The sequence below is a fragment of the Mycobacterium sp. 852002-51613_SCH5001154 genome (genome assembly GCF_001667425.1).
Lineage (GTDB): Bacteria > Actinomycetota > Actinomycetes > Mycobacteriales > Mycobacteriaceae > Mycobacterium.
Genome location: NZ_LZII01000006.1, coordinates 113479 through 171149 on the forward strand (window position 1 = coordinate 113479; position 57671 = coordinate 171149).

52 protein-coding genes (2 of these 52 only partly in view) are annotated in these 57671 nt (G+C 64.6%); 22 read left to right on the plus strand and 30 right to left on the minus strand.

What is annotated here, in order from left to right; genetic code table 11:
• The 3 genes from A5750_RS02430 to A5750_RS02440 form a co-directional block, all read left to right on the plus strand.
• Positions 1-5854: the 3' portion of a type I polyketide synthase gene (locus tag A5750_RS02430; protein WP_067260996.1), read on the plus strand. The gene continues 3392 nt to the left of window position 1, outside the view; the window shows 5854 of its 9246 coding nt (coding positions 3393-9246); the start codon falls outside the window, past its left edge; the stop codon is at positions 5852-5854.
• Between the two features lie 31 nt (positions 5855-5885).
• Entirely contained in the window at positions 5886-6278 is a 393-nt protein-coding gene (locus A5750_RS02435) for a holo-ACP synthase (RefSeq protein WP_065444533.1), read from the plus strand.
• A gap of 111 nt (positions 6279-6389) precedes the next feature.
• Positions 6390-7715 (plus strand): dipeptidase, encoded by a 1326-nt coding sequence (locus tag A5750_RS02440; protein ID WP_066958607.1) that lies wholly within the window; start codon positions 6390-6392, stop codon positions 7713-7715.
• A gap of 417 nt (positions 7716-8132) precedes the next feature.
• On the opposite strand, the gene A5750_RS25695 is transcribed toward A5750_RS02440, so the two are convergent.
• The 5 genes from A5750_RS25695 to A5750_RS02460 form a co-directional block, all read right to left on the minus strand.
• A complete protein-coding gene (locus tag A5750_RS25695; RefSeq protein WP_156664247.1) occupies positions 8133-8603 on the minus strand; it encodes a hypothetical protein in 471 nt (156 codons plus the stop codon).
• Between the two features lie 21 nt (positions 8604-8624).
• Positions 8625-9788 carry an NDMA-dependent alcohol dehydrogenase gene (locus A5750_RS02445; protein ID WP_067260998.1) on the minus strand — a complete coding sequence of 388 codons (1164 nt, stop codon included), beginning with the start codon at positions 9786-9788 and terminating at the stop codon, positions 8625-8627.
• A 10-nt stretch (positions 9789-9798) separates the two neighbouring features.
• The gene (locus tag A5750_RS02450) at positions 9799-10593 is read right to left on the minus strand and encodes an SDR family oxidoreductase (protein WP_067261000.1); all 795 of its coding nucleotides are present in this window, start codon (positions 10591-10593) and stop codon (positions 9799-9801) included.
• A gap of 117 nt (positions 10594-10710) precedes the next feature.
• Positions 10711-11343 carry a TetR/AcrR family transcriptional regulator gene (locus A5750_RS02455; RefSeq protein ID WP_067261002.1) on the minus strand — a complete coding sequence of 211 codons (633 nt, stop codon included), beginning with the start codon at positions 11341-11343 and terminating at the stop codon, positions 10711-10713.
• Positions 11344-11383: 40 nt separating this feature from the next.
• Entirely contained in the window at positions 11384-12487 is a 1104-nt protein-coding gene (locus A5750_RS02460) for a dihydrodipicolinate reductase (protein WP_067261005.1), read from the minus strand.
• Between the two features lie 99 nt (positions 12488-12586).
• Here A5750_RS02460 and A5750_RS02465 point away from each other — a divergent pair, with 99 nt between their 5' ends.
• Positions 12587-13741: an ABC transporter substrate-binding protein gene (locus A5750_RS02465; RefSeq protein ID WP_066958596.1), complete on the plus strand. Its 1155-nt coding sequence runs from the start codon at positions 12587-12589 to the stop codon at positions 13739-13741.
• Here the strand turns inward: A5750_RS02465 and A5750_RS02470 are convergent.
• Positions 13703-14791, minus strand: a complete 1089-nt coding sequence (locus A5750_RS02470; protein ID WP_066958594.1) for a dihydrodipicolinate synthase — start codon at positions 14789-14791, stop codon at positions 13703-13705. The two genes, A5750_RS02465 and A5750_RS02470, sit on opposite strands and share 39 nt — an antisense overlap.
• Before the next feature lie 138 nt (positions 14792-14929).
• Between A5750_RS02470 and A5750_RS02475 the strand changes: the two genes are divergently transcribed.
• A complete protein-coding gene (locus A5750_RS02475) occupies positions 14930-16168 on the plus strand; it encodes a cytochrome P450 (protein ID WP_067261007.1) in 1239 nt (412 codons plus the stop codon).
• Positions 16169-16180: 12 nt separating this feature from the next.
• Positions 16181-17227, plus strand: a complete 1047-nt coding sequence (locus A5750_RS02480) for a dihydrodipicolinate reductase (protein WP_067261010.1) — start codon at positions 16181-16183, stop codon at positions 17225-17227.
• On the opposite strand, the gene A5750_RS02485 is transcribed toward A5750_RS02480, so the two are convergent.
• Positions 17224-18258 (minus strand): dihydrodipicolinate reductase, encoded by a 1035-nt coding sequence (locus tag A5750_RS02485; protein ID WP_231989112.1) that lies wholly within the window; start codon positions 18256-18258, stop codon positions 17224-17226. The two genes, A5750_RS02480 and A5750_RS02485, sit on opposite strands and share 4 nt — an antisense overlap.
• Before the next feature lie 169 nt (positions 18259-18427).
• Here A5750_RS02485 and A5750_RS02490 point away from each other — a divergent pair, with 169 nt between their 5' ends.
• Genes A5750_RS02490 through A5750_RS02500 form a run of 3 tightly spaced genes read left to right on the plus strand, consistent with a single transcriptional unit; the run spans position 18428 to position 21830 of the window.
• Positions 18428-19624: a cytochrome P450 gene (locus A5750_RS02490; RefSeq protein ID WP_067261014.1), complete on the plus strand. Its 1197-nt coding sequence runs from the start codon at positions 18428-18430 to the stop codon at positions 19622-19624.
• A 1-nt stretch (position 19625) separates the two neighbouring features.
• Entirely contained in the window at positions 19626-20690 is a 1065-nt protein-coding gene (locus A5750_RS02495; protein ID WP_067261017.1) for a spirocyclase AveC family protein, read from the plus strand.
• Between the two features lie 42 nt (positions 20691-20732).
• Entirely contained in the window at positions 20733-21830 is a 1098-nt protein-coding gene (locus A5750_RS02500) for a dihydrodipicolinate reductase (protein WP_197505331.1), read from the plus strand.
• On the opposite strand, the gene A5750_RS02505 is transcribed toward A5750_RS02500, so the two are convergent.
• A complete protein-coding gene (locus tag A5750_RS02505; RefSeq protein ID WP_067261019.1) occupies positions 21827-22648 on the minus strand; it encodes a mycofactocin-coupled SDR family oxidoreductase in 822 nt (273 codons plus the stop codon). The genes A5750_RS02500 and A5750_RS02505 overlap by 4 nt on opposite strands.
• A gap of 80 nt (positions 22649-22728) precedes the next feature.
• Between A5750_RS02505 and A5750_RS02510 the strand changes: the two genes are divergently transcribed.
• Entirely contained in the window at positions 22729-23511 is a 783-nt protein-coding gene (locus A5750_RS02510) for an SDR family NAD(P)-dependent oxidoreductase (RefSeq protein WP_066958580.1), read from the plus strand.
• Here A5750_RS02510 and A5750_RS02515 read toward each other — a convergent pair.
• Both A5750_RS02515 and A5750_RS02520 read right to left on the minus strand, forming a co-directional pair.
• Entirely contained in the window at positions 23508-24542 is a 1035-nt protein-coding gene (locus A5750_RS02515) for a dihydrodipicolinate reductase (RefSeq protein WP_082959025.1), read from the minus strand. The two genes, A5750_RS02510 and A5750_RS02515, sit on opposite strands and share 4 nt — an antisense overlap.
• A gap of 70 nt (positions 24543-24612) precedes the next feature.
• The gene (locus A5750_RS02520; protein ID WP_067261022.1) at positions 24613-25398 is read right to left on the minus strand and encodes an SDR family NAD(P)-dependent oxidoreductase; all 786 of its coding nucleotides are present in this window, start codon (positions 25396-25398) and stop codon (positions 24613-24615) included.
• Between the two features lie 79 nt (positions 25399-25477).
• On the opposite strand from A5750_RS02520, the gene A5750_RS02525 reads away from it, so the two are divergent.
• A complete protein-coding gene (locus tag A5750_RS02525; RefSeq protein ID WP_066958575.1) occupies positions 25478-25912 on the plus strand; it encodes a hypothetical protein in 435 nt (144 codons plus the stop codon).
• Between the two features lie 54 nt (positions 25913-25966).
• On the opposite strand, the gene A5750_RS02530 is transcribed toward A5750_RS02525, so the two are convergent.
• From A5750_RS02530 to A5750_RS02540, 3 genes are all read right to left on the minus strand, one after another.
• The gene (locus A5750_RS02530; RefSeq protein ID WP_067261024.1) at positions 25967-26770 is read right to left on the minus strand and encodes an SDR family NAD(P)-dependent oxidoreductase; all 804 of its coding nucleotides are present in this window, start codon (positions 26768-26770) and stop codon (positions 25967-25969) included.
• A gap of 15 nt (positions 26771-26785) precedes the next feature.
• Positions 26786-27562 (minus strand): SDR family oxidoreductase, encoded by a 777-nt coding sequence (locus A5750_RS02535; protein WP_067261027.1) that lies wholly within the window; start codon positions 27560-27562, stop codon positions 26786-26788.
• A gap of 89 nt (positions 27563-27651) precedes the next feature.
• Positions 27652-29265, minus strand: coding sequence for a class I adenylate-forming enzyme family protein (locus tag A5750_RS02540; protein WP_067261151.1), 1614 nt, complete (start codon positions 29263-29265; stop codon positions 27652-27654).
• A 127-nt stretch (positions 29266-29392) separates the two neighbouring features.
• Here A5750_RS02540 and A5750_RS02545 point away from each other — a divergent pair, with 127 nt between their 5' ends.
• The 3 genes from A5750_RS02545 to A5750_RS02555 are packed head-to-tail and all read left to right on the plus strand — an operon-like array spanning position 29393 to position 32429.
• The gene (locus tag A5750_RS02545; protein WP_066958702.1) at positions 29393-29923 is read left to right on the plus strand and encodes a nuclear transport factor 2 family protein; all 531 of its coding nucleotides are present in this window, start codon (positions 29393-29395) and stop codon (positions 29921-29923) included.
• Between the two features lie 44 nt (positions 29924-29967).
• Positions 29968-31221, plus strand: a complete 1254-nt coding sequence (locus A5750_RS02550; protein WP_066958569.1) for a CaiB/BaiF CoA-transferase family protein — start codon at positions 29968-29970, stop codon at positions 31219-31221.
• Positions 31218-32429, plus strand: coding sequence for a cytochrome P450 (locus tag A5750_RS02555; RefSeq protein WP_231989107.1), 1212 nt, complete (start codon positions 31218-31220; stop codon positions 32427-32429). Before A5750_RS02550 ends, A5750_RS02555 begins: the two co-directional genes overlap by 4 nt.
• Before the next feature lie 10 nt (positions 32430-32439).
• On the opposite strand, the gene A5750_RS02560 is transcribed toward A5750_RS02555, so the two are convergent.
• Genes A5750_RS02560 through A5750_RS02595 form a run of 8 tightly spaced genes read right to left on the minus strand, consistent with a single transcriptional unit; the run spans position 32440 to position 39168 of the window.
• Positions 32440-33042 carry a TetR/AcrR family transcriptional regulator gene (locus A5750_RS02560; protein WP_067261030.1) on the minus strand — a complete coding sequence of 201 codons (603 nt, stop codon included), beginning with the start codon at positions 33040-33042 and terminating at the stop codon, positions 32440-32442.
• Between the two features lie 44 nt (positions 33043-33086).
• The gene (locus tag A5750_RS02565; protein WP_067261032.1) at positions 33087-34256 is read right to left on the minus strand and encodes a lipid-transfer protein; all 1170 of its coding nucleotides are present in this window, start codon (positions 34254-34256) and stop codon (positions 33087-33089) included.
• Positions 34253-34705, minus strand: coding sequence for a MaoC family dehydratase (locus A5750_RS02570; protein ID WP_066958562.1), 453 nt, complete (start codon positions 34703-34705; stop codon positions 34253-34255). The genes A5750_RS02565 and A5750_RS02570 overlap by 4 nt, the downstream gene beginning before the upstream one ends.
• Entirely contained in the window at positions 34702-35814 is a 1113-nt protein-coding gene (locus A5750_RS02575) for an acyl-CoA dehydrogenase family protein (RefSeq protein WP_067261034.1), read from the minus strand. Before A5750_RS02575 ends, A5750_RS02570 begins: the two co-directional genes overlap by 4 nt.
• 18 nt (positions 35815-35832) lie before the next feature.
• Positions 35833-36246, minus strand: a complete 414-nt coding sequence (locus A5750_RS02580; protein ID WP_066958558.1) for a Zn-ribbon domain-containing OB-fold protein — start codon at positions 36244-36246, stop codon at positions 35833-35835.
• A complete protein-coding gene (locus A5750_RS02585) occupies positions 36246-36797 on the minus strand; it encodes a MaoC family dehydratase N-terminal domain-containing protein (RefSeq protein ID WP_067261036.1) in 552 nt (183 codons plus the stop codon). Before A5750_RS02585 ends, A5750_RS02580 begins: the two co-directional genes overlap by 1 nt.
• A gap of 17 nt (positions 36798-36814) precedes the next feature.
• Entirely contained in the window at positions 36815-37996 is a 1182-nt protein-coding gene (locus tag A5750_RS02590; protein ID WP_067261038.1) for an acyl-CoA dehydrogenase family protein, read from the minus strand.
• A complete protein-coding gene (locus tag A5750_RS02595; protein WP_067261155.1) occupies positions 37996-39168 on the minus strand; it encodes a cytochrome P450 in 1173 nt (390 codons plus the stop codon). Before A5750_RS02595 ends, A5750_RS02590 begins: the two co-directional genes overlap by 1 nt.
• A gap of 277 nt (positions 39169-39445) precedes the next feature.
• On the opposite strand from A5750_RS02595, the gene A5750_RS02600 reads away from it, so the two are divergent.
• Positions 39446-40903, plus strand: a complete 1458-nt coding sequence (locus A5750_RS02600; RefSeq protein WP_066958695.1) for an aldehyde dehydrogenase family protein — start codon at positions 39446-39448, stop codon at positions 40901-40903.
• Complete coding sequence (locus tag A5750_RS02605) at positions 40900-43263, plus strand: CaiB/BaiF CoA-transferase family protein (RefSeq protein WP_067261041.1); 2364 nt, start codon at positions 40900-40902, stop codon at positions 43261-43263. The genes A5750_RS02600 and A5750_RS02605 overlap by 4 nt, the downstream gene beginning before the upstream one ends.
• Positions 43264-43265: 2 nt before the next feature.
• Here A5750_RS02605 and A5750_RS02610 read toward each other — a convergent pair whose 3' ends face one another.
• The 3 genes from A5750_RS02610 to A5750_RS02620 all read right to left on the minus strand — a co-directional run bounded on the left by A5750_RS02610 (position 43266) and on the right by A5750_RS02620 (position 45651).
• Positions 43266-43736, minus strand: a complete 471-nt coding sequence (locus tag A5750_RS02610; protein ID WP_067261043.1) for a MaoC family dehydratase — start codon at positions 43734-43736, stop codon at positions 43266-43268.
• Positions 43733-44926 (minus strand): amidohydrolase family protein, encoded by a 1194-nt coding sequence (locus tag A5750_RS02615; protein WP_067261045.1) that lies wholly within the window; start codon positions 44924-44926, stop codon positions 43733-43735. The genes A5750_RS02610 and A5750_RS02615 overlap by 4 nt, the downstream gene beginning before the upstream one ends.
• A gap of 89 nt (positions 44927-45015) precedes the next feature.
• Positions 45016-45651, minus strand: a complete 636-nt coding sequence (locus tag A5750_RS02620; protein WP_067261047.1) for a cysteine hydrolase — start codon at positions 45649-45651, stop codon at positions 45016-45018.
• A gap of 60 nt (positions 45652-45711) precedes the next feature.
• On the opposite strand from A5750_RS02620, the gene A5750_RS02625 reads away from it, so the two are divergent.
• Positions 45712-46149, plus strand: coding sequence for a nuclear transport factor 2 family protein (locus tag A5750_RS02625; protein WP_067261049.1), 438 nt, complete (start codon positions 45712-45714; stop codon positions 46147-46149).
• Here A5750_RS02625 and A5750_RS02630 read toward each other — a convergent pair.
• On the minus strand, positions 46139-47038 hold the full coding sequence (locus A5750_RS02630; protein ID WP_067261051.1) for a TIGR03619 family F420-dependent LLM class oxidoreductase: 900 nt from the start codon (positions 47036-47038) through the stop codon (positions 46139-46141). The genes A5750_RS02625 and A5750_RS02630 overlap by 11 nt on opposite strands.
• A gap of 10 nt (positions 47039-47048) precedes the next feature.
• Positions 47049-48143 carry an acyl-CoA dehydrogenase family protein gene (locus A5750_RS02635; RefSeq protein WP_067261053.1) on the minus strand — a complete coding sequence of 365 codons (1095 nt, stop codon included), beginning with the start codon at positions 48141-48143 and terminating at the stop codon, positions 47049-47051.
• 115 nt (positions 48144-48258) lie between these two features.
• Between A5750_RS02635 and A5750_RS02640 the strand changes: the two genes are divergently transcribed.
• The 5 genes from A5750_RS02640 to A5750_RS02660 are packed head-to-tail and all read left to right on the plus strand — an operon-like array spanning position 48259 to position 54157.
• Entirely contained in the window at positions 48259-49455 is a 1197-nt protein-coding gene (locus tag A5750_RS02640; RefSeq protein ID WP_066958537.1) for an amidohydrolase family protein, read from the plus strand.
• A gap of 7 nt (positions 49456-49462) precedes the next feature.
• On the plus strand, positions 49463-50428 hold the full coding sequence (locus tag A5750_RS02645) for an acyl-CoA dehydrogenase family protein (RefSeq protein WP_067261056.1): 966 nt from the start codon (positions 49463-49465) through the stop codon (positions 50426-50428).
• Positions 50425-51624 carry an acyl-CoA dehydrogenase family protein gene (locus A5750_RS02650; protein WP_067261058.1) on the plus strand — a complete coding sequence of 400 codons (1200 nt, stop codon included), beginning with the start codon at positions 50425-50427 and terminating at the stop codon, positions 51622-51624. Before A5750_RS02645 ends, A5750_RS02650 begins: the two co-directional genes overlap by 4 nt.
• Positions 51624-53165, plus strand: a complete 1542-nt coding sequence (locus tag A5750_RS02655; protein WP_067261060.1) for a class I adenylate-forming enzyme family protein — start codon at positions 51624-51626, stop codon at positions 53163-53165. The genes A5750_RS02650 and A5750_RS02655 overlap by 1 nt, the downstream gene beginning before the upstream one ends.
• Before the next feature lie 23 nt (positions 53166-53188).
• On the plus strand, positions 53189-54157 hold the full coding sequence (locus tag A5750_RS02660) for an LLM class flavin-dependent oxidoreductase (RefSeq protein ID WP_067261156.1): 969 nt from the start codon (positions 53189-53191) through the stop codon (positions 54155-54157).
• Here A5750_RS02660 and A5750_RS02665 read toward each other — a convergent pair.
• The 4 genes from A5750_RS02665 to A5750_RS02680 form a co-directional block, all read right to left on the minus strand.
• Positions 54154-55347 (minus strand): amidohydrolase family protein, encoded by a 1194-nt coding sequence (locus A5750_RS02665; protein ID WP_082959021.1) that lies wholly within the window; start codon positions 55345-55347, stop codon positions 54154-54156. The two genes, A5750_RS02660 and A5750_RS02665, sit on opposite strands and share 4 nt — an antisense overlap.
• A 55-nt stretch (positions 55348-55402) precedes the next feature.
• Positions 55403-56161, minus strand: a complete 759-nt coding sequence (locus A5750_RS02670) for an SDR family NAD(P)-dependent oxidoreductase (RefSeq protein ID WP_066958528.1) — start codon at positions 56159-56161, stop codon at positions 55403-55405.
• Positions 56158-56586, minus strand: coding sequence for an SDR family oxidoreductase (locus A5750_RS02675; RefSeq protein ID WP_231989108.1), 429 nt, complete (start codon positions 56584-56586; stop codon positions 56158-56160). The genes A5750_RS02670 and A5750_RS02675 overlap by 4 nt, the downstream gene beginning before the upstream one ends.
• Before the next feature lie 62 nt (positions 56587-56648).
• Positions 56649-57671, minus strand: the 3' portion of a protein-coding gene (locus tag A5750_RS02680) for a class I adenylate-forming enzyme family protein (RefSeq protein ID WP_067261062.1). Its footprint extends 429 nt past the window's final position; 1023 of the gene's 1452 nt are visible here — the last part of the coding sequence; its start codon lies off the right edge, out of view; the stop codon is at positions 56649-56651.

Below are 57671 nucleotides of genomic sequence, written 5' to 3' on the forward strand. Positions count from 1 at the left end.
TCACGTGGTCGGCGCGCTGCCCAAGGTTGCGGCCGAATTGACCGTCACCGCAACGGCTTCGCCGGCCATCGACACGGACATGGGCCGCGTCGTCCGCGTCTCGGTGACGATCGCGGACGCCAACGGCGCGACGATCGCCACACTCGATGAGCGGTTCGCGATCCTAGGCCGCACGGGTGCCGCCGAACTCACCGAGCCGGTGCGGGCCGGCGGCGCAGTGTCGGAGAACGCGACCGACACCCCGCGTCGCCGCCGCCGCGACGTTCGGTTGACCGCCCCAGTCGACATGCGGCCGTTCGCCGTGGTGTCCGGTGACCACAACCCGATCCACACCGACCGGGCCGCCGCCTTGCTCGCCGGCCTGGATTCGCCCATCGTGCACGGCATGTGGCTGTCGGCCGCCGCGCAGCACGCGGTGACCGCCACCGACGGCCAGGCGCGCCCCCCGGCCCGGCTGGTCGGCTGGACCGCGCGGTTCCTGGGCATGGTGCGCCCCGGCGATGAGGTCGACTTCCGCGTCGAGCGTGTCGGGATCGACCAGGGCGCAGAGGTTTTGGATGTCTCCGCCCGCATAGGGTCGGACCTGGTGATGTCGGCGACGGCCCGACTGGCCGCCCCGCACACGGTTTATGCCTTCCCCGGCCAGGGGATTCAGCACAAGGGCATGGGCATGGATGTGCGCGCCCGGTCCAAGGCCGCCCGCAAGGTGTGGGACAAAGCGGACAAGTTCACCCGCGACACGCTGGGCTTCTCGGTGCTGCACGTGGTGCGCGACAATCCGACCAGCATCATTGCCAGCGGCGTGCACTACAACCACCCCGAGGGGGTGCTGTACCTGACGCAGTTCACCCAGGTCGCGATGGCGACCGTTGCGGCGGCGCAGGTCGCCGAGATGCGTGAGCAGGGCGCGTTCGTCGAAGATGCCATTGCCTGCGGCCACTCCGTCGGGGAGTACACCGCGCTGGCCTGCGTCACGGGGATTTACGAGCTGGAAGCCTTGCTGGAGACGGTGTTCCACCGCGGCTCCAAGATGCACGACATCGTGCCGCGCGACGAGCTGGGCCGTTCCAACTACCGGCTGGCAGCGATCCGGCCGTCGCAGATCGACCTGCCGGACGACGAGGTGCCCGCGTTCGTCGCCGAAATCGCCGACCGCACCGGGGAATTCCTGGAGATCGTGAACTTCAACCTGCGCGGTTCGCAGTATGCGATCGCCGGCACGGTCCGCGGTCTGGAGGAGCTGGAAGCCGAGGTCGAGCGCCGTCGCGAGCTCACTGGAGGCAAGCGCTCGTTCATCCTGGTGCCCGGCATCGACGTGCCGTTCCACTCGCGGGTGTTGCGCGTCGGGGTGGCCGAATTCCGCCGCTCGCTGGAACGCGTCATGCCGCGGGACAAGAATCCCGACGTCATCATCGGGCGCTACATCCCCAACCTGGTGCCGCGTCCGTTCACCCTGGACCGTGATTTCATCCAGGAGATCCGTGACCTGGTGCCCGCCGAGCCGCTCGACGAGATCCTCGCCGACTACGACACCTGGCTCGCAGAGCGCCGAAACGACATGGCGCGCATCGTCTTGATCGAGCTGCTGGCATGGCAGTTCGCGAGCCCGGTGCGCTGGATCGAGACGCAGGACCTGCTGTTCACCGAAGAGGCCGCGGGCGGCCTGGGCGTGGAGCGGTTCGTCGAGATCGGCGTGAAGTCGGCGCCGACCGTCGCCGGACTGGCCACCAACACCCTCAAGCTGCCCGAATATGCCCACAGCACAGTCGAAGTGCTCAACGCCGAGCGCGACGCCGCGGTGCTGTTCGCCACTGACACCGACCCCGAGCCGGAGGTCGACGAGGCTGCGGAGCCAGCCGCCGAGTCGGTCGAGGGAGCTGCGCCCGTGGAGGCTTCCCCTGCGGCCCCTGCCACGGCTCCGTCCGGTGCTCCGAGACCCGACGACATCGGGTTCGACGCCGCCGACGCCACCCTGGCGTTGATCGCGCTGTCGGCCAAGATGCGCATCGACCAGATCGAGGAGCTGGACTCCATCGAGTCCATCACCGACGGTGCCTCCTCTCGGCGCAACCAGCTGCTGGTGGACCTCGGTTCGGAGCTGAACCTGGGCGCCATCGACGGTGCCGCCGAGGCCGACCTGGCCGGGCTGCGGTCGCAGGTGACCAAGCTGGCGCGCACCTACAAGCCCTTCGGCCCAGTGCTTTCCGACGCGATCAACGATCAGCTGCGTACGGTGCTGGGGCCCTCGGGCAAGCGGCCCGGCGCCATCGCCGAGCGGGTCAAGAAGACGTGGGAGCTCGGCGACGGTTGGGCCAAGCACGTCACGGTCGAAGTGGCGCTGGGAACCCGCGAGGGCACCAGCGTGCGCGGCGGCGCGATGGGCCACCTGCACGAGGGTGCGCTGGCCGACGCCGCCTCGGTCGACAAGGTCATCGACGCCGCCGTCACATCTGTCGCCGCGCGCCGCGGCGTCTCGGTGGCGCTCCCGTCGTCGGGCGGCGGCGGTGGGGCGACCGTTGACGCGGCCGCGTTGAGCGAATTCACCGATCAGATCACCGGTCGCGACGGGGTGCTTGCTTCGGCGGCCCGCCTGATCCTGGGCCAGCTGGGCCACGACGACCCGGTCAGCGCGGCACCGGCGGCCACCGACGCGGAGCTCATCGACCTGGTCACCGCCGAACTCGGCGCGGACTGGCCGCGTCTGGTGGCGCCGGCCTTCGACGCCAAGAAGGCCGTCGTGTTCGACGACCGATGGGCCAGCGCCCGGGAGGATCTGGTCAAGCTCTGGCTGACCGACGAGGGTGACATCGACGCCCAGTGGAAGAGCCTTTCCGAAAGGTTCGAGGGCGCAGGCCACGTCGTCGCAACCCAGGCCACCTGGTGGCAGGGCAAATCACTGGCCGCCGGTCGCCAGATTCACGCGTCGCTATACGGCCGCATCGCGGCGGGCGCCGAAAACCCCGATCCCGGTCCGTACAGCAGCGAAGTCGCCGTCGTGACAGGCGCTTCGAAGGGCTCGATCGCCGCGTCGGTCGTGGCGCGACTGCTCGACGGCGGAGCGACCGTCATCGCCACGACGTCCAAGCTCGACGATGAGCGGCTGGCGTTCTACCGCGGGCTGTATCGCGACCACGCCCGGTACGGTGCGGCGCTGTGGGTGGTGGCCGCCAACATGGCGTCCTACTCGGACATCGACGCGCTGGTGGAGTGGATCGGCACCGAGCAGACCGAAAGCCTTGGGCCGCAATCCATTCACATCAAGGACGCGCAGACCCCGACACTGCTGTTCCCGTTCGCGGCGCCTCGCGTCGCCGGGGACCTGTCGGAGGCCGGTTCGCGCTCCGAGATGGAGATGAAGGTTCTGCTCTGGGCCGTGCAGCGGTTGATCGGCGGACTGTCCAAGATCGGCGCCGAGCGCGACATCGCCTCGCGGCTGCACGTGGTGCTGCCCGGCTCGCCCAACCGCGGAATGTTCGGCGGGGACGGCGCCTATGGCGAGGCCAAGTCGGCGCTGGACGCGCTGGTGAGCCGCTGGCACGCCGAGTCCTCATGGGCCGCAAGGGTTAGCCTCGCCCACGCGCTGATCGGCTGGACCCGCGGCACCGGACTGATGGGCCACAACGACGCCATCGTCGAGGCCGTAGAGGAGGCCGGTGTCACCACCTACTCCACCGAGCAGATGGCGGCCATGCTGCTGGACCTCTGCGACGTCGAGTCCAAGGTGGCGGCGGCCGGTGCACCGATCAAGGCCGACCTGACCGGCGGCCTCGCCGAAGCCAACCTCGACATGGCCGAACTGGCCGCCAAGGCGCGCGAGCAGGCCACGTCGGGCGAGCAGGCCACGGACGACGCGGCGGCCGAGGGCACCATCGCCGCGCTGCCCTCGCCGCCGCGCGGCTTCACCCCCGCGCCGCCCCCGGAGTGGGACGACCTGGACGTCGACCCGGCCGACCTGGTGGTGATCGTCGGTGGCGCCGAGATCGGCCCGTACGGTTCGTCGCGCACCCGCTTCGAGATGGAGGTTGACAACGAACTGTCGGCCGCCGGCGTCCTGGAACTGGCCTGGACCACCGGACTGATCCGCTGGGAGGACGACCCCCAACCTGGTTGGTACGACACGGAATCCGGCGACCTGGTGGACGAAGCCGAGCTGGTCGAGCGCTACCACGACGCGGTGGTCGAGCGGGTGGGCATTCGAGAGTTCGTCGATGACGGCGCTATCGACCCCGATCACGCGTCGCCGTTGCTGGTGTCGGTGTTCCTGGACAAGGACTTCACCTTCGTCGTGTCGTCGGAGGCCGACGCTCGCGCGTTCGTCGAGTTCGATCCCGAGCACACGGTGGTGCGGCCGGTTCCCGATTCAAGCGACTGGCAGGTGACGCGCAAGGCTGGCACCGAGATTCGGGTGCCGCGCAAGACCAAGTTGTCGCGGGTCGTCGGCGCGCAGATCCCCAGCGGGTTCGATCCGACCGTGTACGGCATCAGCCAGGACATGGCCAGCTCCACCGACCGGGTGGCGCTGTGGAACATCGTCGCGACCGTGGACGCGTTCTTGTCTTCGGGATTCACCCCGACCGAGTTGATGCGGTGGGTGCACCCGGGCCTGGTGGCCAGCACGCAGGGCACCGGCATGGGCGGGATGACGTCGATGCAGACCATGTATCACGGCAACCTGCTCGGCCGGAACAAGCCGAACGACATCCTGCAGGAAGTCTTGCCGAACGTCGTTGCCGCGCATGTCATTCAGAGCTATGTCGGCAGCTACGGCGCGATGATTCACCCGGTCGGTGCGTGCGCCACCGCGGCGGTGTCGGTCGAGGAGGGCGTCGACAAGATCCGCCTCGGCAAGGCCGAACTGGTGGTGGCCGGTGGATTCGACGACCTGACGCTGGAAGCGATCATCGGCTTCGGTGACATGGCGGCCACGGCCGACACTTCCATGATGCGGGGCCGGGGCATTCACGACTCGAAGTTCTCCCGGCCCAACGACCGGCGCCGGCTCGGCTTCGTCGAGGCGCAGGGCGGCGGCACCATCCTGCTCGCGCGCGGCGACCTGGCCCTGAAGATGGGTCTGCCGGTGCTGGCCGTGGTGGCCTACGCGCAGTCGTTCGCCGACGGCGTGCACACCTCGATCCCGGCACCGGGACTGGGCGCGCTGGGCGCCGGTCGCGGCGGCAGGGACTCGGCGCTGGCGCGCTCGCTGGCCAAGCTCGGCGTCGGGGCCGACGACATCGCGGTGATCTCTAAGCACGACACGTCCACGCTGGCCAACGATCCCAACGAGACCGAGCTGCACGAGCGGCTGGCGGACTCGTTGGGCCGCTCCGAGGGTGCCCCGCTGTTCGTGGTGTCGCAGAAGAGCCTCACCGGCCACGCCAAGGGCGGTGCCGCGGTGTTCCAGATGATGGGCCTGTGCCAGATGCTGCGCGACGGGGTGATCCCGCCCAACCGCAGCCTGGATTGTGTCGACGACGAACTGGCCGGGTCGGCGCACTTCGTCTGGGTGCGCGAGACGCTGCGGCTGGGCGAGAAGTTCCCGCTCAAAGCGGGGATGGTGACCAGCCTCGGGTTCGGCCACGTGTCCGGACTCGTTGCGCTGGTGCACCCGCAGGCGTTCATCGCCTCGCTGGACGCCGATCAGCGCGCCGACTACCAGCGGCGTGCCGAGGCGCGGCTGCTGGCCGGTCAGCGCCGGTTGGCCTCGGCCATCGCCGGCGGCGCGCCGATGTACGAGCGGCCGTCGGGTCGTCGCTTCGACCATGACGCGCCGGAGAAGCGCCAGGAGGCGGCGATGCTGCTGAACCCCGCGTCGCGGCTGGGTGAGGGCGAGGCCTACGAGGTCTCGGCCGGATGACGTCGTCGACCGTCCGTTAGCCTGGCGTCCCATGGGAATTGTCGGTGTGGGGATCGACGTCGTCTCCATCCCTGATTTCGCCGAGCAGGTCGACCAGCCGGGAACCGTCTTCTCCGAGACGTTCACGCCGGGTGAGCGCCGCGACGCGTCGGACAAGAGCTCTTCGGCGGCTAGGCACCTGGCGGCCCGCTGGGCGGCGAAAGAGGCGGTGATCAAGGCCTGGTCGGGATCCCGCTTCGCGCAACGGCCGGTGCTACCCGAGGACATCCACCGCGATATCGAGGTGGTCACCGACATGTGGGGGCGGCCCCGGGTGCGGCTGAGTGGTGACATCGCCAAGCATCTGGCCGACGTGACGATTCACGTGTCGCTGACGCACGAGGGGGACACCGCCGCCGCGGTGGCGATCCTGGAGACGACCTGAGCGTTGCCGAGCGTCACGCCCGCGTGACTGTCGACGTTCAGCGTCACGCCAGCGTGTCCTCCGAAAGCGGGGGTGCCTCCAGCTCGGCGCAAGCCGACTAGCCTCGAGATCATGAGTGATCTTGTTGAGCGCGTCCGCGAGGTGTTGCCGTCGGTGCGTCACGACCTCGAGGACCTGGTGCGCATCGAATCGGTGTGGGCCGACCCCGGCCGGCGCGACGAGGTGCACCGCAGCGCGCGGGCAGTGGCGGATCTGTTGTCGCAGGCTGGTTTTGGCGATGTGAAGATCGTCAGCGAGGGCGGCGCGCCGGCCGTCATCGCGCGCCATCCCGCGCCTCCGGGCGCGCCGACCGTGCTGCTCTACGCCCACCATGACGTGCAGCCCGAAGGCGATGCCGGCCAGTGGGCGTCGCCACCGTTCGAGCCCACCGAACGCGGAGGACGGCTGTACGGGCGCGGCAGTGCCGACGACAAGGCCGGCATCGCAACGCATTTGGCGGCGTTCAAGGCGCACGGCGGCCGACCGCCGGTCGGTGTGACCGTCTTCGTCGAGGGTGAGGAGGAGTCCGGCTCGCCGTCGCTGGGCCGGTTGCTGGCCGCCCACCGCGATGCGCTGGCCGCCGACGTGATCGTCATCGCCGACTCGGACAACTGGAGCACCGACGTTCCGGCGCTGACAGTTTCGCTGCGGGGCCTGGTCGACTGCGTGGTCGAGGTCGCCACGCTCGACCACGGGCTGCACTCCGGCCTCTGGGGCGGGGTGGTGCCCGACGCGTTGAGCGTGCTGGTGCGATTGCTGGCGAGCCTGCACGACGACGACGGCAACGTGGCCGTCGCCGGCCTTCACGAAAGTACTGCTGCCGCTGTGGATTACCCGCCCGAGCGGGTCCGCGCCGACTCCGGGCTGCTGGACGGTGTGTCCGAGATCGGCACGGGTTCGGCGCCGCAGCGGCTATGGGCCAAGCCCGCGATCACCGTGATCGGTATCGACACCACGCCCATCGAAAAGGCGTCGAACACGCTGATCCCGCGGGCCCGCGCCAAAATCAGCATGCGTGTGGCGCCGGGCGGTGACGCCGAAGCGCACCTGGACGCGTTGACGTCGCATCTGCACAAGCATGTTCCCTGGGGCGCTCGGGTCACCGTCACCCGCGGCGACATCGGCGAGCCCTACGCGATCGACGCCAGCGGCCCGGTGTATGACGCCGCGCGGGCGGCGTTCCGGCAGGCGTGGGGGACCGAGCCCATCGATATGGGCATGGGCGGCTCGATCCCGTTCATCGCCGAGTTCGCTGAAGCGTTCCCGCAGGCCAAAATTCTGGTCACCGGCGTGGAGGACCCCGGCACCCAGGCGCACAGCATCAACGAAAGCCTGCACCTGGGCGTGCTGGAACGCGCCGCCGTCGCCGAGGCGCTGCTACTGGCCAACCTGGGCTGACCGCAGCGGAAGTTTCACGGCCAGGGGAAGCCGGGCGCCGGTGGGGGTACTTGGGCCGGATCAGCTTCTGCGAAGTGATACACCGGGCCTGACGGGCCGTTGTCAACGGTAACGGCGAACCAGTCGCACACGCTCAGTCAAATCCTGGCGGTATTGGCACCGTGTATCCCCATTTCTGGCCGGGGCAGTAATGCCAGTACGGCAGGCCTGCCCCGGCGGGTGCGGACCACGTGAGATGGTTGCGTGAATCGGTCCGCCGCCGTGCACGCGAGATCAACACCTTCTTGCGCAACTCAGCTCTGTGCTATTTGAAGCTGCGCCAGAGGACACAATCAGACGCTGACGCGATCGGTCGCTAATTGCCGCACGCGGCTGAGAAACTTGTTTTGAATTAGGAGCTGAGACGACTCGGCGCCATCATGGCGTAGGCAGCGAACGAGGGCTCGCTAATCCTCGCGGGTTTGGAGGTAGGGTGACGCTCAAATCATCCACGGCGACAGAGTATTTGGTTCTCCATAGCTCGGCGTCTACAGGGTCGTCGATGGACACCGCCTGATCGCCGAACGTTTCGTGCGCCTCGAGTGCTACTGAGAGCTTTGCGAGCATGCTGGGTAGGCCTTTTGAGTACCAAAGCCTTCTCAGGGCGACTAGATCACTGAGGTTTTTGAGGTTATAAGTGAGGCTGACTTCTTCGTCATAGGTGTCGGCATGCTGGGCTTTGACAGCGGCGAGCGTTTGCTCTAATTGGACGAGTGACCGTTGTTGATCAAGCAACTCGCGTACGAGTGTCCATACGACAACGGCCGGATCCATACGGAAGGGTCCTTGAGTCTCCATGTCAGGCATGCTCATCGCGTCGTTCCCCTTTTCGCGCGGTTTTCGCTTCATCGCACCACATGGCGCACGACGTCACTCGAAAGCGATGACCCCGCGGATATTCTTGCCGGCTCGAAGGTCTTTCATGGCCTCGTTGATGTCATCGAGCTTGTATTTCTGCGTGACCAGCTCGTCGAGCTTGATCAGGCCCGCCTCGTACATCGACAGTAGTTTGGGCATCGCCTCGCGCGGGTTCATCTCGCCGTAGAGCACACCCTTGAATGTCTTACATGAGCTGATCATGTCAGTAAGGACCATCGGCACCATTAGGTCGGTGATCTTGGGCATCGCGGTCAGCACGCATGTTCCGCCCTTGCGTAACAACATCATTCCCATCATCACCATGTCCGCGGGCACCACCCCGGGCGTGAGAACGACTCGGTCGGCCATCACGCCCCAGGTGATCTCCTTGACCAACTCCAGCGCGGCGCCGGTGTCGAGAGCGGTGTGGGTGGCGCCGAACGTCGGCGCGATCTCGCGTTTGGACTCGTTAGGGTCCACGGCGACGATGTGCTTGGCGCCCGCGACTTTCGCGCCTTGCACGGCGTTCATGCCGATTCCGCCGACACCGACCACGACGACCGTGTCACCCGGTTGGGTGCCCGCCGCGACCGAACCTGACCCGAATCCGGTTGTCACACCGCAGGAGACCAGGGATGCGGCCTCGAGCGGAATCCAATCATGCACTTTCACCAGCGAGCGTTCGGACGCCACCACGTACTCCGAGAAGGTGCCGACCTGCATCATGGCCATGAGGTCCTCGCCCCCGAGATGGCGACGTCGGGTGCCATCGGTGGTCATCGCCTTGTCGTAGATATCGGCCCCGACGTCACACAGGTACGTGTAGCCGGACGCGCACCATCGGCAGCTGCCGCAGGCGGGGAAAAACGAGATGGCCACGTGGTCACCGGGTTGCAAGGTTTTCACCCCTGGGCCGACCGCTTCCACGACACCGGAACCCTCGTGTCCGCCGAGCATGGGAAACCACTCGGGCACCGGGAGCCCCGACGCCCGCATCATCTCTTCCATCTCCTTGGTGGGCACGCTGTCGCCGGTGTAGAAGTGCTCGTCGGAGTGACAGATGCCGGCGTACGCCATCTTGACCAGGACCTCGCCGGCATGTGGCGGATCGAGTTCGACCTCGGTGACTTCCCAGTCCATACCTACACCGCGCAACACGGCCGCTTTTGATTTCATCGCGGTTCCTTCAGATGTCCCATTGTCGGAGTTGGGCCACCGCGCCGGACGGCCGAGGCGCCAAGGTTAAATAGGGAATGAAACTGCTGTTACCGCAACGGAGTACGGAATGCACGACGTCGACAAGGTGTGGGGCCTCGACAAGGCCGCCCTGCATGTAGCCATGGTCCATCCAGTAGTGGATGGCAGCCTCCAGAGCCTGGGGGTCCCAGGCCTTGTTGAACTCTGTCTGTGAGTCACCCTCACCGCCGAAGCAGTCTCCGACCGCAAGTCGGGTGAAGCCGATGTTGGGATGTTCGATGCGCCATGCCTCGACGAGCTTGTCGAGGGCGGCTTTGGACACCGCATACGCGCCAAGCAGCGGCCACGGCGCGGAATAGGAGGCGCTCAGGGACGATAGGTACACCGCGGATCCGGCCGAGGCGGCCAGGTGCGGCGCAGCGGCAGCGGTGATGAGGGACGCACCGGTCACGTTGGTAGCGAACAGCTTCCCCCACTGCTCGGCGTTGACATCGGTGAGCGGTGCGAGCACGCCGACACCCGTGGTGTACACGAGCGCGTCCAAGCCGCCGAAAGTATCGACGACTTCGGTGATCGCCCGCCCGCACGCCGCACCATCGGTGACATCGACCGCGACCGCAACCGCGCCGTTGCCCGCCTCTTTGGCAGCGTTCTCCAGGCGGTCACGACGCCGGGCGAGGAATGCGACCCGGGTGCCCTTGTCGGCCAGGCCCATACCGATGCACCGGCCCAGGCCCGCAGATGCTCCAACCACGGCAACTCGCAGCGGTGGTGTCTCAGGCATCGGCTCTCCTAGCAGAAGTCGAGAGGAACATTATCAGTTCGGTAGAGGAATCATATTCAGTTATCGAGAACAATCATTTCCGCATGTAGCGCAAGCGTTCCGCCTTCCGGGCAGAAACTATCGTCGCAGTACTTTTCGAGGCTCGAGGGCGAAGCTGAGCAGGAGCCGGTCCAGAACCTTGGCCGCCCTAACCCGGGCCTTGGCTGGGCGGTCGGCGTGCGCTACGAGGAGGGCCGCCTCCTCGACTGCCGCTACGAGTAGATGCGTCAGCTCTCCGACCGGGTGGTCGTCGATAATGCCCTCGGCGATCGCTTCGTCCACCAACTCGTTGATCAGGGCAATGCTGTTGCTCTCCTGGATGGAGCGCAGCGTCTGCCAACCCAGCACCACCGGTCCGTCGATGAGCATGACGCGCTGCACTTCGGGTTCGAGAGCGGATTCGAGGAATCCGCGCATCCCGACGGACAACTTTTCCCATGCGTCGGCGCCTTGCGGCGGTGAGGCGAGCGATCGCAGCGTCAGGTCGCGTTCGACCTCTTCGAAGACCGCGCGAAAGAGTTCGGCCTTGTCCTTGAAGTGGTGGTAAAAGGCACCGCGAGTGCCTACACCGGACCTCGTCACCAGGTCCGAAATACTTGTCTCGAAATATCCCTTCTCGACAAACAGCGCGCGACCGGCGTCGACTAACTCGCGCCGAGTCCGATCCCCCCGCGCCCGGCGCTCCCCGTCGGCGCCACCGCGCTTGGCCATTCCAGCATCGTAGCAACATTCATCTTGTATGTTGAACCGCTCAGCGCACGATGCCGATCACCGGCATCAGCCCGAGGTCGCTGTGGGACTTGAACCCCGGCGGTGCGTCACAGCTGGCGGGAATGGTGTTCACCGGCTCCATCGCCGTCCACGCGTAGCCGACGTAGCCGGGTTTGGCAGTGTCACGAGCGTTCTGGTCACCGCGCAGAACTAATTCGGTGCCCGGGTCGCCCTCGATCACGATCCTGTAGTGGTAGTAGGGCTCCCAATCGGGTTTAGGTTCGATGGCGTCGTGTTCGATGAACGAGTACAGCTCGTGCAGCGTGATGAACGGCCTGCCGTCCACCCATGCCGTCCAGAGGTGATGCTGGGCGGCGGCGGTTCCTTTCTCGATCACGCCCTTTAGACCGGGCATGTCCATATCCGCGGTGCCCTCGTACGGGATGTCGCGGGTTGCGATGCCCAGCTTGACGTCCGTAGTGAACTTCTCCACCGTTTTGCCCAGTCCTTCCACCACCATGGTCAGCGACTGTGCGAACAGCGACCAGGCGTCGGCGAAGAGATTGCCCTTGGCGAACTCGTCCGGCGTCTTCCCAAATCCCATCTCGTCCAGATACTTCAAAGTGTCTTTGTTGAAGTTGACCGCCTCGTAGATGTGGATGTGATCGGTCTTGCCGACGATCCGGGCCAAGGTGAGCACGAGCAGGTCCGCGGCGTAGCCGGGATGGATTCCGCCGCCGTGGAACGACGTCGCACCCTCGGCGCATGCGGCCTCGATCTTGTCGATGTCAGCCGCGTTGGCCTCGGTTCGGTGCCACCACGCGCCACCCGAGGCGACGACGCTCTTGCCGCCGCGCAGCAGTCGGCATATCTCGTCGAGGTCTGACCACAGCGGCGCGTAGAACACGCAGTCCGCGTCTAACGCCTCGAGCGCGTCCTTGTCGGTGGTGGCCAAAACGCCGATGGCTGGAACCCCGACGAGCTCGCCGGCGTCTTTGCCCACCTTCTCCGGGCGATTGCACAGCACCCCGACAACGTCGAAGACGGGGTTGTGCGCCATGTGGCGCAGCGCGAGCGTCCCGACATTGCCCATGCCCCACTGGATGACGCGGTACTTCCTGCCGGTGGCCGGTTCGACGGACATGGCGGCGACGTTACCAATACCCGGCAATCCGTATATGCGATTTCGTAAACGTGCATTTCCGTCGGCGGCCGGACAACCTTCGTATTGTATGTTGCCCTAATGGCAGACGTAGAGGCTCGCGCGTACGGATCGGTTGCGCCGTTGAAAGTGGGGTTGCTCAACGATTATCCGACCCAAGCCAGCACGGAGAACGACACTGTCGACACACTGCGGTTGGTCTTCGACGAGGCGGTCGCCGCGGGTCTGCTCGACCGGCCCGTAGAGCTGGTGGAACGTCATGTGATCGGTCTCCCCAACGGCACGTACCACGCCGTGGAGACCGCCTACGACGAGCTGGTCGCCGAGGGGTGTCTCGCGATCTACGGTCCGTATGTCTCCGACAACGCGGTGCCATTGGCGGCGCACGCCGAACGAGTGGCCAAGGTTCCCAACATCATCTTGTCGGGCTCCGAGGGAGCGCTCGGCGAGTGGACGTTTGCGCTCAACAACGGATCGATGCCCGAAGAGCCGGTGATGCTGGCCGCCGTGATGCTCGGGGACGGGCGATCGCGGATAGCCATCGCCTACGAAGCATCCCTGATCGGCAAGGAGTACCTGGCGTTCGCCGAAAAGGCTTATTCTGCTGCCGGATTGAAGGTCGTGACCACGGTCGCGATACCGCAGGTGGAAGCCGACAAATCCAAGGTCGTCAACGAGCTGCGGGGTGCCGAGCCAGACGCCCTGGTGCATGTCGGGTTCGGCCACGGGCTGTGGGGCTTCACCGACGCGCTGCGGGCGGTGGGATGGGATCCACCGCGGTACACCACCACCGCATTCGAGATGGCTCACATCAACGCCGAGTGGATGCGGCAGCTGTCGGGCTGGGTCGGGCTGGATAGCTACGACGAGCGCAATCTCGTTGGGCAGGCATTCCTGGATCGCTTCGAGGCCCGGTTTGGCCGCAGGCCGGCACATTCGATGCCCGGCCTGACGCACGACGTGGCGACGGTGATCGCGCGTGGGCTCGCTGCCGCGCGCCCGTTGACCGGGGGCGGTGCCAAAGAGGGCATCGAGCAGGTCAAGCTCGTCCCGTCGGCCAGTGGGGCGCCGGGGACTTTTCTGCGATTCGGCCGCTGCATCCGGCAAGGCTGGATGGGCACGGACTATTTGATCGCCCGCCGGGTGCTGCCGGACGGTTCGGCGCACGTGTTCCACGCTGCGCCAAGTGACCACATCTCACGCGCGGTCGGTCTGACTCTTACTGGTCCCCGCTAGCTGGATCGCACCGAACACCGGGGCGGTTACGACGCCCGCTGGGGCAGCCAGCACGTCGGGAATCGCGCGCACCGCCCCCATCGCGATCATGAGATGCCCCGGCTCGGCGTGCGTTCCGGTGGGCGGCTCGTCGTCCCATCCGACATCCAGCTGCAACTCAAAACTTGGCTTTCCCTTGATGACGGCCCGGATCAGCGGCGCCTTTTCGCCGGGAGTGAGGGGCTTTAGGCCCCACTGCGGGAGGTCGCGGGTGAGGACCCACTCCTCGTGGATGGCGAGCAGCGGCCGGTCAGACCAGTGACCGACCCACGAGAACCTTTGTCCGACAACAGTGCCCGCTTCGATAGTGCCGGCGCGGACCTCGAGGTCGTGGGGTAGTGTCGTGGCGTCGACCGACACGTCGACATGTGACAGCGTAATCCCAAGGACGTCGGCGGTCGCGTTGAGCGCCTGGCGATAGGCCAGGTCGAGCTTTTTGATGATCGGGGAATTGACGCTTACATCTTCGGGCGGTCTGCCCATACCCATGAGATCAACGAGCATCGGTTTGCTGTCGACCGCCGATACGTCGGTGGCCTCGAAGAGATCGATCCGGTCGATGGTCTTGGACAGCGCCGTCATCGTGGCGACCAGGCGTTCGAACATGAAGCCCGGATTCTCGCCCGCCGCATGGAAGCGGGACCCGCCCGCGCGACAGGCTGCGACAAAGGCGCGCTCGGTCTCCGCCCCGTAGGTGGGCAGGTGGTTGTACGAGGTGGTCGTGATGACATTGGTTCCCGAGGCGAGCAGCCGACAGATATCTTCGGCGTTGGTTTCGACGGCATGCGCCTTGCTGGCGGCGTGGATGACCACGTCGGCGCCCAGCGCGAAGATCTCCTCCTTATCCGAGGTGGCGAGGACTCCGGTGGTGGGTGGCAGCCCACACAAGGTTCCGGCGTCCTGCCCGGCCTTGGCGGGGTCGTACACCAGCACACCGGCCAACTGGTAATCAGGATTCTCAATCAGTTCCTGCAGCGCGGCACGGCCAACCGCGCCCGTAGCCCATTGCACGACTCGAGTTGCCAATCGAACGCTCCTGGTTGCTGTTTCGGTCCGTACGGTAACTGGCCCACTCAACCTACATCATGTAGGTTTTCAACCAGCAAGGTGTATGTTGTGCGAGCCGATGCACGAGTGAGGAGTCGTCACATGGCCGAGCCGGCGACTGTCGAGGAGCTTGAACAGAGCATTCGGGACGCACAGGACAGATTCAACGAAGGCATGGGTGCCGACGGCGACGCATCGCCATACCCGATGCTCAAGAAGCTGCGTGCACAGAGCCCGGTGCACGCCGGCTGGCCGGAGATGGGGATGGTCGGCAATTCGGGTGACGGCCCGCCGACCTTCACCGCCTACACGTTCGACACCGTCAAGGCCATCTTCACCGACAACATCACCTTCAGTACGCGCTGCTACGAAGATGTCGTCCGGCCACTCCAGGGGCCGACCATCCTGGAGATGCAGGAACCCGAACACGCGGTCTACCGCAAACTGCATGAGTTCGCCTTCGCCCGCTCTTCGATGAAGCGCTGGGACGCCGAACTCGTCGGTCCCTTGGTGGAGAGAACCATCGCAAAATTCAAGGACGCCAAGCGTGCCGACCTTGTCGATGCGGTGTTCATGCCGATCCCGGTGCGGGTGATCGCGGCACTGCTGGGACTTCCGGATGCCGATGTGCTGCAGTTCCACCGACTCGCCATCGACCTGCTGGGCTTCCGCGGGGACATGGAAGCCGCTTTGCGCGCATCGGCCGAGATGAAGGAGTACTTCGTCAAGATACTTGCCGACAAGCGAAAAGCCCCGAAGGACGACATGGTTTCGATCCTGGCCGGTGCCGAAGTCAATGGCGTGAAGATGTCCGACGAACAGATCTACGGTTTCATGCGCAACCTGCTGCCGGCCGGCGCGGAGACGACCTCGCGTTCGACGGCCAGTCTTGCCCTGGCGCTATTGACGCATCCCGACCAACTCGACGCCGTCCGCGACGATCGCAGCTTGCTGCCTCAGGCCATCGAGGAAGGGATCCGCTGGGAAACCCCGCTGCTCAACTTCATGCGCGAGGTCACCTGCAATACCGAGATCGGCGGAGTGCAGCTTCCCAAGGGCGCAACCATGATGCTCAGTTTGGGAAGCGCGAATCACGACGAGACACGTTGGGAAGAACCAGAAAAGTTCGACATCTTTCGGGAGCGTAAGCCGCACATCGGCTTTGCTCACGGCGCACATGTGTGCCTTGGTATGCACTTGGCCCGGCTTGAGACCACCAAGATTTTCAACGCGCTTTTCGACGAACTCCCCGACCTGCGGCTTGATCCCGACGCACCCCCGCCGTACATCACCGGCACGATGTTCCGTTCCCCGCCCCGCCTCGACGTCGTGTGGGATTGAAAGGGGTATGCGATGCCACGGGTGATCCAGTGGGCCACTGGCGTTACCGGGATGATTTCGCTTCGTCACGTCATCGAGCGAGCGGATCTGGAACTGGTCGGGGTGCGCGTCTATGACCCCGCGAAGGCGGGAGTGGACGCCGGCACGCTGTGTGGTTGCGGCGAGGTCGGACTTCACACCACCGCCGATCGCGACGAGATCATCAACACCGACGCCGACGTGGTGCTCTACATGGGCAAGGTCGAGACGGACACGCCGGGCTGTTTTGCCGACGTCTGCGAGTTGCTCGCGTCGGGCAAGAACGTCGTGGCCACCGGGAGCCGTTTCATCGATCCCCGTTCGCTGCATGCCTCGTTGGCAGATGACATCGAGAACGCCTGTCGCACGGGACAATCCTCGTTCCTTGGGGTCGGCCTATACCCGGGATTCTTCGGCGAATCACTTGCGCCCGTCCTGTCGCGACTCACCGCGCGTACCAGGCGGATCAGCGTGCGTGAAGTCCTGAATTACTCGACCTACGCCAGCCATGATCTGATTTTCAATGCCATGGGTTTCGGACATACGACCGACGATACGACGCCGCTGCTGACCAACACCGATTACGCGGCGAGCGCCTGGATCGGCAGTGCCACCGTGCTCGCACAGTCGCTGGGGCTCAAGATCAGGTCCGTGCAGGGTTTCCGCGAGGTCCAGACCACGCCGCGGGCGTTGACCGTGGCCGCCGGCGAGATCCCTGCGGGCACGGTTGCCGCCATGCGCTTCGGCGTCGAGATCGATTGCGGTGCAACCACCGTGGCTGTCGAGCACCTCACCCGGATGGCCGATGACCTCGCGCCGGACTGGCCGACGGAGATCGGATACGAGCTGAGCTTTGATGGCGAGCCGAACCTGAAGTGCCACCTCGTGATCGGCTCGCACGACCAGGATCACGCCAAACAAGGCTGCTTGGCCACCGCCATGCATGCGATCAACGCGATACCGACGGTGATGGCGGCCGATCCGGGCCTCTACGACGTTTCCACGATCATCCCATTTGTCGCGCACTGGACCAACCGCTAGAGCGCACCCGGACTTCGATTGCCGAAACCGGTGTAGCTGCGGACCAGCGGGAGATCGGCCATCGTCGCGAACCCTGCCGGCGCGGCGCACACGGCCGGAATGGCGTTGACGACCTGCATGGCGACGGTGATCAATCCAGCCCTGACGTGCTCCTCGATCGAAGCATCGCGCGAAAAGCTGGCCAAGGGAAAGAAGTGCGTCCGCATGGACGGATCGCCCTCGATGGTCAGCGTCCACCCGTCAAGGGGTTTGGGCCACTGTTTGGGGTACTCGCCGCCGACCGTCCACAGCGTCTCGAACTCGACCAGCGTCTCCCCGTTGCGATGGCCGACGAAGTTCCACCGCTGTCCGGCGGTAGTACCGGCTTTGACAACGTGGTCGAAGATCTGCAAGTCCTTTGTCGCGGGGACGGGTTCAAGCGTGACTGAGACATCGTCGATGTCGCCATTCAAGACGTCCGAGATGAACCACGTCTGCTCGACGAACAGTCTCGTCAGGAAGCTTAGGTACTCGTTGGCTGTCGGCGTGACCTCTACGATCGGCCGACCGAACCACATCCCGTCGAAGGTGATCGCGGTGCTCTCCCACAGCGTCCAGTCGGCGCGCTCCTGCAGCGTGATCCGATCGATGGTGCGGCTCATCCCGGACAGCGCGAGCGGCAGCACCCCGGACAGGTTGCCGGGGTTCAGGCCGCTGCCGTGGATGGTGCTGCCTCCCTTGTCGCACGCGGCCTGCAGGCGCGCGCGGTCGGCTTCCGGTATCCGTCGCGGGTGGAACAGGAACGCCGGCGTTGCCACGTTCTTTCCGCTCGCCAAGAGAGCGCACACGTCGTCAACATCGGTGAACGACGGCGCGTACAACACCAAGTCGGCGTCGAGCGCGAGGATCTGCGCGACGTCGGTGGTTGCGGTGACGCCGATCGGCTCTCTGCCGACCAGCGTTCCGATGTCCACGCCGTTCTTCTCGTCGGAATACACCCGCGCGCCCACCAATTGGAGGTCTGGCCGGTGATCGATGATGGCCCTGACCATCTCGCTGCCCACGGCGCCGGTGGCCCACTGGATGACTCGTAGTGGACGGGTGCTGGTGGTCAAGTATCGACTCCCTTCGCGTCGCATCGCGGATCTCCAATGTATCGGCAGTGCTGTGTTCTTAAGGCAAAAACTCGTTCCGGCAGCCGATAACGCCTATTCTCATCCTGTGACATACAGGGTGAAGGTTGACCCGTACTACGACCCGTTCGACTTCGAGATCGATGACGACCCGTATCCCGTGTGGAAACAGCTGCGTGACGTCGCACCGCTCTACCACAACGACAAGTACGGCTTTTACGCGTTGAGCAGACACGCAGATGTCGCGCGCGAGCTGGTGAATTGGAATGACTACCGGTCCGGTAAAGGCACGACCATCGAAATCATCCTCAGCGGGGTCGAGGTGCCACCGGGGATCATCCTGTTCGAGGACCCGCCGATTCACGATTTGCACCGGCGATTGTTGTCAGGGGTGTTCACGCCGCGGCGGATGGCGGCAATCGAACCGCTGGCCAGGGAGTTTTGCCGGCGCGCGCTGGAGCCCCTCGCGGACGCCGACACGTTCGACTTCATCGCCGACCTCGGCGCGTGGATGCCGATGCGCACGATCGGATACCTGCTGGGCATACCTGAGGACAGGCAGGTCGCGATCCGGCGGCACACCGACCGGCTCCTCGAATTGAAAGACGGCGGGCTCGCCCAGGTGGCCGATGACATGCTGACGCGTCAGGGGTCGATGCTGCAGGAGTTCATCGACTGGCGCTACGACCACCCCTCCGATGATCTGATGACCGAACTGGTCAACGCCGAGGTCGAGGAACCGGACGGTAGCCGCAGGCGGTTGACACGTGCAGAGGTGCTGACCTACACGGGCACCGTCGTGGGCGCCGGCAACGAGACCACGACGAGGTTGATCGGCTTCGCCGGGCAGCTGTTGTCCGATCACCCCGACCAGCGCCGGGAGCTCGCAGCGGATTTCAGCCTCATTGCCGGGGCGGTCGAGGAAGTGCTGCGCTACGAGGCCCCGTCACCCGTGCAGGCGCGCCATGTCGCCCGTGACGTCGAACATTATGGGCAGACGGTTCCCGAAGGGTCGGTGATGTTACTACTCAACGGATCCGCGAACCGCGATGAACGCCAGTTCGCCGACGCCGATCGATTCGACATCCACCGGCGGGCGGCACATCTGTCCTTCGGGCACGGCATCCACTTCTGCCTGGGTGCTGCGCTGGCGCGCGTTCAGGCACGCATCGCGCTTGAGGAAGTGCTCACCAGGTGGCCCGACTGGCAAGTCGACTACGACAACGCGAAGCGTGCGCACACCACCAGCGTTCGCGGCTGGGCGAACCTGCCGGTGCGGGTTTGACATGACGAACACTGTTGACAGCAGCCCCGACTCTCGCGCCACCGACGTGGCCAGGCCTCGGTTCTCGCGATGGCGGGCACGAGCTGGCTGGGGGCTGTTTATCCTCGCCTACCTGGCCTTTGCGGTCATCACCATCGCGACGATCCAAACCGGTCTGCACGGTGACCCGGCCAGGACGAATCCGCATCCGGATCCTGCGCCCTATCCGCCGTTCCTCGGCTTCGACAACTGGCCACTCGCCGTGTCCATCAGCTCGATTCCAATGGCGGTCGGCTTGATCGCCACGCTGGTATGGCTGTCCTATAGACAACGCAAGGTGCACTGGGCGGTCGTGATCGCCTTCGCCGGGTTGATCACTGGTGCGCTCGATCCGCTCGCCAACTGGGCGACCTTCGCGATCTTCGATCCGCGCATGTTGCATTTCCCGCTGACCTGGCCATATGTCAACATTTCGCCGGATCTTGAACCGGCGTTGGCGTTCCTGGGCGGTTACGCCGCCTACTATCTGCTCACCGGACTCGCGATCCTGAAACTGCACAACCGGTTCGTCGCACCGTTGATCCCGTGCACGAGTTGGCTTGCGCACCATCGGCTTGTCGCGGTTTTCCTCGGTGCGGCCACCGTGGCAATTCCGATCAACGGCCTGGTGCAGTTCACCTGGATGAGGTGCGGCATCTTTTTCTACACGGAAGCGGTCGGCCCCGTGCTGCGCGTCGGGCATGTCCATTTCCCGCTGATCATGGCGGTGTACGACTCGTTCATCTTCGCGATGGTCGCGGTGATGTGCGTTCGCGACGAGGATGACGAACTGGTGCTGATCAGTCGCATCGCGCGATGGTTGCCGCCACGCCGAGGACGTCCGAAGCTGACGTTGACCCGACAGTTGCTGATCTCGGTGACGGCGGGGCTCGTCACTTTCGCGGTGCCGCTGGCTGTGCTCGCCGGCCTGCGGGCGGCGGGCGTGTCCGAGCCCGCCTACGACCAGAACCCTTATCCGACTGTGAAGGTCTACGACCCGTACGGCCATCTGCAGAATGCGGGCAAGCCGGGGCCGTTCTACAGGTGATTCGCGCCAGGCCTAGCGCCGAACTGAAAGGGGCAGTAAACATTGGCAACTGATGCTAAGCGCCACTACCGCGTGGCCCACATCGGTACGGGATTGACCGGCCGCGAGGCGTTGCGGGCAATCATCGACGATCCCGTGCTGGAACTGGTCGGCGTCAAGGTGTCGACACCGGAGAAGGTCGGGGTGGATGGGGGCCAACTCTGCGGGGCGGCGGATGTCGGTGTAGAGGCAACCGGCGACACATCAAAGGTCTTGGCGCTGGCCCCGGACTGTGTCGCGTACTGCGCGACGGCGGTCCGGCGCGAACAGGAAGCCATCGCAGATATCGTCACCTACCTCGAGGCGGGCATCAACGTGGTGACCTTCTCGACCATCCCGTTGGTCTATCCGGCCGCGGCGCCCACCGAATGGCGCGAGGCTCTGGAAAGTGCAGCGCGGAAAGGGAATTCAACCTTCTACGCGACCGGCAGTGAGCCGGGTTTCATCAGCCTGAACATCCCCACCGCTCTACTCGCTGGGGCAGGTCGGGTCGACTCGTATCGGATGGACGAGTACGCGCTCGATCTGGACAAGGCGTATCCGATCTGGGACGTCTTGCACGAGTCGATGGGCTTCGGGAAGCCCGAAGGTCACGTGCCGGTTCGCATCGCCTCGGGAAAAGTGAACAAGGACTGGGAAACCGTCGTGCGCTACATCGCTGACATCCTCGGATTCACGCTCGACCGGATCGAACTGGATTGGGAGAGGCTGCTTGCGCCGACGGATCTCGACACCGCGCTGGGTGTCATTCCCGAGGGGACGATTTGTGCCCACCGCTGGCAACTGGCCGGCGTGGTCGGCACGCGACCGGTTGTCGCCGTGCAATACTTCGCGACAGTCAGCAGCACCCCGTGGCCGGATCGCTGGCCGAAGCCCGCACGTGAGGGCGAGGGCGGAATGGTGTTCCGTCTCCAGGGCAGCCCGAGTATGAGCGTGGAGTTGCATTTCGAGCAGTCGGCAACCGACCGGGTGAACCCAGGCGTCGCGGTCACGGCGATGGCCGCTGTCAACGCGATTCCGGACGTCGTCGACGCCGCGCCCGGCGTGATCGCTCAACCGCTCTCGGGACCTTCGATCGTGAGCCGGCAGTCGCGCACCTAGGTTCCGGTCACGCCGACGTCGACGGGAATGGCAGCAGCCGTGACGTACCGCGATTCGTCGGATGCCAGCCATGCCACTGCGCCGGCAACGTCTTCCGGCATTGTGACCGCGTTGGGAAGTAGCTGTTTGGAAAAGCCGTTGTGCAGAGCGGGGTTCGAGCTCGCCGCGTCGGCCATCGCCTCCAGCATTCGACCGGTGCCCATCGGGGTGGCAACCGATCCTGGATGAAGACTGTTTACCCGGATATTGTGCTTACCGAGTTCGGCTGCGAACGCGCGCGCGAGTCCGACGATTGCGTGCTTGCTTGCGGTGTAGGCGATCATGAATGGCTCCATCGTCAACCCCGCAGCGGAGCCGATGAGAATGATCGACCCGCCCCGGCCGCCGTTGATGATGTGCCCTGCACCCGCCATGACGGTGTTCCACGTCCCGACCAGGTTCACGTCAACGACGTCTTGGAAGTCGCGGGCCGTGACCTGATCCCATGGTGCGGGCACGCAGATGCCCGCATTGGCGACGATGACGTCGAGTCGTCCGAGCTCTGCGACAGCCTCCGTAACCGCCGTGCACATACCATCGTGGTCGCGTGTGTCGACGATTGCGGTGACGGCCCGTCGGCCGTTGGCTTTGACCAAATCCGCGGTCGCAGCCAGGTCCGCTGGCGTTGCGGCATCGTATGGGACGCATGTCGGGAGCGGGCCCGCGAGGTCGGTCAGGATCACATCGGCGCCATCGGCGCTGAGCCGCTGCGCGTGGGCGCGCCCCTGGCCGCGCGCCGCGCCCGTGATGAGGGCGACCCGGTCGGTCAACTCGGCCACACGCGTACGCTACACCAGACGAGAATAAACATTAACGTTTATCGAGAATCGATGTTGCGATCAGTGGTAGCGTCCGGTCCATGGGTGTGCTCGACGGTCAGACCGCATTCATCCTCGGCGCATCGGGGGGGATAGCCCAAGCGAGCGCAAAGCTATTGGCCCTCGATGGGGCCGCGCTGTATCTGCTGGGCAGGTCCCAGTCCCGGCTTGAAGCCGTCCAAGAGGGCATTCTCGCTGTCGCGCCCAATGCTGAAATCGTGCTACAAGAAGGCGATCCGGAAGACGAGAACACCGTCAGACAGGCTGCGCAGTCGGCGTACGACGTGAAGAAGCGGCTGAACATCGTGATCGGCACCGTGGCCAGCGGGGGTACGGGCCCACTCGTCGAACAGGATCTCGCGACCTTCACCGACTTCGTTATGGGTAACCTCCGATCGAACTTCCTCGCGATGCGCTATTCGGTACCGCTGATGATGGACGGCGGCTCGATCGTGTTCATCTCGTCGACGTCGTCCAAGATCCCGATGGAGGGGCTCGGGCACTATTCGGCGGGCAAGGCCGCGCTTGAGATGCTCATCCGAGTCGCCGCATCGGAATTCGGGTCGCGCGGTATTCGCGTCAATGCGGTGCGGCCGGGGCTGACCGAAGCTGCTACCACGCAGGGCTATATCCATCTCGAGGAGCTGACGCGCAGCTTCCTCGAACGTGTCCCGTTGGGACGGCTCGGGGTTTCGGATGACATCGCCCCGGGGGTGCGCTACTTGGCCGGACCCGAATCCAGCTGGATGACCGGGCAGAGCTTCGCCATCGACGGCGGCAACGAGGTCCGCGGAGCACCGCGCGGACCCATGTTCACCGTCTAGCCGACGTCGATGGCGTTGCGCGGCGCGGTGATCGGCAGATCCAGCGAAGTCGCGATTCCCGGGGCGGCATCGACGACGTAGGGAATGGCGTTGACGACGCGCATGGCGGTCGCCTCCATTGCGTTGTCGTTGGCCGACTCCGGCGTGTCCTCGGTGCCGAGCCTTAGGTCGCACTGCATATGAGGTTGGCCGTCGATGATGAGGCGGTATGTGCCGTTGGGTGCTGTCGCCCACTCCGGCGCCAGGTCGGGAGCCATGCGGTTGATGTGTTCGATGGTTATCACCGGCCGACCGTTGACCACGCCGGTGGTTTCAGCGCGGACGGCGCCTACCGTCCCGGCGGGAATGATCCCGCACGCTACGTGGAGATCACGCGGGGTGATCACGCGTTCGTAGGACTCGGTGACCTCGTCGAGCTCGACCCCGAGCGCCTTGGCGACCAAGCCGATGGGTGGCCCCCAGGCGAACTGCTGGGCACCCTCGAGTTCAAGCAGCGGAGTGAAGTCGAGCGGCTTGCCGAATCCCATGGCGGTGACCATCAGGTCCTGATTCGGATAAGCCGAGTAGTCGAAGATCTCCTGCGCGCGAATAGACCGGATTGTGTTCGACAACGTTGTCAGTAACACCGCGAACTGGTCACCGGCGAAGCCCGGCTCGATACCCGAGGTGTAGATGGTCACCCCGCCCGATAAGGCCGCCTCGCGCACCTGGCTGGCGAGCTCGGGAATCCATCTGTCGGGAAACATCATTCCGGGCGTGTTGGTCGTGACGACGTTGAGCCCGCCGCCGAGCAGGCGCACGTAGTCGCGCACCGCGGCCGCATCCATCTCGGCGCTGGCTGCACCGTATACGACGCAATCGGGTCTTAACGCGATGATGTCGTCGAGATTGTTGGTGGTGGTAATGCCAATCTTGCCTGATGCGACGATCTCGCCGACGTCGCGACCGGTCTTTTCCGCGCTGTGCACCCACACCCCGACCAGCTCGAGGTGCCGGCGCCGCACGATAGCGCGTATCGCCAGGCTGCTGATCCAACCGGTGGAGATGACGGCAACGCGTAAAGGCTTGGTGGTCATGGCCATTGCTCCTACTCGCATTCGATCACAGATCGGGAATGGGCAGTTCCGAGTTCGGACCCTGCAGGCCCCCGCCGACGAACACCGAGTTGGTGGCGTAACAGTCGCGTGTCGACAGATACAGCGTCAGTCGGCCGAGGTCGGCGACATCGCCGATGCGGTGCAGGGGAGTGAGCTGCTTCAACTTCTCCTCGGACCCCGGGAGCAGGTCGAAACTCGATTGCAGCCCTGTCGTCATGAACGCACCCAGGGCGATGGCGTTAACCCGGATCTTGGGCGCGAGTTCCTGTGCCATCGCTCTGGTGAGTGCCTCGAGGCCGCCTTTGGCTACGCAGTAGGGCAATAGTCCGCGAATGCCGAACCGCCCTGCCCCCGAGGAGATGTTGACGATGGAACCCCGGCCCAGTGCAAGCATGTGCGGGACGACGAGTTGGCTCATGATGAACGCCGACGTGACGCAGTAGTCGAAGGTGTTGCGAAGGTCGTCATCGCCAAGGCTGAGGAACGGGCCGTAGGTCGCGAAGCCGACATTGTTCACCAGGATGTCGATTCGGCCGAACTCGTCGATAGCGGTTTGCACCGCGCGCTCGCTGTCCGCGCGGACCAGTGCGTCCGCCGTCACCGCGAGTCCGTTGCCGCCCGCGGCCTTGATGTCCTTGATCGTCGACTCGATTTCGGACGACGTACGTGCCGTCCCGACCACCGTCGCGCCCGCCTCGGCGAGCACTTTGGCAATCCCTTCACCGACGCCACGCCCGGCGCCGGTCACGATCGCCACCTGCCCGTCTAATTCGAACTGTTCCAGCGCCACATTGGGAACCTACCGGAGCGGGAATTATAATTCCCGAAAAATGAGAATTTGGCTTTCGAAAACGGCTTAGAGTACCGGCATGACTCAGCCAACCGCGCTGCTGCACCACGTGGTGTTTGCAATCGGGCTCGAACGTCTCGACCAGGCTACCGATTACCTGACCGCTATCGGGTTCTGCTTCCACGCGTTCGACCACGAGGAGCTGCGTCTTGCCATCAGGCTCGATTGGGATCGCGGGTTCGAACTGATATCACCCCTGGCCGACGCGCCGACCGACGCGGGTAGCGCGGCCGACTTCCTCGCCCGTAACGGTGACGGACTGTTCTCCGTGGTCGTGCGAACCGCCGACTGCGATGCGGCCGAGCACAGCGCGAGGCGGTACGGTGCCACCGCCGATTTTCGCCAGCATGTCGAGGGCGACGGCTTCGAGGTCACCGAAGTGAAATTTCAACCGCTGTTCGGAATCCCTTTGACGCTGCTGGAGACCAACCTGCCGGACGGCCCTTCGACCTGACTGCCGAGTGGCCACTTAACGCTCAACGGTCAACTGAGAAGCGCTTACCGAGAGTCAGATGAAGTCTGATCCGCCGTCGACGTTGACGGTGGCCCCCGTTACGTAGCCATTCCGCCGCGAGGCCAGATACGCAGTGACTGAAGCAACTTCTTCGGGCAAGCCAGCGCGCCCGATGTCACTTGGATGACCGTAGGTCCTTTCGACCCACGTCATGACATGCTTTGGATCTGAGGAGTCCAGACCTTCTGCGGCGAGCGCATCGCGCAGGATCTCGGTGAAACTGGCGGTCACGATAGTGCCGGGGCACACACAGTTGACCAGTATGCCCTCGGCGCCAAGGCTTTTAGATAGGTTCTTGGTGAAGCTCGACAGCGCCGATTTGGTGGCCGTGTAGGCGACCAGGCGAGCGCTCTGGCGCTGAATCGAGTGCGCCGAGAGCGTGACGATGCGGGCCCAATCGGCCGACCGCAACATCGGCAGTGCGGCCCGCACCGAGCGCACCGCGGAGAGCGTACCGAGATCGAATGCAGCGTGCCAGTCGTCGTCGTCGAGATCTTCGAACGCACCCGCATTCGGGCCGACGGTGTGCACCAACACATTCAGGCAGTCCCAGGCAAGGCTGATCGAATTGAATGCCGCTGTGATCGACTCGGCATCCGACACGTCGACGCTGATCGTCAGAACTTCGGGAGCACCGGCACGGCGAATTTTCCTTGCGGCCGAGTCCAACGCAGCCGGGCCGCGTGCCATGATCGCCACCGAAGCGCCTTCTGCCCCGAGACTCTCGGCGATCGCCAGCCCCATGCCCTTGCTGCCCCCGGTGACCACCGCCGTTGCCCCGTTGAAGCCCAGGTCCATTCGTGCTCCTTTCCATCAGCTGTCGGTCAGAGCCGGCTGGCGCTTGATGATTCGGGGGGCGAGGTGCACTATCTCGCTGATCACCGTGGGGTAGGCGCGTGAAATGGCGATGAGGGAAAGCATGGCGTTGGCCACGTCTTCGACCGTGGACATCTCGTCGGGAATCTGCCCTTCGTGCGCCCAGGCCCGGTATAAGTGGGCCAGCAGGTCGCGATCGGCTCCGCGGAGGATCTCGGTGTCACAAGTGGGGCCGACACTGACCCGGATCACGGCGAGATCGGGATGCTCGGCTCGCCACGACCGCAGGATCTCGTCGAGCGCCGCCTTGCTCGCGTGGTAGGCAGCCACACCTGCGCGAGGCCGCCCGACGTCGTGGCTCGACGCGACGATGACCACGGCGTCGTCGGCCAAATGCGGAAGTACCGCGCGCAGTACGTGGGAGGCGCCGACGGCATTGACGGCGTACGCATGCAGCCAAGTCTCCACCTCAGTCTCTTCGATCAGGGCGAACGGCACCACGGCGCTGGTGAAAACGACCGCATCGAGCTTGCCGAATTTGGCCACAACGTCACCGACGACGGATTCGATGGCGCGGGGGTTGGACACGTCGAGCTCGTGCGCCGATCCGTGCAGTTGGCCGGCCAGTTCCGCGAGGCGGTCCAGCCGCCGCGCGGCGAGCGCCACGCTGGCGCCCCGGGAATGGGCGGCAACGGCCAATGCCTGTCCGATGCCCGAGGATGCCCCGATGACCAGCATCCGTGCCCCTGCAATGCTGGAGTTCCGGTCGCTCATGAATCGCTCCCTTGGTGGCCGTGGTCGAGGCAATTCTCGCATGTGAGAATGCGGATTCTCCTACAGGGGCGGTTGGAACCAATTGACGCTCAGCTGCGCACCAGTAATCCGCTGAGCTGCTGCGCCAGCTCCACCTTCTTGATCTTTCCGGTCGCGGTGAACGGAAGATTCTGCTTTGACGTAACCCAGATCAACTTCGGCACCTTGTATGCCGAGAGTCGGCCTCTCAGTTGCATCCGCAATGACTCGCCGTCTAGCGTCGAATCACCCCGCGGCACCACCGCCGCCGCGACCACGGTTCCGTCCTCGGGGCTCTCGACGCCGACCACATACGCTTCGAGCACGCCCTCGCAGTCGGCAAGTGCCAGTTCCACTTCGCTCGGTGTGACGTTGGTTCCGCCACCCGTCTTGATCAGATCGCCCAACCGGCCGGTGAATTTGATCCAGCCGTCGTCATACTCGACTCCGCAATCACCGGTCCGGTAGTACCCGTTCGCGGTGAACACGTCCTCGCGCTCACGCTTGTAGAGGCGCTGCATCAACGAGTAACCGCGAACCCAGATCTCACCACTCGTCCCGATCGGGACCGGTACACCGGTCTCGGGATCGACGAGGATGTGGCTGAGACCCTCGATCGAGAAGCCTCCGGTCTCGGCGCGATCGGGAGGCTGCGGCGGATACGGATCGACTCCGAGGTGATTTCCGCACAGTTCGGTCATGCCAAGGGCACTCGGTCCCTTCGGTCGCCGATCCGGCGGCACCATCGCGGGCAGGCTGGTCCGCTGCACCGAACTCAGGTCGCGCCGGGCGAAATCGGGGTGCTCGGACAACGACTTGCCCTGCTGTGGCCAACCCAGCACGGTGGTCGCGCGGTACCGCTCCATCAATGCCAACGCCTCGGCTGCATCGAACGCCGGCTGAGTGACAAGCGTGGCGCCATGATGAATCACGGCCAGCAATCCGGTGATCAACCCTCCCACCCAGAAGAACGGCATCGCGGTGAACAAGACGGTGTCGGCGATGACGCCGTATTGGGCGGTCAGGTTATAACTGTGGCGAACCAACGTGCCCTGGGTGTGCACAGGGGCCTTGGGGTCACCGGTGCTGCCCGAGGTGTAAATGATCATCGCCTCGTCGGCGGGGGTTACGCAGGACTCGACATCGAGAAGGAAATCGGCATCGATGCCCGCCGGTAGTTCCTTGTCTTCGAATGCCGTCGCCCAGGACCGATCACACGGTCCCCACACCCCGATCGTGCGCAGAAAAGGTATCTTGCGCAGGAGGATGCGGCCCGGTTCACGCTGTTGCGCGAGACCCGGTAACGCCTCCTCGAGCCGCTCGACGAAATCGTGGTTGCGAAAGGCCGACCATGCCAAGACCGCTTTCAGGTCGGCGTGACGGGCCGTCCAGGCCAATTCGGACGCCTTGTAGAACGTGTTGAGTGGAACAGCGACGGCACCGATCCGGGTGGCCGCGAACCAGGCGAGCGCCCATTCCACGCTGTTGGGCATCAGAATCCCGACGTGGTCGCCCTTTCCGATGCCCTCGGCGAGCAGCGTCATCGCCAATCGCGACGATCGCATGTCGAGATCGGCGTACGTCAGCACCTGCCCGTCGGCGATGAGGAACGGCTTGTCGCCGAGACTCGCCGCGCACGATCTCACCAGTCGCGGGATCGTGGGGATGATGGTCGGGAAGGGCATGGTGGTCGGGATCCTCGTGGGATGTTCATTGGGCCTCAACAGGATAGTTCCCTTTTCGTCAAACGAGAACACCGGTTCTCGGGAATGCCATTGTCGAACTACACTGCAAACCATGGCGCCGGACCGTCTGGATCGGATCGAGTCCAGTTTGGCGATCAGTCAGCTGCCGAGCCGCTATGCCATGGCGCTGGACGCCCGCGACGTGGACGCGTTGGTGGCGCTTTTCGTCGACGATGTCGACGCGGGCACGCAGGGTCGCGGCCGGAATGCGTTGCAGCGCTGGTATGACCGGGTTCTGCGGCGGTTTTACCGCAGCATCCACCTGATCTGCGGGCACGAGTTCGACTTCATCGACGCTGATCATGCGACGGGATCGGTGTACTGTCGCGCGGAGCACGAGGACGGCGACGGGTGGTACGTGATCACGATGCGCTACGACGACGTGTACGAACGACGTGACGGTCGGTGGTACTTCGTCAAGAGGCGTGAGCATCCGTGGTACTCCGTGGACGTGACCGAACGGCCCGGGCCGGAGTTCATCCGGTGGCCGACGGACGTACCGCTTCGCGCGGCCATGCCGCAGCGGATGCCGAGTTGGCGAGCGTTCTGGGAGCACGGAGATCCCGAGCAACCCGGGCGGCTCTCGCGCCGGCCGTAGCCCGTTTACAATGCAAAGCGAAAGTGACATTCTCATTTACGTAAATGACAGTTATCTCAAGGTGGGAGGGCGTCATTTCCGACGACGACAAGGTGCTCCGCGGAGTTCGTGTGCTGGAGGTCGCCGCGTGGACGTTCGTGCCCTCGGCCGGCGCGGTACTCGCAGAATGGGGCGCAGAAGTCATAAAGGTCGAGCCGCGTGACGGCGGTGATCCGCAGCGCGGCCTGGTCACGATGGGGATCGTCGACGCGGGCGGCGGCTCGATCAACTACATGATCGAAATCCCGAACCGGGGAAAGAAATCCATCGGGGTGGATCTGAGCACGCCGGGCGGCCAGGAAGTGGTGCGCGAACTGGCCAGAACCAGCGATGTGTTCTTGACCAGTTACCTGCCGGAGCGTCGCAAGAAGCTCGGCATCGACGTCGAGGACATCAGAGCGGCCAACCCGAGCATCGTTTATGTGCGGGGATCGGGACACGGGCCGAAGGGGCCAGATGCCGACAAGCCTGGCTATGACGGTGTGTCCTACTGGGCGCGGGGGGGCATCGCCACTGTTCTCACCGAGGATGCCGATGAGTTGGTGCGCTCGCGACCTGCGTTCGGCGACCTGCTCGGAGGGATGACGATCGCGGGAGGGATCGCCGCAGCGCTCTACAAAAAGGCAACGACCGGGAAAGGCTCGGTGGTCGACGTTTCCCTTCTCGGGTTGGCCGCATGGAACCTCAGCCCCGACGTCGCGGTGAGCCAAATACATGGTGGTAGCGCCATTCCCAAATACGGGCACGCCGATTCACCCAACCCGCTGGTGGCGACCTACCGGACGAAAGACGGTCGTTACGTGCAGCTGATGATGCTGCAGCTCGACAAGTTCTACGCCGAGGCGATGCGGGTTATCGGCCTTCCCGAGTTGGTGGACGATCCGCGATTCGCCGATCCCGCATCGCGGTTCGAGAACCGAGTCAGTCTGGTCGCGCTGCTCGACGAGGCGTTTGCCAAGCGCACGCTGGCCGAATGGCGCGAGGCTCTGGCGGTGCTCTCGGGGGCCTGGGGAATCGTGCAGACGCCGGCCGAGCTTTGTCAGGATCCCGCCGTCGTCGCGAACGGCTACGTCGCACACACCCGAACAGTCAACGGCGTGCCATTCTCACTGCCCGTCAACCCCGTTCAATTCGACGAACAGGCGGTCATCCCGCCAGGCGCACCCGAGCACGGCCAGCACACCGAGGAAGTGCTGATGGATGCCGGCATCGACTGGGACATGATCACGAAGTACAAGGAATCCGGGGCGATCGTGTGAGCTCAGCGATCTCCGTCGAATTCGACCCGTTCTCAACCGAATTCTTCAACGGGGCTTATGACACCTATCGACGGCTTCGCGACGAGGCGCCCATCTACTACAGCGCGAAGTGGGATTTCTGGGCGCTCACCCGGTACGAGGATGTAGCACCCGCGACGAAAGACCACGAAACGTTTTCATCGGCCAAGGGTGCGACACTGGACATGGTCAAGGCCCATGACGACGCCATCCCGGTGCCCAAGGTGATCATCTCCATGGACCCACCCGAGCACCAGAAGATGCGCAGGCTGGTCAGCAATGTGTTCACTCCGCGGGCGATTTCCGCGTTGGAAGACATGGTGCGCGACAAGGTTTATGAGCGCGTCGAGGCGTTGAATCCCGCCGCCTTCGACGTCGTCGCCGACTTCTCGGCCCTGTTCCCCAACGAGGTCATCACGGCGATGCTCGGCGTGCCGAAGCAGGACCGCGATCAGATCCGCGTCTGGCTGGATTTGCTTCTAGAGCGCCATCCCGGCGAGATCGCCACCACCAAGCGGGGATACCAGGCGTCGGTGAACACGGGCCTGTATTACTACGACCTGGTGCAGCAGCGTCGGGCCCACCCCGAAGACGATATGATCAGCCGTTTGATCGAGACGGAGATCGAACGTGACGGCATGGTGGAGAAGCTGACCGACGTCGACATCACCGGCTTCGCAACCATGCTCGGCGGGGCGGGCGCCGAAACGGTTACCAAACTGGTAGGCAACGCGATGGTCGCTTTCGCAGACTTTCCCGACCAGTGGCGCAAGCTTCGCGACGACCGAAGCAAGATCCCCGCCGCGGTGGAGGAGCTGCTGCGCTACGAGGCTCCCTCGCAATATCAGGTTCGGACCGCCACGCGCGACGTGACGTATTACGGGACAACGATCCCGGCCGGCGGTGCGGTCATACTAGTCACGGGTTCGGCGACACGTGACGAGCGAATGTTCGATGATCCCGACCGGTTGGACATCGATCGAGAGCGCAAGATGGGCTTCAACCTCGCGTTCGGCTACGGCATACACAGTTGCCTCGGTGCGGCACTGGCCCGCATGGAGAGCCGCATCGCACTTGACGCGCTGTTGGACCTGCTTCCCGAGTACGAAGTCGACCGCGAGGGGCTGCAGCGGGTGGCAATGGCGAATGTCTGTGGCTGGTCAAATGTTCCGGTGCGCAGGGTTGGCTAGGGCCAGACGTTTAGCGCCGTCGCCCGTGGCCGTCGACGAACCCATTGACGACATAGGTCCTCACGAATTCGGCGACCGCGTCGTCGTCACGCATGTCGATCGTTGGCGACGGAGTCGTGAACAGCGAGAACAGGATCCGTGCGAACCATTCGGTCGCAGTGGGGATGTCGAGATCACTTCGGACCTCGCCGGTGAGCCTGGCGGCGGATACGTAGGGCGCCAGGAATTCCGTGCATTCCTTCAGAAGCATGGCCGCGTTCTTCGTCATCATCAGGCTGACTTCCGCCTCGTCGAAGTACGCCTCCGGCTCGACGACCCTGCGTGCCTGGGTGACGAACACGGCGGCCTCCACGAGCCGACCCTCCAGGGTGCTACCGCCGCGACGGTCGATCGCCTTGGCCATGTTGCGGTAGAACCGCTGCGAAGCCGCCTCGGCGCAGGCCTCGACGATTGTCTCCTTGTCCCGGAAGTATTCGTAGAAAGTGCTGCGGGACACATCGGCGGCCCGCGCGATATCGACGATGGTCGTCTTCGCCAGGCTCTGGGTCCGAAAGCACGCGAAGGCCGCCGCGATGATGGCAGCGCGGGTGTCGGTCGCGGTTGCCTGCGTCATGGAGGCCCCTTTCAAGCTGCCTCTGAGAGTAGCGGTGCTGCGGCTCACCTGTCGGGCGCGAGAATCAGTCCGCTGGTCGGGACGCCGGTGCCCGAGGTGACCAGCACGTGTTCGACGTGATCGACCTGGTTGTGGGACGTGCCGCGTACCTGTCGCACTCCCTCCGTGATCCCGTTCATCCCGTGGATGTAGGCCTCGCCCAGCAGGCCGCCGTTGGTGTTGATCGGCATCCGCCCGCCCAGTGACAGCTCGTCGATCGATACGAAATCTTTGGCCTCGCCCCGCCCGCAAAATCCGAGTTCCTCGAGTTGGGTGAACACAAACGGAGTGAAGTGGTCGTAGAGGAACGCCGTCGATATGTCATTCGGTTTCAGTCCGGAGTCACGCCAGAGCTTGTTGCCGACCACCCCCATTTCGGGTAGCCCGGTAATCTCTTCGCGGTAGTAACTCGTCATCACCTCGCCGTCGTAGGCCGCGCCTTGGGCGGCCGCGGTGATGACGGCGGGCGGCTTGGGCAGATCCCGCGCCCGCTCGACGCTGGTCACCACCATCGCGACGCCGCCGTCACTTTCCTGGCAGCAATCCAGCAGGCGCAGCACCGGTTCGATGATCCAGCGTGACTCCTGGTGCTGCTCAAGGGATATCGGCTTGCCATAAAACCAGGCATCCGGATTCTTGGCGGCGTGTTTGCGATCGATGACGGAGATTTTGCCGAAATCGGCGTTGGTGACCCCGTAGGTCGACATGTACCGCTGAGCGTGCAAGGCGACCCATGCGGCCGGCGTCATGAACGCGAATGGCGCGTAGGGAGCCATCCACAACGGGGTCACACCGGGTTGGCGTCCAGCGCCGCCGAACCGGAAGCCGGAGCGCTCGTTGAACGCTCGGTAGCACACCACCGCCTCGGCTGCGCCGGTCGCGACGGCCATGGCAGCTTGCATCACGGTGCCCGCCGCCGCTCCGCCGCCGTGCGGCACCCTGGTGAAGAACGTGAGGTTCTCGATGCCGACGTTGCGGGCGACTTCGATCTCCTCGTTCTCGTCGACGGTGAACGTCACCATGCCGTCGATATCGCGGGGCCGCAGGCCGGCATCGTCGATCGCCGCCTTGACTGCCTCGCAGGCGAGCTGCATTTCGGTGCGACCGGACGCCTTGGAGAACTCGGTCTGGCCGATACCGGCGAGGGCCGTTTTCCCGCCGATGCCGCCGCTCATACATCGACCCCGTCGAGCAGGCTCAGCTTCGCCGTGCCGGAGACATGAGTACCGAGGCTGTTGGTGCCCGTGAAGGTGACCTCGACCAAGCCCTCGCCGTTGGCCGGCGACTTGTCGGTGACGCTGCCTTCGAAGTGCAGCGGATCGTTCGGGTAGGCGGGCACACCGAGGCGAATGGACAGCCTTTTGACCATCGCCTCCGGTCCGGCCCAGTCGTGCAAAAACTTCACGCATAGCCCGTTGGTGGTCAGGATGTTGAGGAAGATGTCCTTGGAGCCTTGGGAATTGGCGAAGTCGCGATCGTGGTGCACCGGCATGTAGTCACGCGAGGCGATGGCGCCGGCGACGATCAGCGTGGTGGTCACGGGCACGTCCATCGGTGTGACCTCGTCACCGACATTGATGGTGTTCCACGCCAGAGTCGTGGTGCGCCTGATGGTGGAGGTCATTTGCCGCTTCCTTCCGGGTATGCGTTGCCGAGTCGGGCCAGTTGCTGCGAGGCCGAGCCGAGTGCGAGTTCGTTCTGTTTGGCCCAAAGGAAATAACGGAATAACGGGTAGGTGACGTCGATTCCCATGCCGCCGTGCACCTGCTGGGCCGAGGCGGCGACCCGGGCGCCTGCCTCGGCGGCCCAGAACTTGGCGATGGCGGCCTCCCGATTGGCCGGTCGTCCTTGGGCGATCAACCATGCCGCGTGCCATGTGGTCCACCGGATGGCTTCGACGTCAATGAAAGCGTCGGCGAGGCGCTGCTGGACGGCCTGGAAGGATCCAATCGGGCGGCCGAACTGTTCACGCTCGCTGGTGTACGCGGCCGCCAGTTTCAAAGCCCTTTCCACAACACCGATTTGGATCGCGCACAGGCCGACGAGGGCCCGGGTGTAGAGCGAGTCGACGATGTCCCCGTCGTCATGCTCGGTGAGCCGTTGGCCGGTCGCGCCGGTCAAACCGACATCGGCGTGGGGTTCACCGTTGGTGGTGGGGACCGGCGTGATTCTCACGCTATCGGTTCCGGTGTCGACGATGAATAGCGCCGGACCGTCCTCGGTCTGGGCCGACACAATTACGGCCGATGCAAGTTGCGCCGCGGGCACCAGCTCCTTCTCACCGTCGAGCCGCCACGTGTCGCCGTCGAGTCGTGCGGTGGTGCGCGGTGCGGTCGGAGAGGAGTTGCCCGGCTCGACGAGCGCCGCGGTGAGGATCGTGCTGCCGTCGACCACGCCGGGTAGATATCTTTGCTGCAGAACGGAATCACCGTGTCGCGCAATGGTGTCCGCGCCCAGAACGAGTGTGGCGTAGACAGGTACGGGCGCGACACTGAATCCGACCTCGCTGAGCAGCACGCCCAATTCCAGGAATCCGCCGCAGCTCCCGCCCGCGGATTCGGGTAGTGCGATGCCGAGTAGGTCGGCGGCCGCGAGTTCGTTCCACAGTCCCGCGTCGTAGCGCACGTCGCCGGACTCCAGTTCGGTCAGATGCTCGGGCGTGGCGCGGTGCTCGAACAGCTGACGCGCCACTTTACCGACGGTCTCTTGTTCCTCGGTGAAAGTGAAATCCATTAGTCCAACCGCCTTCGGTCAGCCGGCCGGCCGGAATTGGTGCAGCACCAACTCGTCGCCGCTCGGCAAGGCTTCGAATGTCTCGTAAAAGACCTCGACGGGCATCCCGACCTCGATGGCGGCGGGTTCGATGCCGCAGAGGTTCGACACGACGCGTACGCCCTCGTCGAGCTCGATGAGCGCCACAACGTACGGGTACTGCAGGAACGGCAGTGGCGGATAGTGCGGCATCACGAAGCTGTACACCGTGCCGCGACCCGACGCCACGACGTAGTTCCATTTCAATGACTGGCACTTGCCGCACATCGGCCGTGGCGGAACACGTAACGTCTGGCAGTTTGCGCAGCGCTGGATGCGAAGTTCGTTGTCTTTCAAGCCCGACCAGAAGAATTCGGTGTCCGGGCTGATGGAGGGGGCGAGTCTGCTGGCCATCAGCTTCCCGTCTTGAATCGCAGGGTGCGGAACCACTGACGTCCGATGATGTCGCCGTCTTGATCGCGGTAGGTGGTCACCCAGGTGACGAAGAAGCCGTTGCCCATCGCGGTCTTCTTTTCGTCAGAGATCGAGTCAAAGACCGTCTCGGCGGTGATCTGGTCTCCGACCCGGGGATAGCGTTCGATCTCGAACTCGGAGTTCGTCGCGATGATGCCGGTGTAGCCGGCGTCGGACAGGAACTGCAGCGGGTTGCTCTTGATCTCGATCGGCACACCGCCGCGCTCGAGAATCCCCGCCAGTTTCGGCGGTGGCATCGTCCAGCTCTGCAGCATCACCGGCGACGAGACCAATCCGCCGTATCGAGAGTTCTGCGCGAACTCCTCATCGAGGTACGCCGGGTTCATGTCGTCCAACGCGTGCGCCCAGTGCCGGATCATTGCGGTGTTCACCGGATCTGGCGCGTGAGCGGGTCTGCCGACCCCGTCGGTGGGTGTGCCGATCAACGCGTCGAGGTGCTGGCGCAGTTCGTCTTTGGTCAATTCGGTCATAGGTGTCGACACTCCTTTCAGGAGGCTCGCATGTCGCGGGGTGCGCGCGGCATCCCGAGGCCGGCCATGGCGATGATGTCGCGCTGCAGTTCGTTGGCGCCGCCGCCGAATGTGTTGATGACGGCGAATCGGTAGGCACTCTCCAGCTCGCCCTCGAGGGGAGCCGACGCCTCCTTGCGCAGGCCCGCCTGGCCCACAACGTCGAGCAGCTCGCGGGCCACCTGCTGGGTGAGCTCGGTACCGAAAACCTTTGCGGCCGAGGCCTCGCCCATGCCGAGCGCACCGGAGCTCATGTTGGTGTTCACCTGTAAGTTGAGCAGCCGGTAGGCCGCGACCTGTGCCTCCACTCGCGCCAATGCCTGTTGCACCCACGGCTGGTCGATGACGAACCCGTCGTCGAGCTCAGTCGTCTTGGCCCACTCCAGCGTCTTGGCGAACAGTGGCTCCAGCGCACCGAGATTGCCCAGTGCCGCACGCTCGAGATTCAGCTGATTGGTGACCAGCTTCCAGCCCTGGTTCTCGCCGAGGACGATGGCGCTCTCGGGTACGCGCACATCGTCGTAGAAGGTGTAGTAGGTCGAGACGCCAGGCATAGTGCGCAGTGGTTTCCAGGAGAAGCCCGGGGAGTCGGTGGGCACGATGAATACCGTGATGCCCTTGTGCTTCTTGGCTTCTGGATCGGTGCGGGCGGCCAGCCAGATGTAGTCGGCGAATTCCGCGCCGCTGGTGAACATCTTGGAGCCGTTGATCACGAACTCGTCGCCGTCACGCACGGCGCTGGTCCGCAATGAGGCCAGATCACTACCGGCGCCGGGCTCGGAGTAGCCGATCGCGAAGTCGACCTCGCCCCGCAGGATTGCGGGCAGGAACTTTTGCTTCTGCTCTGGGGTCCCGTACTGAATGAGCGTGGGGCCGACCGTGTTGAGGGTGACAAACGGCAGAGGTGCATGCACCCGCCGCGCCTCCTCGCCGAAGATGTACTGCTCGAGCGCAGTCAGTCCGCTGCCGCCGTACTCGACCGGCCATGCGACGCCGAGCAACCCGGCCTCGCCGAGCGCGCGGCGCGCCTCGGTGACTGCGGCGCCGCCCTCCATCTGTCCGGTGACTGCGGCGCGTCTCTCGGGGGTCATCACGGCTTCGAGGCGCTGGCGGTAGTTCTTTCGGAGCTGCTCCTGTTCGGGGGTGTAGTCGAAATCCATCAGACGCCCGCTCCCATCCGTACCGGCATGCGCTTGACGCCCGGCACCATCGTGGCGCGCAGCCGCGTCACATCGCCGGTCAGTTCGATGCTCGGATAGGCGCCCAGCAACACCTCGAACATCACCCTCGCCTCCAGCCGTGCCAGTTGCGCGCCGAGACACGCGTGTTCGCCGGCGCCGAATGCTATGTGGGGATTGGGGTTCCGGGTGATATCGAATTCCTCGCTGGTTGGGCCGAAGATCTCCTCGTCGCGGTTAGCCGCCCCGTAGAGCATGACCACCGTTTCACCCGCCTTGATCCGTTGGCCACGGATCTCGACGTCCTCGGTGGCTTCGCGTGCCATGTGGGTCACCGGGCTGGTGAACCGCAGCATCTCTTCGACTGCCAGCGGCAGAAGCTCGGGCTTCGAGCGAAGCAGCGCGAACTGATCGGGATGGTCCACCAGCGCCAGTGTGCCCAGCGCGATGAGGTTGCGTGTCGTCTCGTTGCCCGCCACCAGCAGCAGAAAGGAGAAGTTGAGTAGGTCCGCATCGGTGAGGCGCTCGCCGTCCACCTCGGCCGCTGCCAAAATGGACAGCAGGTCGTCCTGCCCGGTGACCTTGCCAGAGCGCCGCGCGTCGATCAGTTTGGTGAAGTACTCGTACAACTCGCCGAGTGCCACCAGGTTGTCCATCTCGATATCGGGATCGGCGGTACCCACCGCCGCGTCCGACCATGTGCGGAACCGCTCCCAGTCCTCGGGCGGTGCGCCGAGCATCTCCGCAATCATCCGGGTCGGCAGCGGCGCGGCAATCTGCTCGGCGAACTCATAGTCCTGTGATGGGTCGACATCGTCGAGAATGCCCTTGACGATCTCACGCACCTTGGGTTCCAGCAAACTGACTTGCCGCCGGGTGAAACCAGAGTTGATCAGCTTGCGCAGCTGCCGGTGCCGTGGCGGATCGGTGAAGATCAGGTTCCCCTCCTGCACCGGGCTGGGCATCGCGGGATCCGGGATCGAGATGCCCTTCGTCGACGTGAACGTCATCGGGTGGCCGGAGACGTGGCGGATGTCCTCGTACTTCGTCAGGGCCCAGAACTTGGTGACGTCGTTCCAGACCACCGGTGTGCTATTGCGCAGTTCGCGATAGCCCGGGTACGGATCGCCGGCGTAGTAGTCCGGAGAGTGCAGTGGCAACGTGGACGTCGGTCTGGAGGTGGAGTCAGTGGGCACTGCTGGCCTTCCTCGACACACGGGGGTCGGACAGTTAATTCGGATATGTCCGGTAATGCTGTGTCTACAGCACAGGCGTCGCCGATGTCAATCGCCATTCGCCCCGCTAAACGCCGAGAACATTGACGCCCGTGCATCATCAGGTGTACATAATTGAGGAATTGTCGGACACCTCGCATCGAGATCGGGCGACACCGTACAGTTCGGCGACCAACCGGGAAGGTCCAGTGATGTGATGGCCGAATCGAGCCTGGTGGACAGGTACGGCGTCTATATCGATGGCGGTTGGGTCGAACCAGACACCGGACGATATGACGTCGTCAACCCGGCGACAGAGTTGGTGATTGCCTCGGCGCCGGATGCCGGGGTCGCGCAGGTCGAGCAGGCCATCGGTGCGGCGCGCACCGCCTTCGATTCCGGGCCGTGGGCCGTGGCGGATCCAGCCGAGCGGTCTCGCTGCCTCCAACAGCTCAGCGACGCGCTGCTCGCCCGAGGCGACGAGATCTACGCGCTGGCGCAGGCTGAGTGGGGCTGCACAGCAAACGAGCGCTTGATCCATGTGGAGGGCCCCGCGTTCATGGTCGGCCATGCCGCAGAACTCGCGCTCGAGCCGGCTGAGGCCCCGATGGACGCGTGGGGCGCGGCGGGCACCACCCTGTTGCGTTACGAGCCGCTCGGGGTGGTCGCGGCGATGACGCCGTGGAACTTCCCGCACACGCTGAACGTGATGAAGCTGGGAGCCGCGCTGGCCGCGGGCAACACGCTTGTCCTCAAGCCCTCGCCGTTGACACCGCTGGCCGGTCTCGCACTGGCGCGGCTGATCGACGAGGAGACCGACATTCCACCTGGCGTCGTCAACGTCGTCACTCCGAGCAGTGTGGAGGCCAGCAGGATCTTGACCGTCGATCCCCGCGTCGACATGGTCACCTTCACCGGAAGTTCGGCCGTCGGTCGCGACGTGATGGCCGGTGCCGCAACCTCAATGAAACGGATCCTGCTCGAGTGCGGCGGCAAGTCGGCGAGCATCCTGCTGGACGATGTCGATCTGACTGACGAATTGTTCGAGCGGCTGCTCTTCGAAGGGTGCACGATGCACGCAGGTCAGGCGTGCATCTTGAACAGTCGTCTGGTGGTCCCCGACAAGCTGCACGACGATGTCGTCGACCGGCTGGCCGAGCTGGCTCGCAACGTCACGGTGGGAGACCCGACCGACGAGGCCACCGGCATGGGTCCGCTGATCAGTCGCCAACACCTGGACAGGGTCGAGGGTTTCGTCAGGCGCGCGGAAAGCGACGGGGCCAAGATTGTCGCCGGCGGCAGGCGGCCGGCCGGACTCGACCGCGGTTTCTATTTCGAGCCCACGGTTTTGACGGATGCCACCGCGGAGTCGTTTATCGCGCAGGAGGAGGTGTTCGGGCCGGTATTGACGGTGCTGCGATACCGCGACGACGACGAAGCGGTCGGCATCGCAAACGATTCGGCCTACGGGCTCGGTGGCGCGGTCTGGGGCACCGACATCGAGCGCGCGGTCGGACTTGCGCGACGGATCAGGACCGGTCAGGTCTCGATCAACGGCACGATACCCGGCGACGCGCCCTTCGGCGGGTTCAAGCAGAGCGGAATCGGGCGCGAAGGCGGCGTCATGGGGCTGCGGGCATACATGGAACCCAAGGCGATCGGAGTGCCTGCGTGACGGGGTCCCTGTCCGGGCTGCGGGTGGTCGAGGTCGGAACCGATATTTCGGCGCCGTATTGCACGAAATTGCTCGTCGATCTGGGCGCCGACGTATACAAGGTTGAGTCGCCGACGGGGGATCCGCTGCGAAGGTGGGGGCCGTCGGGCGGATTGTTTGAGTATTTGAACGCTGGAAAGCACGGGCTGACTATCGATCTCGAGGCGCATCCCGATGCGCTCGCTGAGTTTATTGCTCACGCAGACGTGGTCGTCGAGGATCTGCCGGCCGGATCGGCCGACAGGTTCAACTGGGGACTCGACCGTGACGCTCTCCAACGTCTCAATCCGAATCTCGTGGTCGTCCGGATCTCCGACTACGGCCAGGAGGGCCCGCGCCGGAATCGCCAATCGACATCGCTGACCCTGCAGGCCGCGTCGGGCTGGGTCAACATTCGCCAACTCGGCCGGACGCCGGTACAGGCCGGCGTCCGCATCCCCGAGTACATCGCGGGCAGCTACGCCGCGCTCGCGGCGCTGACGGCCCTGCGGGTTGCCGATGCCGGTCTTGCGCGGGTGATCGAGGTCGATGTCTCGGCGTTCGAGTCGCTCTTGTCCACCTTGGCGTATCCGATGCTGATGGCCGAACGCTTGAAAAGCCTTGGTCTTCCGCCGAATTCAAAGGCGGGTCCGATGCTCGGCATAGTGCGTGGCGCCGACGGCTGGATCGGGATCAACTGCTTGACGGGACAGCACTGGCTGGACGTCTGCGCGATGGTAGGACTGCCGGAGTTCGGAGATCACCAAATAGCCATCATGCTGGGCGGTCCCGAACGCGAGGAGTTCTTCGCGAAGGCGCAGCCGTGGCTCGATTCGATGACCGTGGCCGACCTGGTCGAGTTGAGCCAGGCAATGCGAATCCCCGCCGCGCCGGTCAACGACGGAGCATCCATCCTGGACTGTCCCCAGTACCGCGAGCGCGGCTTCTTCATCGAAAGCGAATCGGAAGGCCAACGCTTCCTGCGACCGGGCGCACCGTTCCGCTTGGTCCGCACGCCGGTTGAGCCACCGAAACCAGCCCCGCGGCTCGGAGACGTAGCTGCGGCTCCATCGCAGGACCAACGGACGGCGCCCCCCGTGTCTGAAGTTGACGATGCGACAATGCCATTCGCAGGTCTCAAGGTTTTCGACCTGAGCACATTCTGGTCCGGCGCCTACCTCACCTGCTATCTGGGCGCATTCGGCGCTGATGTGGTGAAGGTCGAGTCGATCCAGCGCCCGGATGGTCACCGATATTCGGGCTCGCTGCTGCGCAGCACCGATGACTGGTACGAGATAGGGCCGATGTGGCAGGGCACCAACCTCAACAAGCGAGATATCACCTTGAATCTCAGTACCGAAGCCGGCCGCGAATTGGCCCTGAAGCTCGCCGCCGAAGCGGACGTCGTGGTGGAGAACTTCTCGCCGCGCGTGGTCGAGCAGTTCGGCCTGGATTATGCCTCGCTGGCGAAGGTGAATCCGGATGTCGTCATGGTCCGCATGCCGGGCCTCGGGCTCGAAGGCCCATGGCGCGATTACGTCGGGTGGGCACTGAACTTTGAGCAGATATCGGGAATGTCGGCGGCCACCGGTTACCCCGACGGCCCACCGTGCAACCTGCAAGGGCCTGCCGATCCGATCGTGGGTGTACACGCCACCGTCGCCCTGCTGGCCGCGCTCGAGCACAAACGCAGAACCGGTGAAGGCCAACTGATCGAGGTCGCGCAGATCGAGGTCGGCGCGGCGGTGACCGCCGAGCCGGTCATCGAATACTCACTGACCCACCAGTTGCGCCAACGAGAAGGGAATCGACACCGCTGCTACGCACAAGGCGTCTATCCGGCCAGTGGCGATGACGAGTGGGTCGCCGTTTCGGTGCGTGATGATGCCGACTGGGCCGCCGTCGTCGACGCCATCGGTCGTCCTGAACTGAACGAGGATCCGCGGTTCGCCTCACCGGAGGCACGGCTGCACAACCACGACGCGTTCGACGAAGTGCTCGCCCGGTGGACTGCGCGCCGAACATCAGACGAGGCCGCCGACTGTCTGCGACGGGGCGGAGTACCCGCGGAGCGGATACTCACCGCGGACCGCATGTACGACATCGACCAGCTCGAGGTGCGCGGCTTTTACGAGGAGCTCGAGCATCCACTCTCTGGCCGACATCGGTTCCCGGGCTGGCCGTTTCGGATCACGCCGGGACCGCTGCGTCATCACCGTGCACCGTCGCCGACGCTCGGTCAGCACAACGACGAGGTGCTGGGCGCTCTCGGTCTGTCAGATGACGAGCTGACGAAACTGCGCGACGATCAGATTATCGGCGAGCGGCTGCTCAACGCGTAGGTTCAGGCATCGACCATGGCCGCGATGGTGTCGACCACACATGCCGGTCGGTCGGACCCCTCAACCTCGACGGTGACTCGCACGGTGGCCCGCCCACCCTTGTCGTTGCGTTCCACCTTGATCAGTTCGGCACCGGCGCGGATGCGCGAGTCGACGGGCACCGGGGCGGGGAAGCGAAGCTTGTCAGAACCGTAGTTGACTTGCATCGACAGTCCCGTCACCCGGTAAATCTGTTGCACCAGTATGGGAACCAGCGACAGTGTGAGATATCCGTGCGCGATCGTCCTACCGTATGGGCCGTTGGCCGCCCGCTCCGCGTCGACATGAATCCATTGGTGGTCACCGGTCGCCTCGGCGAACAGATCGATTTCCTTCTGTGTGACCTCGTGCCACCCGCTGTAGCCGAGGTGTTCGCCGACGTGCGACTCGAAGCCGGAGATGCCCTCGTAGACCGTGGGCATGGCCTGCGTCATGCTGGGACCTTGAGTCCCAACTGCTCAATAGCGTTGCCGCCCATGATCTTCGCCTTCGCGGCTTCGGAGATGCCGTCGAGCCGGTCGACAAAGCTCAACGGGTCGCCGATGCCCTCGGGGTGGGGAAAGTCGGAGCCGAACATCACGTGATCCTCACCCATGATGTCGACAATCCCCTTGACGTCGTCCTCGAGGAACGGGTGGATGTAGATGTTGCGTTTGAACACCTCGACAGGGTGCTCGTCGAACTCCTTGGGCATGATCTTGCACGCGGTGTTGAGCTGTTCGAGAAGATTGCGTACCCACCCGCTGCCGTTCTCGACGCAAAATATCTTCAAGTCGGGGAAGCGGGACAGTGCACCGTGGCAGATCATCGCAGCCAGGGTGTCCTCGATGGCGCGGTGGCCCATCACCACCTCGCGCAGTGCGCTGGGCTTGAACGAGAGGTACTCGTCGCCGCCCTCCCATTCCATCAGGTGCTTCTGGTATCCGCTATCCGACGCATGCATGGTCACCGGAATACCGGCCTTGACGACTTCTTCCCAGAACGGGTCGAACTCGGGCAGACCCATAGACCGCGAGCCGCCGAAGCGGCTGGGCACCGGAGCGGGGCGAACCAAGAACGTCTTCATGCCCCGCTCGAGGCACCAGTGCAGCTCCTTGATGGCCTCGGCGACCAGGGGCAGGCAGACGACGGGCGTCGCGAAGATGCGGTTGTGATAGTTGAACGTCCAGTGTTCGTGCATCCACTCGTTGAGGGCATGGATGATGGCGTGGGTTAGTACGACGTCGTCGGTGGTGCGCTCCTCGATGAGGCTGGCGAGGGTGGGGTACATGACGCATTGATCAATGCCGAGCTCATCCATCAGCTCCAACCTGGGAGCCGGGGACTGGTAAGCGGGGATGACATTCATTGCCTCACCGATGAACTCGCGGAAGTTGAGCCCTTCTGGATTGTTGCCCAGGAAGTAATCCTCGGCGCTGCCCGGCCTCGCCACCCGCTCGAACGTCGGGTTGGGGATCATGTGGCTGATGTGGTCCTTGACGACAAGCTTGGGCCGGCCGTTGACCTCGACGTAGCCGACCTTGCCTTTGTGTTCCTTGGGCAGGTACTTGGTGAGCGCGTCCGTCGTCTCGTACATGTGGTTGTCGATGTCGAAGACCGGATACGGCAAGGACCGGGTAGACATGTGACGGATCCCTCCAGAGCAGCGAATATGGCCGTTTACGCTTTGTGGAAACGACGTTATCACCAACGCCCCGCAACATCTATGCGGGGTCATGTCCTACAGAGATCGTTCCACGCGTTCACGACTGCTTCGGTAGTGGTCACGGTGGCCAGGAGGGCCAACGTGTTGTCGATGATCGATTCCGCGTAGTCGCGCGGGTAACCGCTCACCGCATCACGCGGAAGCACGAACTGATAGCTGCGATTGACCGCGTCCATCACGAAGTTCTGAATCGCGATGTTGACCGAAACGCCTACGCCCACGATCGTCTGGATACCGAGGTTGCGCAACACCGAGTCGAGGTCGGTGCCGGTCATCGGTCCGACACCGTGCGTGCGGGTAAGGACCAGATCGCTTGGTTCCGGACCCAACTCAGGCAGCACCGAGGCGCCGGGGCTACCCGGAGTCAAATCGGCGGCGAATGACTTGCCCGCCATGAACAGCCTGGCGTTGGTATTGGACCCGCGATTGTCCGGGCGCTTTTGCATGACGCAGTGCACGACCGAAACGCCGGTCGCGCGTGCCGCCTTGAGGAGCGCGGCGATGTTCGGGATCGCCTCCCGGCTGGCTTCCTCCGCCAGCATCGGCAGGCCGGCCTGAGGACCGATCACTCCGCCTTGGCATTCCTGGGTGACCAGGGCGGTCGTTGCGGGTGTCAACAGATCGAGCAGGCTGGGTTGCGGCATAAGAATAGACGTTATCGTGTGTGAGAACGTAATTTCCAGTCATCGCCCGCAGGGAGGTACATGGACGCCTGGGAGCTCGATATCCGCGAGTCGGTGCGCCAGACGCTCGCCGACTACACCGCCGCCACCGACCGGTTCGATCTGCGCGGTCTCGCCGTCTGCTTCACGCCGGACGGCGTCCTCGAGTTCACCGGCGGAGCGCAACCGCTCACCGGTCCTAGGGCGATCGAGGCGGGGCTCGGCGCCGCCATGTCCAAGGATCCCGACCCGGCGAGACGGGCGCCAACTCATGTGCGCCATCATGTTTCGAGCATTCGGTTTGGTCGCGTCGCCACGGACCGTGTCGAGGTCAGTAGCTATTTCGCCGTCCACACCGACATCGGCCTCGACCATTGGGGACGCTATCGCGACGTCCTCGTCCCGCTGGACGGGCGGTGGTTGTTCGCGCATCGTCGTATCAGCGTCGACGCCTTTGCTGCCGACAGCCTCATGAGATGAACTTCTCGGCGAAAGCGTGCGCGTGGTCAATGAACTCGGCCCGGGTGGCTCCCTGGGGCGCGATGGTCAGCCACGTCACGCCCATCGCTTCCAGCTTCGCGATCGTGGCGTGCCGTTCGTCGGTCGATATGCCGTCGTCGAGCAGGTTGCCTGCCGAGAAACAGATGTCCAGCGGCTCCGTGCGGCCGATCTCGGCCGCGTACTTCTTGGCCCACCCGATGGCCGCCGCGAGTTCCTCCAGCGTCGAGATTTCCGCGGTCCGCGACGCGGCGGCGTAGCCGAACGTGTTGAACGGCGCCCACCCCTGTGCGCGGGTAACCGCACGGCGGACGGCGGGCCTGCTGTTGCCGCCGACCCAAATCGGTGGTGGGGCCGCCGGTACTGGATGGAGTCGCACACCTCGAGCTGCGAACGAGCTGCCCTCGTACGCGACATCGTCGCCGGTGAGCACCTTGCCAAGCACGTCGAGCGCCTCGTCGAGCAAAGCCCCGCGGTTGTCGAAATCGATTCCTAGCGCCCTGAATTCGGGTTTGAGGTAACCCGCGGCGGTACCCAGGATCAGCCGACCGCCGGAGAGGACGTCCAGGCTCTGTATCGACTTCGCGCCCAGAAAGGGATTGCGGTAGGCCGCGATGTAGACGTTGGTGAGCAGCTTCACCTTCGTGGTGGCGGCCGCCGCGAACGACAGCGCGACGAACGGGTCCAGAGCGTGGTGTCCGCCGTGGTCGAGCCATTTCGCGTCGGGGGCGGGGTGATCGGTGACGTGCACGGCGGCGAAGCCGCTCGCCTCGCCGACCCGGGCGATTTCGGATATCGCGTCGGCGGTGACGAATTCAGTTACGGCGTCTACCCGCTGGGCGGGCAGTTCGAGGGAGTACGAGATGGTCACGTTCGTCCTTTCATGGTGCGGCTAAGGCTGCCAAGCGTTGGGCATGGTGGTCGGGGCTGCCGAAGATCAGCTCGGTGGCCTTGGCGCGCCGAACGTAGAGGTGTGCGTCGTGTTCCCAGGTAAACCCGATTCCGCCGTGGATTCGCATGTTGTCCAAGGCGACTTGCAGAAAGGCCTCCGAGCAGGCCATCTTCGCCACCGACGCGGCAATCGGCAGGTCGCTGCCGTCGGCGGATTCCGCAGCGTGGACGGCGGCGGAGCGAGCGCCCTCGACGAGCACCAGCATGTCCGCGCACCGGTGCTTGACGGCCTGAAAGCTGCCGATGGCGCGCCCGAACTGAACTCGCTCCTTGGCGTAGCCCACGCCCATATCGAGGCAGCGTTGGGCGCCGCCAACCTGCTCGGCGGCCAGCGCGGCGATCGCGAGGTCGCACGTGCGGGCCAGGCCCGCGGCAGCGTCCCCATCGGTTCCGATCAATCGTGCGGGGACGTCGTGGAACCGTAGGCGTGCGACCTTGCGCGTGCGGTCGAGCGTGGCGAGCGGTTCACGCGTCAGCCCGTCGGCGTCCGCCGCGATCGCGAACAGTGATGTGCCTGCGCTCGTATTCGCCGCGGCGAGAATGACATCGGCGGTATGGCCGTCGAGGACGAGATCCGCATCGCCATGAATCCGATGACCGGTGCCACCGGCGCGTGCAGTCAGTGTGACGGCTTGCGGCTCCCACGCATCGAGGCCGCCGTTGAGGATCGCCGTCGCGGTCATGGATCCGTCGACGAAACGCGGTAGGTAGTCGCCCATCGCGACGGTATCGCCGCTACAGAGGATCGCTTGCGTGGCGAGTGCGACGGTGGAGAAGAACGGCGCACACAACAGGGCGGCGCCCATCTCCTCGAACACGACCGCGAGTTCGGCCAAGGTGGCACCCGCACCGCCGAACTCCTCGGGAACGGCGATGCCGTGCAGCCCCAGTTCGCCGGCCATCTGATGCCACACCGATTCGTCATATCCCTCCGCGGTGGACATGAGGTCGCGTACCCGGCCGGACGGCGAGGCGGCCTCCAGGAACTCCCGCACCGCCTGTCGGAGTTCGTCGGCGTCACTCATCCTGATTCCTTCGGTGTGGGTCTGCCCGGCCCGACCCGGGATAGGCATTGCCGGGAAAGGATAGTATCTTTTCTGAAATAGGAGAATCACCATTCTCGCATGAAGGAGCCGCGCGGTGACGACGAAACTCGACTACGGGATCATCGACTGCGACACGCATTGCTACGAGACGCGTGACGCGTTTACTCGATACCTGCCCAAGGAGTTCCAGAATCGCGCGATCACCACCGTTCGGGGAGCCGACGGGGTCGAGGTAATCCTCGCCGGCCATCGTGTCGCAACCTTCAACAGCGAAGGGGGGCTGGGGCTGGACGTCGCATACCGCCCCGGATCGCTGAAAGAGATGCTCAGGCAGATGGGATCAGGCAACCCAGAGGAGTCCTACGAGCCCCAACCCATGCAGCCCGAGTACATCGAGCGGTCAGCACGGCTCGCGGTGATGGGGAAGCAGAACGTCGAGCGGATGGTCATCTACCCGAGCGGCATGGCCCTGGCTGCCGAGCACTACGTCGACGACACCGCGGCGCTATACGCAAATCTCCGGTCCTTCAATCGATGGTTCGACGAGGAATGGGGGTTCAACTACCAGGACCGCATATACGCGACCGGGCTGCTTTCACTTCGCGACCTCGACTCGGCCATCCGCGAAACCGACGCCTTGATCGCGCAGGGCGCGAAGTTTGTCATGTTGCCGACGGGACCGGCATACGGCAGATCTCCCGGCGATCCCCACTTTGATCCGATTTACGCCCGGCTTCAGGAAGCCGGCTGCGTCCTCGTGTTCCACATCATGCCCTTCTGGTACTTCGATGCGATCTCGCCTGCCTGGGGGCACTGCGCAGATCCTGCCTCGTGGCACATGTCGGCATGGCAGTGGATGAACGTCTACGGCCAACGCCCGATCGAGGACACCCTCTCAGCGCTGATCTTCGACAACCTGTTTGGCCGCTTTCCCGGCTTGAACGTGCTTGTCGCCGAACACGGTGCAGAGTGGGTGCCCTTCTTCACCAAACACATGGACAAGAGCCGCGGCATGGGCCGAAATGGTCCATGGATCGGCGGGAAACTGACGGAAAAGCCGTCTGCCATCTTCCGCCAGCACGTCCGGGTGGTGCCGTATCCCGAGGACGATACGCCCGCGATCGTCGCCAGCTTGGGCTACGACGACTGTCTGGTGATGGGCTCCGATTACCCGCATGCGGAAGGACTGGCCGAGCCTGCTGACTTCGTCAAGTTGCTCGACCCGCTCGACGATGCCACCAAGAAACGGATCATGCGTGACAACGCTGAGCATCTCATCGGGCGGAGCTAGACGCTCTATGGCAGATGATGACATCGATCTCGATCTGCTGCGCGCAGCGGCGCGCGATTTCCTGACCGGGCCCCGCGCCCAAGACTCGGTCAAAGAACTCGCGGCCATGGACTGGACGGGGCTGCTCGTCGAGGAGAATCTCGGCGGCAGCGGTTGGCGTCCTGTGGAGACGACGGTCATCGCCGAGGAACTCGGCCGCGCGCACAACTCGTCGACCTGGTTTGGGTGCGTGCTATCTGCTGCCGCGTTGGCTTCGGCACCCGGCGAGGTGCGCGACCGATGGTTGCCCGCGATGCTCGACGGAACCGCGACGGCGGGCTGCGCGCAGTATGCCGACACGGTTCGGGTTGCGCGCGGAGATGCGATTGACATCCTGGTCACCCTGGGGCACAACGGAATCCATCTGTTCGAGTTAGCCGAAACCATCCCGCGAAGCCGTGATGACGAGCTGCTGGATCTCGACCGCGCAGCATGGCGCGTCGAGGCCGGTGAGGCGGACAGCGTGTTGATCGGCGGCCCGCAACGGGCGGCTCAGCTGCTGGCGGTGGCCAGGGTCCTGCTCGGCGCGGATTCGCTGGGAGCCTTTTCGAGCACGTTCGAGCGGTTGGTCGGCTACCTGAAGGAGCGCATCGCGTTCGGTGCGCCGATCGCGAGTTTTCAAGCGGTGCAACACCGACTGGTGGATCTGTTGGTGTTCGAGGCGAAGGCACGCGCGATCGTCATGAAGGCGTGCCGCGCCCTCGAGGCCGACGAAAACTTGGACGTCGCAATCACATTATCCGCCGCGGCGCACGCGTTCGTCGCCGCCAAGGTAACCGCTGCCGTGGACGAGTGTATGCAACTGTCGGGCGGCATCGGATTCACCTTGGAGTACCCGTTGCATCACGAGCTGCGTCGGGTATTCACCAACGGCTATCTGCTCGGCACGGCTCGCTCCAGCCGTGCGCTTTTTGCGCAAAGGTCGGGCTGGTGAGCGTCGCACCCGCCCGCCCCAGCGAAGCGGAGCTGACCGAGTACCGGCATCGGGTCAGGGCGCACATCGCCGAGCACGCACCTCCATTCGACGCCAGAGAGGGACGTCGGGCGCCGGAAAACGCCGAGCAGGAAGCGCAGTTGCGCAAGTGGTTCGCGACGTTGTTCGATGCGGGTTTCATCGGGGCGGACTGGCCGGTCGAGCACGGCGGACGTGCGGATCACCACCCCCTGCACGACCGCATTCTCAGCGAAGAGCTCCTGCGTGCCCGTGCCCCGCGCCCCGTCGACCAGGTCAACCTTGCGGCCCACGTGCTCCTGCACTTCGGGTCGGACGAGCAGAAGGCCGCACTGCTGCCGCCGATCCGGCGCAGCGAGCACGTGTGGTGTCAGTTGCTCAGCGAACCCGATGCCGGCAGCGATATCGCCGCCGTCCGCAGCAGGGCTGTCGAGCAACCGGACGGAACATGGGTGCTCGACGGTCAGAAAACCTGGATCACCGACGGCCACTGGGCCGACATGGGGCTCGCGCTCATCCGCACCGACCCGGCTTCACTGCGCCACCAAGGCCTTTCGGTGTTCGCGGTGCCCATGTCGACGCCAGGCGTCGAGGTTCGTCCGATCCGGACGATCAACGAGGCGATCGAGGTGAACGAGGTTTTTCTCGATGGCGTAACGCTGCCGGCGGGAAGCCTGATCGGCGAGCCCGGCCAGGGATGGCCGATCATCATGGCGGGCTTGGACTTCGAACGGTTCGGCATCGGCGGAAACGTCATCCTGCTCGAGCTGCTGATCGACGATCTGGTGATGGTGGCGCGCAACGCCACCCTCGACGGCATCCCGGCGCTTGAACGCGATGACATCCGGCAGACAGTGGGCGAGTTGGCCGTCGAAGCCGAAGTGGCGAAGGCCTTCATCGACGATCACGTCGAACGTCTGATCATCGGCGCGGATCAACCGGGTGACGGCTCGATAGCCAAACTCAGCTTCTCCGAGACCTACCACCGGGTTTCGGCCTATGGCACCGAACTCGCCGCGATGGTATGCACCGTAGCGGCCGATCCGAGTGTCGAGCAGGCCAAACAGCGTCTCCGAGAATGCTGGCTATGGTCACGTGCCTATACGATCTCCGGCGGAAGCTCGGAGATGATGCGTAACATCCTCGCCAAACGTCGGCTGTTGTTGCCGAGCAAGTGATGTCCGAAACCTACTGGAGCCTGGTCGAAGCGGCGGCCGAGACAAATCCCGACCGCGTCGTCCTCGTCGACGACTTCGGCCGCAGTCTGACGAATTCGCAGCTGCGGGATTCGGCGGCAAGCGTCGCAGCGGCATTGGCAGAACGCGGGGTTGGTGTCGGTTCGGTAGTTTCCTGGCAGCTGCCCACCACTCTGGAGACGATGGTTGTCATGGCGGCACTGACCCGACTCGGCGCCGTGCAGAACCCGATCCTGCCCATCTGGCGCGAGAGCGAAGTCCGTTTCGTCACTGAACAACTCGCGACCGAAGTGTTCATCGTCCCGGGCCATTGGCGGGGTTTCGACCACACCGCACTTGCGTCGAAGCTGGCAAAGGAGCGGCCGATGTCGATGGTCGTCATAGATCATGACGCGCCGATAACGGAAGGGCTTCGCCTGCCGGTCGGCGATCCGATCCGTCTCCCCGCGCCGCCGAGGTCCGGCGAAGATCCACGCTGGGTTTACTACTCCTCGGGCACCACTGCGGCGCCAAAGGGCGTGCGGCATTGCGATCGCTCGGTTATCGCCGGGTCGGCCGGAGTAGTGGGAATGTTTGGCGCGTCAAACACCGACGTCAATCCGATTACGTTTCCGGTTTCGCATATAGGCGGTGCCGCGATGTTGGCGGCGAGCCTGTTCACCGGGATGCGGCTGGTGTTGTTCGACACCTTCGATCCCGTGCTCACCCCAAAGGCGGTCGCGGCGCATCGGCCGACGATGCTCGGGTCGGCTACCCCCTTCTTCGTCGCCTACATGGCAGCACAGCGGGAGCACGGCACCGATCCGCTGTTCCCCGATCTGCGGGGCTGTGTCGGCGGTGGAGCGCCGATCACCGCCGAGCTGGGACGACAAGTGCGCGAGACGTTTTCGGTCGCCGGAGTGGCCAATGCGTGGGGGCTCACCGAGTTTCCGGTCGTGACCTCACCACCGCCGGACGGAGAGCCGGACGTGCTTGACCACACCGTGGGCCGCCCGGTGCCGGGGGTAGGCATCCGTGTCGTCGACGAGTCCGAACGGGAGGTCGGTCCTGGCGAAGTCGGCGAGCTCCGGCTCAAGGGGCCGCAGTGCTTCCTTGGCTACGTTGACGAGACGCTCAACTGCGATGCGTTCGACGCCGACGGCTGGTTTCGCAGCGGCGACCGAGGTCGTATCGATGCCGAAGGAAACGTCGTCATCACCGGACGGATCAAGGATGCGATCATCCGCAATGCGGAAACAATCTCGGCGCTGGAGATCGAGGGTGTTCTGGCCACCCACCCCGCCGTCGCCGACGTCGCGGTCATCGGCGTGCCGGATCTTCGTACGGGTGAACGTGTTTGCGCAGTCGTTGTCGCTGCACCCGGACGAGATGTCACGCTTGCCGAGCTCGCGGAACACTGCGCGACGCAAAATCTGAGCCGACACAAATCACCGGAGCGGCTCGAGGTCGTGGAGGCGCTTCCGCGAAATCTCACCGGCAAGGTGTTGAAGAATGAACTTCGCAGCCGGTTCGGCGAAACGTAGAGGGTTTGGAACTGCTGGTGGGAATGTTCACGCTTCGCTTCGATATGAGAGCACCGCAGATCGGTGCGCCCGCGAGCGAACTCTACGCAGCGGCCGCCGACATGGCCGCATGGGCCGAGTCCCGCGGATGCGTGGCCGTCGTGTTGTGCGAACACCATTGCGCCGCCGACGGTTACTTGCCGTCGCCGCTGCTGCTCGGCTCGGCGATCGCGGCGCGGACCAAGCGGCTGATGCTGAACTTGGTCGTCATTCTTCCGTTCTACGATGTGGCCCGGCTGGCCGAGGACATATCGGTGCTGGACCACATCAGCGCTGGCCGGGCCAGTTATGTGTTCGGGATTGGCTATCGCCGAGAGGAATTCGACCACTTCGGGCTCTCGTTGTCCGAGCGTGGACGACTGGCTGAGGAGAAGCTCGGCATTCTGCGCCGGTTGCTCACCGGCGAGGAGGTCGTTCATGGGGGCCGGCGGATGAAGGTGACGCCACTGCCGCACACTGCGGGTGGGCCGATGTTGATGTGGGGTGGGGCGAGCCTGGCCGCCGCGCGGCGCGCTGGCCGAAACGGCCTTGGTCTGCTGGCCAACGGCGGGGTCCCGGGCATGCGGGAGGCCTATGAACAGGCGTGTCGGCAGAATGATCACCAACCGGGTTTCGTGCTGATTCCCGAGCGCGACGCGGCCACCAATTGCTTCGTGGCAGAGGATGTCGACGCGGCGTGGGACGAGATCGGCAAGTACCTGCTGCACGATGCGATGGCATACGGCGAGTGGAATCCCGACAACGCCGTGTCGGCCAACATCACGCACGCGAAGACCGTCGACGAGCTGCGGCGTCAGGCCACGACGCACGTGATTCTGTCGGTGGAGGAGGCGGCCGAGCGTGTCGCCAGCGGGGAAGTCATGAACCTCTCACCACTGTGCGGCGGCATGCCAACCGAGATTGCGTGGCCCTACTTGAAGCGCTTCGCCGATCTCGGACAGCTGGCAACCTAGATCCCGATGAGCTCCTTGAGATTTCCCCCCATGACGCGCGCGGTGATGTCGGCTGGAAGGTTTGCGAGTTCGCCTACGAATTTCGCCGGTTCGGCGAGCCCCTCCGGGTGCGGGTAGTCCGATCCGAACATTACGCGGTCCGTGCCGAGAATGTCGATGAGGTGCGACATGTCCTCCTCGTGAAACGGGTTGACCCACACGTGCCTGCGGAAGACATCACAAGGATGCTCGCTGAAGTCATACGGCCTCTTTCGGTAGACGCGGTCGAACACGTCCAACAGGCGGTGCGCCCACGAGCCGCCGTTCTCGACCACGCCAACGCGCACCCCGGGAAAGCGTTCGAACACCCCGTGCGCGACGAAGGCTGCGAGGGTATCGAAGATGTTTCGGCTCTCCTCGTAAATGAAACCCCGCAGCTTGCTTAGCGCGAAACCGTTGAACTCGGTTGCGTCCTCCCAATCGTCGACGTAGCGCTCATATCCGGAGTCCGAATTGTGCATTTGGACCGAGATGCCCGACGACTCGACCAGCCGCCAGAACTCGTCGAATTCGGGCAGCGCTGCAGAACGGGAGGTGCCGTCCTCGCGCGGGACCGGTGCCGGCCTAATCAGCACCGTCCTGGCTCCGTTTTCCAGGCACCAGTCAAGTTCCTGGACGCCCAACGCGGGGTCGTTGAGCGAGATCGCGGGGACGGGGAAGATCCGGTTCCGATAGTTGAACGTCCAGTCTTCGAGTAGCCACCGGTTGAACGCATGCGTGACGGCGTGGGTGAGTTCGGTGTCGGATTTGGTCCGTTCCTCGAGCATGCCGGCCGTCGTCGGAAACATCACGGCGCCGTCGACGCCTTGGCGTTCCATCAATGCCAGGCGCAGGTCGGGACGCCGAAATTCGTCGGGGCACCGGATTGGCTCGGCAAGTTCGCGCAGCGTCTTGCCTTCCGGATTTACGCCCCGGAAGTAGTCGGCCCAAGCGCCCGGCGTCGGAATAACTTCATAAGTCGGGTTGGGTATGGTCTCGGTGATGACGCCGAGGATCTGCAGCTTCTTGCGCCCGTTCACGTCGACGAACTTCAGCGCCTCGGAGTATTTCTCCGGCAGGTAGCGGGTGTAGGCATCGATGGTCTCGTACATGTGGTTGTCGGCATCCCAGACCTCGAACGCTTTTCCATCAGTCACCAGCGCCTCCAACATGTGTGAGAATGTTGATTCTCAATATAGCAAACTGCAATATCCGGCCCCATCGGCCCTAGAGATTCATAAAATGACCACCGTCTACACCCAGGGTCTGCCCGGTGATGTAGCGCGCATCGGGACCGATCAGAAATGCGACGGCCGACCCGATGTCTTGCTCTGGGTCGCCGATGCGTCCCAGGGGAATCCTGCGAGCCAACCTCTCCTCCATCGCGGGTTCCGCCTCGATCGCGGCGGTCATGGCAGGCGAATACGCAAGCGGTGACACCACGTTCACCGTGATGCCGTGCGGAGCCCATTCGCGGGCCAAGCTCTTGGCGAAGCCGCGCAGCGCGCCCTTCATCGTCGCGTACAAGGGCAGTGTCGCGCTGCCCTCCATCCCAGCCGGCGACGTCATGACCACGAACGTGCCGCCGCGTTGCTTGAGCGCCCAAAACGCGGCGGCGGCACAGTGTTGGGCACCGCCGAGGGAGACGGAGAAGTGATCCTCCCAGAGCGCGCGATCCACATCCGCCAGTTGGTGCGGCTTGCTCGAGGAATTGCTCGTGGCGTTGTGCACAATGGCGTCGAGCCCGCCGGTGAGCCCGACCGCGAGGGAAACCGCGTCGGCGACCGCGGCCCGATCGGTGACGTCGCAACGGGCCCATGTCGCGCGATGCCCGCGCGAGGTGATTTCGTCGGCGACCGACTGTCCAGTGTCGGAACGGGTGGCGACGATCGTGTGCGCCCCCGCAGCGGCCAGGGCCATCGCTATGCCACGCCCGACACCGCCGCCAGACCCGGTCACCAGCACGGTGAGTCCTTCGAGCTTCACGGCAACATCACTGATCCGCCGTCGACGATGACTGTCTGCCCGGTGAGGTGGTCGATGTCATGGCGCAGAAGAAACTTAGCCGTCTCCACGACGGAGTGAATCAGCATGCCGTCATTGGACACCGCGGCAGAAGTCAGGTGAGACGCGTCGATGTCCGACCGGAAGAGGCTCACTGGCGCGGCAATGATGTTGACCGCGATACCCTCCGATCCCCATTGCCGCGCCGCCGATTTCGCCATCGACCGAATGCCCTCGATCGCGGCGGTGTAATTCACCAGCCCCGCTGCACCCGAGATTCCGATGGTCGGCAGTATCACGACGATTCGCCTGTCATCGGCCACCATGGACGTGTACGCCGCTTGGAGCGCGACAAGGGTTTGCCACATCGTCTCGTCAGCAGCCGCGTTCGCGTCGACGACAATCACGTCGCCAACCTCGTCGGCCAACGCCCTCGAGAGGGCCTCGGCGGGACCAAGGACGACCGCGGTCACGCGTCGGCCAAAGCGGCGAGGTCGCGTCTGACGACCTTGCCGACATCGTTGCGTGGCAACCGCTCGACGAACACGACACGCACGGGTACGCGGTAGGGCGTCAGGTGCTCCCGGCACCAGGCGATCAGGTCGTCTTCGGACAGATCGTGGGCGTGACAAGCGACGAACGCCCAGGGCACCTCGCCGAGGCGCTCATCGGGAATGCCCACCACGGCCGCTTCGCGTACTCCCTCGGCGGCCAGCAGCACGTCCTCCACGGTGCCGGGAAAGACCTTCAGCCCACCGCGGTTGATCATGTCCGACACCCGGCCGTCCAGCCATAGGAATCCGTCCTCGTCGAACCACCCGAGGTCGCCGGTGTGGAACCAGCCGTCGTCAGTGAGCCTGTCAAGAAACGCCGGATCGATCTTGCGAGCCGCCGTCGTCGGCGTGCGCACCATCACCTCGTCGTCGGCGATCGTGACATCAATGCCGGGCAGCGGGCGTCCGACCGAGCCGAGCTTGGTCTCGCCCCATTCCCGCGCGTCGGCGGCCGACCATCCGACGACTTCGCCGCCGAGTTCGGTTTGGCCGTAGGAGTTGAGCACGATGACGCCGAACTTGTCGCGGAACCTGCCGGCTTGCACGGGGGACAGGGGAGCGGTGATCGATCGCACGATCTTCAGCGGCGACAGGTCGGTGACCGACTCGTCGTGCAGGACCATCGTCAACGCCGCCGGGGGCAAAACCGTGGAGCGCAACCGGTGCCGCTTGACCAGTGCGGCGAACTCGGCAGGTGAGAACTTGTCCATGAGCACCACCCCCGAGCCCGCCCGAAAGGCGAACAGCACCTGGTAGATGCCGGCCCATAACGACAGCGAGAGCGGAACGAGGTTCGGCATTGGTGCCCGGTTCGCTCGGGCCGCCACCGTTTTCGCGCCGCGGAGCTTGGCCAACAGCCGGTCGATCAGATCCAGGACGGTTGCATGACGAAGTGGCACCGGCTTCGGCGGGCCGGTGGTTCCCGACGTGAATTGCAG

What these genes read in the sequence shown, in the direction of transcription:
- A5750_RS02435 (WP_065444533.1), top strand. Translation starts at nt 5,886, where the DNA reads ATGGGAATTGTCGGTGTGGGGATCGACGTCGTCTCCATCCCTGATTTC.
- A5750_RS02440 (WP_066958607.1), top strand. Translation starts at nt 6,390, where the DNA reads ATGAGTGATCTTGTTGAGCGCGTCCGCGAGGTGTTGCCGTCGGTGCGT.
- A5750_RS25695 (WP_156664247.1), bottom strand. Translation starts at nt 8,603, where the DNA reads ATGAAGCGAAAACCGCGCGAAAAGGGGAACGACGCGATGAGCATGCCT.
- A5750_RS02445 (WP_067260998.1), bottom strand. Translation starts at nt 9,788, where the DNA reads ATGAAATCAAAAGCGGCCGTGTTGCGCGGTGTAGGTATGGACTGGGAA.
- A5750_RS02450 (WP_067261000.1), bottom strand. Translation starts at nt 10,593, where the DNA reads ATGCCTGAGACACCACCGCTGCGAGTTGCCGTGGTTGGAGCATCTGCG.
- A5750_RS02455 (WP_067261002.1), bottom strand. Translation starts at nt 11,343, where the DNA reads ATGGCCAAGCGCGGTGGCGCCGACGGGGAGCGCCGGGCGCGGGGGGAT.
- A5750_RS02460 (WP_067261005.1), bottom strand. Translation starts at nt 12,487, where the DNA reads ATGTCCGTCGAACCGGCCACCGGCAGGAAGTACCGCGTCATCCAGTGG.
- A5750_RS02465 (WP_066958596.1), top strand. Translation starts at nt 12,587, where the DNA reads ATGGCAGACGTAGAGGCTCGCGCGTACGGATCGGTTGCGCCGTTGAAA.
- A5750_RS02475 (WP_067261007.1), top strand. Translation starts at nt 14,930, where the DNA reads ATGGCCGAGCCGGCGACTGTCGAGGAGCTTGAACAGAGCATTCGGGAC.
- A5750_RS02480 (WP_067261010.1), top strand. Translation starts at nt 16,181, where the DNA reads ATGCCACGGGTGATCCAGTGGGCCACTGGCGTTACCGGGATGATTTCG.
- A5750_RS02485 (WP_231989112.1), bottom strand. Translation starts at nt 18,258, where the DNA reads ATGGTCAGGGCCATCATCGATCACCGGCCAGACCTCCAATTGGTGGGC.
- A5750_RS02495 (WP_067261017.1), top strand. Translation starts at nt 19,626, where the DNA reads ATGACGAACACTGTTGACAGCAGCCCCGACTCTCGCGCCACCGACGTG.
- A5750_RS02510 (WP_066958580.1), top strand. Translation starts at nt 22,729, where the DNA reads ATGGGTGTGCTCGACGGTCAGACCGCATTCATCCTCGGCGCATCGGGG.
- A5750_RS02525 (WP_066958575.1), top strand. Translation starts at nt 25,478, where the DNA reads ATGACTCAGCCAACCGCGCTGCTGCACCACGTGGTGTTTGCAATCGGG.
- A5750_RS02530 (WP_067261024.1), bottom strand. Translation starts at nt 26,770, where the DNA reads ATGGACCTGGGCTTCAACGGGGCAACGGCGGTGGTCACCGGGGGCAGC.
- A5750_RS02535 (WP_067261027.1), bottom strand. Translation starts at nt 27,562, where the DNA reads ATGAGCGACCGGAACTCCAGCATTGCAGGGGCACGGATGCTGGTCATC.
- A5750_RS02540 (WP_067261151.1), bottom strand. Translation starts at nt 29,265, where the DNA reads ATGCCCTTCCCGACCATCATCCCCACGATCCCGCGACTGGTGAGATCG.
- A5750_RS02550 (WP_066958569.1), top strand. Translation starts at nt 29,968, where the DNA reads ATGACAGTTATCTCAAGGTGGGAGGGCGTCATTTCCGACGACGACAAG.
- A5750_RS02560 (WP_067261030.1), bottom strand. Translation starts at nt 33,042, where the DNA reads ATGACGCAGGCAACCGCGACCGACACCCGCGCTGCCATCATCGCGGCG.
- A5750_RS02565 (WP_067261032.1), bottom strand. Translation starts at nt 34,256, where the DNA reads ATGAGCGGCGGCATCGGCGGGAAAACGGCCCTCGCCGGTATCGGCCAG.
- A5750_RS02570 (WP_066958562.1), bottom strand. Translation starts at nt 34,705, where the DNA reads ATGACCTCCACCATCAGGCGCACCACGACTCTGGCGTGGAACACCATC.
- A5750_RS02575 (WP_067261034.1), bottom strand. Translation starts at nt 35,814, where the DNA reads ATGGATTTCACTTTCACCGAGGAACAAGAGACCGTCGGTAAAGTGGCG.
- A5750_RS02580 (WP_066958558.1), bottom strand. Translation starts at nt 36,246, where the DNA reads ATGGCCAGCAGACTCGCCCCCTCCATCAGCCCGGACACCGAATTCTTC.
- A5750_RS02585 (WP_067261036.1), bottom strand. Translation starts at nt 36,797, where the DNA reads ATGACCGAATTGACCAAAGACGAACTGCGCCAGCACCTCGACGCGTTG.
- A5750_RS02590 (WP_067261038.1), bottom strand. Translation starts at nt 37,996, where the DNA reads ATGGATTTCGACTACACCCCCGAACAGGAGCAGCTCCGAAAGAACTAC.
- A5750_RS02600 (WP_066958695.1), top strand. Translation starts at nt 39,446, where the DNA reads ATGGCCGAATCGAGCCTGGTGGACAGGTACGGCGTCTATATCGATGGC.
- A5750_RS02610 (WP_067261043.1), bottom strand. Translation starts at nt 43,736, where the DNA reads ATGACGCAGGCCATGCCCACGGTCTACGAGGGCATCTCCGGCTTCGAG.
- A5750_RS02615 (WP_067261045.1), bottom strand. Translation starts at nt 44,926, where the DNA reads ATGTCTACCCGGTCCTTGCCGTATCCGGTCTTCGACATCGACAACCAC.
- A5750_RS02620 (WP_067261047.1), bottom strand. Translation starts at nt 45,651, where the DNA reads ATGCCGCAACCCAGCCTGCTCGATCTGTTGACACCCGCAACGACCGCC.
- A5750_RS02625 (WP_067261049.1), top strand. Translation starts at nt 45,712, where the DNA reads ATGGACGCCTGGGAGCTCGATATCCGCGAGTCGGTGCGCCAGACGCTC.
- A5750_RS02635 (WP_067261053.1), bottom strand. Translation starts at nt 48,143, where the DNA reads ATGAGTGACGCCGACGAACTCCGACAGGCGGTGCGGGAGTTCCTGGAG.
- A5750_RS02645 (WP_067261056.1), top strand. Translation starts at nt 49,463, where the DNA reads ATGGCAGATGATGACATCGATCTCGATCTGCTGCGCGCAGCGGCGCGC.
- A5750_RS02655 (WP_067261060.1), top strand. Translation starts at nt 51,624, where the DNA reads ATGTCCGAAACCTACTGGAGCCTGGTCGAAGCGGCGGCCGAGACAAAT.
- A5750_RS02660 (WP_067261156.1), top strand. Translation starts at nt 53,189, where the DNA reads ATGTTCACGCTTCGCTTCGATATGAGAGCACCGCAGATCGGTGCGCCC.
- A5750_RS02665 (WP_082959021.1), bottom strand. Translation starts at nt 55,347, where the DNA reads ATGTTGGAGGCGCTGGTGACTGATGGAAAAGCGTTCGAGGTCTGGGAT.